The sequence below is a fragment of the Diplocloster modestus genome, from assembly GCF_019042245.1.
GTDB classification, from domain to species: Bacteria; Bacillota; Clostridia; order Lachnospirales; family Lachnospiraceae; genus Diplocloster; species Diplocloster modestus.
Genome location: NZ_JAHQCX010000014.1, coordinates 57,672 through 115,342, shown reverse-complemented (window position 1 = coordinate 115,342; position 57,671 = coordinate 57,672). Strand labels below are relative to the sequence as shown.

Here is a 57,671-nt window from a genome sequence, read left to right as displayed (position 1 = left end):
GACATCGGTTTTTCAAAGATAGTATACCAATGCAAGAAACGGCTTATTGCCGTTCAAAGAGCCAGGATTTACAATAAATATATCAAAAAATTCATGAATTTTTGAGGTAACTGAAGAAATGAAAGATATCTTTTGAAAAATTAAAAAATAGTATTGTTTAAGGAGAGGAGTAAAAGAAATGCCTGATTTTTACATAGAACCGGAAAAGAAGCTTCCCGTATTTGCCAACGTGGATGTACTGGTCTGCGGCGGCGGTCCGGCCGGAATCGCCTCGGCGGTTAGCGCGGCGAAGAACGGAGCGAAGGTGCTGTTGATCGAGCGGTTTAATTGTCTCGGCGGACAAGGTACCACGGGCCTTGTGACTTCATTTATGTCCATGTCGGCATTTACCGGAGGGCGGCAGGTGATCAGGGGAATCTGGGAAGAATTCACCAACCGCATGGTAGAGATGGGCGGATGCATTAAGCCGCCCCAGTTGAAAGAGAGAAAACCTTATTTTGCCAACAATCGTCATGAACCGGACACGGAGATCTGCCCGTTTGACCCTGAGGTATTCAAACTGGCGGCGGATGAAATCATGGAGAAATATCAGGTAGAGGTATTATTTCATACCTATGTCACCGCAGCGATCAAGAACGGCAATGAAGTACAAGGCGTTGTGATCGAGAATAAATCAGGCAGACAGGCTGTGTTTGCCAAGAGGATCGTAGACTGTACCGGAGATGCGGATATCATGGCTTATGCCGGAGCACCCTTTGAAACCGGTGTGGGTGAGCATAACGGGGAGCAGGTGAAAAGCCCGGTATCCACTATGTTCTGCGTGGAGGGCCTGGAGCCGGATACGCTGACCTGGCAGGTGGACAAAGAGCTGGCCTACGGGGCTGTGAACCTGTTCCCATTGATGAGAGACGACGAGTTTCGTGCGGAAATGACCCGGGTTACCGGCATCGATCCCTGCAATGCCGCGGAGATCACGAAGGGAGAGATCGCCTGCCGAAAGCAGATCCCGGAAGTCGTGGATTGGATGAGGAAGAATCTGAAAGGGGCGGAGCATGCGAAACTGACAAGGATCGCTGGAATGATGGGCATGATGGTCTCCCGCCGGATTCTGGCTGAATATAAAGTGTCGGCGGATGATATTTTGAATTACCGGCTGTTTGAGGATACGGTAGCGATGAATGCTTACGGTGTGGACATACATAATCCGGATGGCGCAGGATGTGAACTGTACTGGCTGATTCCCGGCCATGCTTATGCCATCCCCTATCGCAGCCTGGTACCCCTGGAGGTGGAGAACATCATAGCTGCCGGGCGGTGTATCGCCGCAGATGGAATCGCTGTGATGGCTACCTGCTTTGCCACGGGTGAGGCGGCGGGTGCGGCGGCAGCCTTGAGCGCTCGTCAGGAGGTTCCCCTTCGGAACTTATCTGTCAAATGTTTACAGCAGACTTTGAAAAAGCAGGGAGTATACTTGGGAGAGGAAGAACCCGAGGTTCCCGAACCACGTTATATACACATTTCCACAATTTAATAAAGCGGGACGTTTTATAAAGGAGAAATCACTATGATAAAAAAGACAATTTCAATTAGTGTGATGACTATTTTACTTGCCCTCGGAAGTATCGGGTGCGGCAGCCAAAGCGAAGCTGCTGATTCAAATACCCGGCAGAGTGAAACGACTGATTCCAATGCACAGCAGAACGATGCGTCTGGTTCTGATACAAAGCAGAGCGGGGCGGCAAGCGATCATACATATAATTTCACATTTGTTTCCCCGCTGGTGAACCATGAATACTGGATGGCCGTGGAAGAAGGCGTTCAACAGGGGGCCGAAGAGTGCGGGGTCAGTGTTAATGTGCTGGGAGATACGAAGGTGGACGTGGATGTGATGGTAAAATACATTGACACCGCCATCGCATCCAAAGTGGACGGGATCGTTACCATGGCTCTTTCGCCCGCAGCCATTGGCCCGGCCATTGACCGGGCTGCAGAAGCAGGGATTCCCGTTGTACTGGTCGATACGGACGCCCCTGACAGTAAGCGGGCCGCTTATGTGGGCACATCGAATTATGACGCGGGTTACGAAGCGGGAACTGCGATGATCGGCGCGACCGGCGGCAAAGCTAAGATCGGAATTATCCGCGGGTCAGAAAGTCAGGAGACCGATAACGACAGAATCAAAGGATTCCAGGATGCCATAAAAGATCAGCCGGATATGGAAATTCTGACTACGGAGGCTTGTAATTCCGATATGCTGACAGCGACCCAGAAGGCTCAGGATATGCTGAAGGCCTACCCTAAGATGAACGCTATCTTCGGAAGTGAGGGCACCGGGGCTGTAGCTGCCGGAAAAGTCATCACTGAGCAAAACCGGGTGGGAGAGATTCGTGTCATCGGATTTGACGATACGGCGGAATGCCTGGACTACATCAGAAACGGTGTGGTGGACGGCACGATTGTCCAGAAGCCGAATTACATGGGCTCCAAGGCGATCGAGATGCTTACCCAGCTGAATAAAGGAGAAGAACTGGAAGAGACTCTGATTAATTCCGGTGTTACATTGGTGACAAAGGATAATGTTGAATCTTATAAGGCGGAATAAAAGATATCGCACAGCTCCGGCACAAAAGCGGCAGTTTTCTCTTTGTGCCGGCAGATGCGGCGTTGGAGGTAAACATGCAAACTAAAAAAATTGAATTGTCCAACCTGGTAAAGATTCTGCCGTTTGCAGTGCTTTGCATTGTAACCGGCATAATCAATCCGGTATTTTTTTCTGTTTCAAATCTGATCGATCTGGCCCGTTCCATTTCTTTCCTGCTGATTGTCAGCGTCGGTGTAACCTTCGTGTTGTTCGGGGCCAGCCTGGATCTGTCCATCGGTTCCGTGATGGGGCTTGGCGGGGCGGTCTGCGGGCTATGCCTGGTCAATCAGGTGCCGATCCCGGCAGCAGTGGCGGCGGGTCTGCTGGTATCCGGTCTGATCGGTGTATTGAATGCGCTGCTGATCGTCAATTTACAGATTCCCGCCCTGATCGCTACGCTGGGTACGATGTATATCGCCCGGGGTGTGGTGAATGTGATGACCAGGGGAGAACCCTATTATCCGCTGCCGGAGGCATTTATGAAGCTTGGGCAGGGGACGCTGGCGGGGATTCCGTATTCCGTATTCATAGCGCTGGTGATCGTATTTGCTTCCCATTTCGTGATTAGAAAAACCAACTATGGGCGCAGCCTGATGGCGGTGGGAGGAAATAAAGAAGCTTCCAGGCTGTCCGGGATCAATGTGAAGCGCATCCTGTTTACCGCCCATGTCTATGTCGCGGTGCTGGCCGGGTTCGTGGGTGTGATCCTGGCATCCCGGTTAAGTTCGGCCCAGCCCAATTCCGGCGACGGCTGGGAGATGACGGCAGTGGCAGCGGTGATCATCGGAGGGACCAGTATGTACGGCGGCTATGGCTCTGTCATCGGGACGATCCTGGGCTGCGCCATGATGGAAGTGCTGTCCAATGCCATGGTATTGCTCCATGTCTCCGTATACTGGCAGAAGATCGCCATCGGAGTCATCATGATCGCGGCGGTGGGAATGGATACTTTCCGTTTGAGAAAGATATCCGGGAACGCTTAAGCGGCTGCATGCAGAACGGAATAAAAAGGAGGGGAAATATGCCAGAGGCAATCTTGAAAATGGAACATATCACGAAAGAATTTCCAGGTGTCAAGGCGCTTGCCGACGTCACGATCGAGGCGTACAAAGGAGAAATCTTATCCATTGTCGGTGAAAATGGGGCAGGAAAAAGTACGCTGATGAAAATATTAAGCGGCTCCTATCCGCATGATACATATGAGGGCCGGATACTGACCGGCGGAAAGGAAGTACGGTTTTTAAGCACAGGCCAGTCGGAGGAAGCGGGAATTGCCATGATTTATCAGGAACTGAATATGCACCTGGATCTGAACGTGGCTGAGAACCTGTTCCTGGGCAGGTGGAAACAGTTTGGGAAAATGATCGATTGGAAACAATTGTATCAAAAGGCAGAGGAATATTTGAAAATGGTAGACCTTAAGGTGGACCCCAGAGAGATCCTGCGCAATCTGAACACCAGCAGGCAGCAGCTTATTTCCATTGCCAGAGCCCTGTCCCATCGTCCGAAGATCCTGGTACTTGACGAGCCAACTGCTTCTCTGACCCTTGCAGAATCCGAAAAACTGTTTGCCATTATGCATCAGCTAAAAGAGCAGGGTTACACCTGTATCCTGATTTCCCATAAGCTGGACGAGGTGTTTGAGTATTCGGACCGAATCATCGTGATGCGGGACGGTATGGTGATCAATTCCCATGAAAAGGCCCAATTTGACCAGTCAGTAATCATCGCGGAAATGGTTGGAAGGAAAATGGGAAACCTGTATCCAAAGGAAACCGTACCGATCGGCGAAACCGTACTGCGTGTGGAAGGATTTTCTGTTCCTCACCCCCAGAACGCGAAGAAACGGATCGTGGAAGATATAAGTTTCGAGGTACACCAGGGAGAAATCCTGGGAATCGGCGGATTAGTAGGAGCCGGCCGGAGCGAGCTGGTGGATGCGGTTTTTGGAAAAACAGCGAAACAAAGCGGCAGACTGTATATGAATAACCGGGAAATAAGGATCAATACCCCGGCAGATGCCATTGCAAACGGTATCGCCCTGGTGACGGAGGACAGGAAGGCGGATGGTTTCGTGGGCGGTATGAGCATCCAGAATAATATCACGCTGGCTTCGTTGAAGGAGATCGGACGGTATGGTATGATAAATGCAAGTCTGGAAGAGAAGGCTGCGCGGAAATATTTCGAAGAACTCAAAGTCAAAGCCAATCATCTGAATGTCAGGGTAAACACACTGTCTGGTGGTAACCAGCAGAAGGTGGTGCTGAGTAAATGGCTGATGCGGCATCCCAAGGTTTTAATCCTGGACGAACCCACCCGCGGCATCGATGTGGGCACGAAATATGAGATTTACAAAATCATGGTAGGGCTGGCGAAGCAGGGAATCGGGATCGTCATGATATCCTCGGAACTGCCGGAGCTTATCTCCATGTCGGACCGGATCATCGTACTGGCGAATGGCAGGCTGACCGGTGAACTGAACGGGCGGAATGCCACGCAGGAAAAAATTATGGAGCTGGCAACAGTTGGGACTGTAATTTAATGGAGACAGAAACTTGAGAAAGAATAGAAACACGATGAAAGGCAGATTCAGCTTATGTTTTACCGTCATACTGGTTTGCTTCGTATTGACTGCCGCGATATTGTATAAGACCACGGACCGGGTCCAGGCCAGGATGAGCCGTCTCCTGAGCATTCATGATCAGGCCTCTGGAGTGCGCGCTTTGGTGGGGGATCTGGTATCCTCCTACCGTTATTATGCCATCTCCGGCAATCTGGATGAACAGGCAATTTTGCAGCAGACCATGGAACGGCTTGAGCGGGACTCCGGCGAACTTCTGGAAGATGTCTTTGCGATCGGGTACGTAAGGGATGTGGAAGATCTCGGAAATATGATCACGACGATTCTGGATCAGACCAGGGAGGCGCTGGTCCATCACAACAAGGAAAACGGGAAATCGGCGATCGAATATTATGAGCAGCTAAGCTATACGCAGGAACTGATTGATGGATTTTATGAATATGCGTATCTGGCGATCCGTCAGCTGTCCACCGATGAACAGGACAGGATTAATGAGGAAAAGCGTTCTATTTATGTGGTACTGTTCTTAAGTCTGGTTATCGTGGCGGGTACGATCGCGGCTATGCTGCGATGGTTGGACAAGATGGCGGGGCTGTCTGCCAACATGCAGCTGGAACTGGAACGCAACCAGCAGAAGCTGGAAAAGGCGGATATGGAAAAATTGCTGAGGGACAGCCAGATTATGGCGCTTCAGGCCAGAATCAATCCGCATTTTATGTTTAATACGCTGAATATTGTGGCCCAGATGGCTTATGTGGAGGGCGCGGAGCAGACGGAGCAGATGATTGAGGCGGTTTCAGATTATTACCGGTATAATCTGAAAGATATCCACTATATATCCTGCTTCCGGGATGAAGCTAAGAATATTGATGATTATATTTATATTCAGAAAATGCGATTTCGGGATAGGATACGGTTTGAGACGGATTATCAGGAAACCATTCTTACCGGTCGGATTCCGGCGCTGGTGCTTCAGCCTTTGGTGGAAAATGCGATCGTGCATGGGCTGGGAACCTGTATGGAACATGGGGTGATCCGGATCAGGTTGATCAGGGATCGTAATATGGATCGTGAACAGCAGTCTGACTTAAGCTATGTAAAAATAGAGATTCAGGATAACGGAGCAGGGATTCCGGATGACAAGCTGGAAGCTGTCCGGGCCATGTTTGAAGGCAGAGAGACCGGCCGTATTTTGCAGTCTGACAGTATCGGTCTGCAAAATGTGATCCGCCGCCTGAAAGCCTTCTATGGAACCGAAGCAGAGTTCTATGTAGACTCTGCTTCGGGGAAAGGCACATGTTTTGTATTTTACGTACCCTTTGTGGAAAATACGGAATAATTCACGTCAGCCGTTTAAAATCACTGACGGTATGGCCTGTATATTTTTTGAATTGTTTACAGAAGTAAGAGGGATACAAGTAGCCGACTCTTGCGGAGAGCTCTTTTACATTATCAGTACCCTGATGAATCAGGCGGATGGCATGAGTCATACGAATATCTGTCAGGTAACCAATAAAATTTTTATCCAGTTCATTTTTGAATAACCGACTCAGATAGCTGGGATTCATTTTAATATAATCAGCAACACTTTCTAATGAAATATTTTCACTGTAGTGCTCTTCAATAAAATCAAGGGCCTTTTTTAAATGGGTATTTATCCCCTGGCCGGGTTCCGGCAGAGGAGATGGAGGAGTCTGCTGCATCAACTCCTGAAGTGTGCATTGGTAGGAATGAGCAGCCTGTGTTATGTCATCCCTGAATAGAGGTCCAAAAGAGATTATAGGGAGTGCAGGACACAGAGGACGCAGCACTCCGGTGAATAGTTCTGTCAGATCCTGTTTCCATCTATCGCAGTCATGAGCGGATAGAAGCTTACCGGAATAAAACAGAATCGGCAGTACATTTTTTTCAAAGGGACCGATCATATAATCAAAGGAGAGTGACAACCGGGAATGCAATTCCTGAAGCAACTGATCCTCTTTCGTAAGGTTAATGGACGAGGAAAGACTGCTGCCTGAGGAATCAGGAGCGTCTGCGGAAATGCGATTTTCCGTGCAGAGAATTCCGTCTGAAAAACGCAGGGTAGCCACAAAACCGCTCTTAAAGTTAATAGTGAAACGGTCCGTATAGCGTGAAATCGTATCCGGGCTGGCCATATTGCGCAGTAATGCGGACATGAAGGACAGCTGTGCCAGGGGCCGAAGCTCTTCCAGAATGGCGTGGGAATTCTCATCTCTCGATATCTGAGCGCGTTCCAGATTAATTTTTTCAATGATTTGATTCAAATGGGTGGTCAGCTCCGCTTTTTTCACAGGTTTCAGAAGATAAGCGTCTACCTGCATATTCAGCGCGTCCTGCGCATAGGTAAAATTACCGTAGGCTGTTTTAACAATGACATGAAGAGACGGATGATCCCGGCGCAGAAGCCTGAGGGCCTCCAGACCGGTAAGTCCGGGCATCTCAATGTCCAGAATGAGCAGGTCCGGCTCATACCGGCTCACCTGTTCGATCACCTGAGGACCGTTTTCGGCATCGGGTAGCACCGTTATATCTTCATAGTTCCGATTTAGAAAAATACGAAGGGATTTCCTTTCCAGTTCTTCATCATCTGCGATCAATACGGATATCATATGTCCTCCTTAGTCGTTTTGCTGGATCCTATAGAATATCGCCAGTCTGTTCTGCTACCTTAAAATGATACCATAAACAGCTCGGATTTTAAATGTGAATTCCATGGGAAAATCGGTACTAACCATTCATCTCCCTGCATACAATGTAAAAACATCGAAATTGTAGGGGGATTTCCTTGAAAGGCTATATAGAAGAACGCGCGATTGACATCGCCAATTACATAATCGACTACAATGCCACAGTGCGTCAAACCGCGAAGAAGTTTGGCATCTCCAAGTCGACCGTGCACAAGGATGTAACGGATCGCCTGCTCCAAATCAATCCCACATTGGCCCGGCAGGCTCGTAAAGTATTGGATGTCAATAAGTCAGAACGCCATATAAGGGGCGGCTTAGCTACTCGGGAGAAATATCTTCATCAGCATGAGAGTGAAGGGGTTCAGGAGTAGTCCGACTCTTCGGCTGCAAATCAAACAGAAACGACAGACTCTGGGTTAAGGCCTGTTCCACAGGGACGCATTACGCGTTCCCGGTTCATAGGCCCCTGCGCGCCGGCGATGAATGCCGCCACGCATCCGGACTCTGTCGTTTTGTTTTTGGCGGTTTTGGGACATGTCCAATTCGAATGTATTGGTTGGTTTGGGACATGTCTGATTGGACAGTATTGGATCACTCATTTGGGAAAATTGTCATTTTTCATGAAGGATCATGTAAAATTTTGTGGGGAAAAGAGATTGACTTTCTTAACCAATCGTTTACAATGAAAATTGCATTAAGGGGGATCGAGATGAAAGAGCAGTTAGAACGAAAGACGGAACCGGTGTCGGAGCAGGAAATAGGACCGGCGATAGAGAAAAAGTCAGAAGCAGTGACAGAAGCAGTGACAGAAGCAGTGACAGAACCTAAGAAATTATTTTCAAACGTGGATCTCAGAAAGTTAATCATTCCATTAATTATAGAACAGCTTTTGGTGGTCATGGTTGGTATGGCGGATACGATCATGATATCCGGCGTAGGAGAAGCGGCGGTCTCCGGGGTTTCCCTGGTGGATACGGTTACCGTGCTGTTAATCAATGTATTTACGGCGATGGCGACCGGTGGAGCTGTGGTCTCAGGACATTATATCGGGCAGAAGAGAGAAGAGAGGGCATGTAAAGCGGCGGATCAGCTTGTTTTATTTACCTTAGTCTCTTCTTTTGTTATTATGATGGTTTTATTAGTGGCACATCAGTTTATTTTAAGCCATGTGTTCGGCCGGATCGATGCGAATGTTATGGAGAACGCGAAGATTTATCTGCTGATCACGGGCGTGTCGCTGCCATTTCTGTCTGTGTATAATGCATGTGCCGCGCTGTTCCGGGCCATGGGGAATTCGCGGATTTCCATGATGATCTCGCTGCTGATGAATGTGATTAATATTACCGGAAATGCGATTTTGATCTATGGCGCGGGTATCGGTGTGGCAGGCGCGGCGATCGCCACGCTGATCTCGAGAATCGTGGCTTCGGTGGTGATTCTGGTGCTGCTGCGTCAGGAGAAGCGTCAGATTCATTTGAGTAAAAAATTCGAATGGCGGTTTAACAGACATCTGGTGAAGAAGATACTGCATATCGGAATACCGAACGGGTTGGAGAACAGTATGTTCCAGCTGGGGAAAATTCTGGTGCTGAGTCTCGTTACTTCATTTGGGACTACGGCTATCGCCGCGAATGCGGTGTGCAATAGTGTGGGATTATTCCAGATATTGCCGGGATCGGCGCTGAGCCTGGCGGTGGTGACGGTGGTGTCTCAGTGTGTGGGAGCTGGGGATTATGGGCAGGTTACTTATTATACAAAGAAATTAATGTTTCTGACCCATGTGTTTATGGTCGTGACGAATCTGGTGGTGGTGCTGGGGTGCCCGCTGATCGTGATGGCGTATAATCTGACGCCGGAGACGGCGAAGCTGACGACGGAGATATTGATTTACCATGCGGTGTGCTGTATGGTGATCTGGCCGTCCTCGTTTACGCTGCCGAATGCGTTGAGGGCTTCGAATGATGTGAAGTTTACGATGATCGTGGCGATTGCATCTATGTGGGTATGCAGGATTGGGTTCAGTTATGTTCTGGCGAAGTTCCTGGGCTGGGGAGTGTTCGGAGTCTGGGTGGCGATGACGATCGACTGGCTGTGCCGGGCGGTTTGCTTTGTGGTACGGTTTGCGCGCGGGAAGTGGAAGCTGCAGAGGATATAGAAAGTGCAGAGATTATTTAGCAATCTTGGCATAGTTATTTTGCTAAATATGTATATAGAAGGAATGAGATTGGATTAAGGCGTGAAAAATCAATACTTGTCAATTAGAGGTATCATATTTTATAATGTAGAGAAACTATTTGCTAGGATATAATCATGTGGATGATCAGTGATTAGCTTAAATAGGGAATGGGGCACAGGTTGAATCGAACATACAGGAGGAAAAACGTGGATAGAGAATTAGTAATTGTGTTGGATTTTGGCGGACAGTATAACCAGTTGATAGCAAGACGGGTGAGAGAGTGTCATGTGTACTGTGAGGTTCATCCTTACCGTTTAAGCCTGGACAAGATTAAGGAAATGAATCCGAAGGGAATTATTTTTACCGGAGGTCCGAACAGTGTCTATGGGGAGAATTCTCCGCTGTGCGATCCGGGTATATTTAAACTGGGGATCCCGATATTGGGAATCTGCTATGGAGCGCAGATGATGATGCATCAGCTGGGAGGAAAAGTGGCCCAGGCTCCCGTGCGGGAATATGGAAAAATGGAAGTAAATGTGGATAACTCATCCAAATTATTTGGGAATGTGTTGAAAAGTTCGATTTGCTGGATGAGTCATACGGATTATATAGAAAAACCGGCGGATGGTTTCCGGATCTGTGCGGTTACAGAGTCCTGTCCGGTGGCGGCGGTGGAAAATGTGGCGCAACGGTTATATGCCGTGCAGTTCCATCCTGAAGTGGTGCATACACAGGAAGGTATGAAAATGCTGGCGAATTTCCTGTTCGAAGTCTGCGGCTGTGCCGGGGACTGGAAGATGGATTCGTTCGTGGAGACTACGATCCGGGCGTTACGCGAGAAGGTGGGGAATGGAAAAGTGCTGTTGGCCCTGTCCGGCGGCGTGGATTCTTCGGTGGCGGCGGTGCTGCTGTCCAAGGCGGTTGGAAAACAGCTGACCTGTGTTTTCGTGGATCACGGTCTGCTTCGTAAGGATGAAGGGGATGAAGTGGAAGAGGTGTTCGGACCGAACGGGCCTTACGATCTGAACTTTATCCGGGTGAACGCACAGCAGAGGTTTTATGTGAAGTTAGCCGGGGTAGCGGAGCCTGAGCGGAAACGGAAGATTATTGGGGAAGAGTTTATCCGGGTGTTTGAGGAAGAGGCGAAGAAGATCGGAGCAGTGGATTTTCTGGTGCAGGGGACGATTTACCCGGATGTGATAGAGAGCGGTCTGGGGGATTCGGCGGTGATTAAGTCTCACCATAATGTTGGAGGGCTGCCGGATTATGTGGATTTTAAGGAGATTATCGAACCGTTACGGGATCTATTTAAGGATGAAGTCAGGAGGGCCGGGTTAGAGCTGGGGATCCCGGAGAAGCTGGTGTTCCGTCAGCCGTTCCCGGGGCCGGGTCTGGCGATCCGGATTATCGGGGATGTGTCGGAGGAAAAGATACAGATTCTGCAGGAGGCGGATGCGATCTTCCGGGAGGAGATGGCCAACGCCGGGCTGGATAAGACGGTTGGACAGTATTTTGCGGCGCTTACGAATATGCGGTCGGTTGGAGTTATGGGGGATGAGAGGACTTATGACTATGCGATTGCATTGCGGGCGGTGAATACGACGGATTTTATGACGGCGGATGCGGCGGAGCTGCCTTGGGATGTGATTGGGAAGGTGTCTAGCAGGATTGTGAATGAGGTTATGCATGTGAACCGGGTGCTGTATGACTGTACGGGGAAGCCGCCGGCTACGATTGAGTTTGAGTAACACAAAAGTAATATATGTTATTTGTTATGACAGGCAGTCTTTTTGGATTGTCTGTCATCTTTATAATCTTTCAGAGTTGGTGGTCAGAAAGGTATCATGTCTCGATAGGTATGGACTAATAAGTGAAACGGTGTTTAGCTTTTCTGTATTTAGATAAAATAATTGTGTTTTGGTATGTAAATAATTCTAATATATTCGTATTTGACACTGTTGAGTTTTAAACATCTATGATACAATTTTATAAATATGAAGGAGGGAGGAGTTTATGAGTAAGCTAATAAAAATTGATGAAGATTACGCAAAATGGATACAAGGTTTAAGTGTTCGTTTTCGAAATATGTAAATAAAAGCGGCAACTAAGGTTAATCAGGAAATGCTTATGTTTTATTGGTCTTTAGGGAAAGATATTGTAGAAATGAAAACAGAAAATAAATGGGGAACTGGAATTTTGAAAAATCTAAGTCAAGATTTAAAAGATGCATTGCCAGATAAAAATAGTTTTTCTCTGACTAATCTTGGATACATGAGACGATTCTATTTATTGTATTCGTCAATTTACCCCCAAGTTGGGGCCGAAAGTGAATTAGAAAAAATTTCTCCCCAAGTTGAGGGCAAATTGTTTCGTATTCCATGGGGACATCATAAATATATCATAGATAAATGTGGAAGTGACCCAATCAAAGCTATTTTCTATGTTAACAAGGTACTTGAAAATAATTGGTCTCGTGCAGTTCTACTTAATTGGTTAAGTACAGATTTATATGAAAGACAAGGGAAAGCTATTACCAATTTTAACAGTCAGCTTCCATTAGCACAGGGAGACTTGGCACAGGAAATCACAAAAGATCCGTATAATTTTGATTTTTTAACTATGACAGAAGGATATAACGAAAAAGAGTTGAAAGATGCTTTGGAAGATAATATTGTTAAATTTCTTTTGGAGCTAGGTAGTGGTTTTGCCTTTGCTGGTAGAGAATACCGGCTGGTGATTGGTGATACAGAGAAGTTCATTGATTTACTTTTCTACAATATTAAGCTACACTGTTATGTTGTCGTTGAAGTAAAGATGGATAAATTTGATTCAAGTAATATTGGCCAGCTGGGAACCTATATAGTTGCAACCAACCATATTCTTAAATCTGAAGAGGATAATCCTACTATTGGGCTATTGATATGCAAAGAAAAGGATAATGTTTTGGCACAGTATGCGCTTGAATCATCCAATGAACCAATAGGAATTTCTGAATATGAGTTATCTCAATTATATCCGGCAGATTTTAAAGGATCATTGCCAAGCATTGCTGAAATTGAAGAGCAATTGAGTTAGCTTTTTTTGGAGTCTAAACTCATGGTGCTAGCACCATGCAGAAAGACACTCAAGATATTATATCTGTAATACCCGTATGATACCTTTTCTATTCAAAACGAAAAATAAGCGGTATAATTTGAATAATACAAGCATGAAAACAAATGAAAAACCACCAAATATTTAACATTAATGTTAATCCTATAGGGAGTTTGAATGAGGAAAGGGTATGATGATGTCAGAAATATAGGTCAGAAATATATGCTTTGGTGGTTGACAAATTATGGTATAGTGATAATATTAAATAAAATTTGTAATAATATTATTAAAATAACGAATGATAATATTTAATTTGGGGAGGACACAGTGGCAGCATCTATTAAACAAATGGTATATGATGGGGTACTATGCGATATTATCAATGGGGTCTATCCCCTTGATCATGTTTTTAATGAGAAGGAACTTGTGGAGAAATACAATGTCAGCAAATCGCCGGTGCGTGATGCTCTGATTGAACTTTGTAATGAACAGGTTTTGCGGAGCATACCGCGTTATGGCTATGAGATTGTACGCATTACAGAAAGAAGGGTGAGAGAAATTACGCAGTTTCGGAAACTTCTGGAAGTGGAGGCGTTTCGTGTAAATTGCAGGAATTGCTCTGATCTGATGTTAAAGAGGATTGTGGATTTTAATCGTGAAGCCAATGCCGGGTGGCCGAAAACACGTTATGAGGCCTGGCGTACCAATATTGACTTTCATTCAATGCTGTATTCCTTTTCAAATAACGAGTTTGTTCAGGAAGTTCTGGAAAAGTCTTTGAGTGTTCTTTATCGTGCCTATGCACAATTGTACTGGCCCTCCAAAGACATCAGCCTGAATTGGAAAGAGGATTATCATAATGCGATTGAGTATCATTTGCAGAAAGGCGATTATGATGCTGCGACCGAGATGTTATGCAAGGATATTGAAGATATCTCGGTTTATATTACAGATTAGAGTTCTGAGAATGCATGCAGAATAAGATAAAAAATTGATAAAAAAGAGAACCCGGAAAGTGGCAGTAATGTCGCTTTCCGGGTTTTTTGATATCGCAAAGGCAGATGTTCTTTTTTGAAAAGATTGTGCAGAACGTACAATATATAGAAAGTTATACATTTGTTCTGTAAGATTTAGACAAAAAGTGCAGTCCCTTTTTATCTAATAAGCTTATTGACAATATTACTAATAATATTTATAATCCTACTATAATGATTTGAGCATTACTCAGGGTTAGTACAACGTGCAAACATTTCATTTTCAACAAGCTTACAAAAACAAAGGAGGTAAACTAGTGGCAATTAAAAACGTAGCATCAAAAACAGACAATGAAAAAGCCAACATTAACAGAAGCCAGGCAGAGCATCGCGCAACCTGGATGGCTCTAACTTATGAAGAGGCTAAAAAAGCCGGTGCTGATGCTGAAACTATTACAAGAAAAGCGATTAAGCGTACAGGTAACATTCATGGCCTTGGATGGAAGGAGAAGACCGGGGATATTTCTGATTTAACTAATTTTGACAAAGTCTTTTTTAATGATACCGGAAAGGCAACGTTCGAAATCGAAACGTCCAGTACGGAAGACGACGTCTATGCAGAGTTTCATTATTGTCCTCTTCTCGCCGCATGGCAGAAGATGGGATATGATGATGAAACCTGCGCGCTTCTTTGCGATATGGCAATGGATGGCGACAGGGGTATTGCCGAATCTATGGGGTACAAGCTTGAACTTACCGATACAATTGCAAAAGGCTGCGCCACCTGTAAACTCCATTTTCATAAATAATGGAGAGGCATTCTGTTAAAATGAGTAATGGTCAAAAAATTAAATTCTATTTTTAATTTTATTAGGAGGATCTAAGAATATGGAATATGTAAAATTTGGTAAAAGCAGCTTTGAGGTTTCGCGTATGGTTCTGGGATGCTGGGGACTTGGCAGTGATTTCTATGGTAAGGTGGATATGGATACCGTTGTTGATACTGTACATGCAGCGGTTGACGGAGGCATCAATTTGCTTGACACAGCTCCGAACTATGGAAACTCTGAGGAGGTTCTTGGTAAAGCCCTTAAGGGAATCAGAGACAAGGTTATTCTCGCCACAAAGTGCGGCAATATCAAGTATGAAGGCGGTTCTTACAAGCTTTTGACACCTGTAAGCATGAGACTGCAGTTGGAAGAGAGCCTTCGCCGCCTTGATACAGATTACATAGACCTGTATCAGATTCATTGCCCGGATTATAACAGCTCTATGGAAGTTGCTTATGCTACCATGAATAAGTTCAAAGAAGAAGGATTGATTCGGGAGTGGGGTGTTTGCAACCACAATGCCCAGGAAGTGCTGAATGCTGCTGATGCGGGTGCTGTGTCTGTTCAGACAATTTACTCTCTCACAAGAAAAGATGCTGGAAGAGATATTATTCCTGTTGCAGCGAATGCCGGGCTGGGTGTTGAAGTATATGGCGCGCTTGCAGGTGGATTGCTTTCCGGTAAGTATGACAAGCCCAGAGTTGTCGAGAGTGCGGAAGAACGCCGGCCTATGTTCTATCATGAGTTCCGGGAAGAAAACTGGGCGAAGACCGAGAAATTACTTGCGGTTCTTAAAAAGGTTGCTGACGGACGTGGTCTGCCCATGTCTCAGGTTGCAATTAGCTGGACTCTCAGCAATCCGTTTGTTTCCTGCGCGCTGGTTGGCGCTAAGTCTCCTGAGCAGGTGGAAGCAAACATTGCAGCCGCTTCTGTTAAGCTTACAGAGGAAGAAATCGCTGAACTCAATGCAACAGTATATTGATTGCACGGTTAACGTGATAGGTTGACGAGGTATTAAGGAGACACGAATCAAATCGGTGTCTCCTTAAATAAAAAATAGTAGCGCTCGAAAAAACCTCGCTGACTATTTTTCATGCATCGCACGTAAATGCCCAGAAATACGGGCATTAAGTGCTCATAGCGATAAAAAAATATCTTAAATGGAGAAGGAGGGGCAAAATGAAAAAAAGAGTATTAAGTGTATTGCTTGTAGCTGTAATGGTGGTTGGTTTATTGACATCCTGTGGAACTTCTGAAAAGACACCTGTTGATGCCGGAACTACGGCGATGGATGGGAAAACTGGTTCACAAGGTATTACTTCCGGTATGGAGGCTGTGGATGGGCTGGAAGCGAATGCTCCTGAGGCTCCCACGACTACCGGAGCCGATGTTAAGATTGGGTTTGTTTCCACTGGTGTATTGGGAGATAAAGCGCTTACAGACACTACATGGGCAGGGTTAAATAAGCTGAAGGATGACTATCCGGATGTAGAGATTAAAATTTATGAATCACCCAATGGAACAACAGACTGGGAACCCAATATTATTGCAGCTTCCGAGTGGGCGGATTTGGTTATTGTGAATGCTTCCTCCTGCGGTGAAATTCTTTTAAGCGTTGCTGAGCGTTTTCCAGATGTCTATTATGTGGCAAATGAATTTCCTGTAGAAGATAATCCGCAATTTGCCTCTGATGTTTATACCTGTAATGAGGTCTCATTCCTTTTAGGCTGTCTGGCGGGTTTGTTTACACAGAATACAGATATCCCCGGCATCAACGAGGAGCATGTTGTAGGTTACATTTCCGGTATGGAGGCTCCCACAACCCTGGATTATTTCACTGGTTTTGAAGCTGGTGCAAAATTTACCTGTCCTGATGTTACCGTTCTCCAGTCCTGGACCGGTTCCTATACCGATCCACTGCTTGCTAAAGAGATGACAAAAGGTATGATTTCTCAGGGCGCTGACTGTATTCTGGGCTGTATCTCTTCTGCAGTCGTAGGTGTTTTTGAAGCTTGTGACGAAGCTGACATATATTCTTTTGGCCTTGATACGAACAAGGATGCTGATTATGAAGGAACCATTATCACTTCCGGTTTGAAGTGCGGTGATGTTACCTCTTATAAATTTGGTAAAGAGTTTATTGAAGGTACCTGGAAACCGGGCTTTATTCTTATGGACTGTGCCTCCGGCGCTCTTGATATCACAGATATGGCCACCATAAAAGAGTATTTACAGATGGATGTAATTGACGATTATTACAATCAGGTTATTGGGATTCGTGATGACCTTCGTGCTGGTGAGATAGAGGTTCCATATATTCCTGCCGCCAGAGGTGAGGAATAAGTCAATGAAGTCTGGTTAGTTGCTATCGCTTAGGGGGTTTGCATGAAACCTGCGGCCAGGCTTTATGAGCCTGACTGCAGGTATTTTATACTTGGCGGACGAATGGCGGCTTTGAGCCGTTCAATCTAAATACATAGCCTGCAGGGAGAAAGGGAAAAGGCATGCAACAGCAAAAAACTGTTGAAATGAAAAATATTCACAAACAGTTTCCTTTTGTGAAAGCTGTAGATGGAGCCAGGTTCGATTTATTCAAGGGGGAGATTCATTCTCTTATAGGGGAAAACGGTGCAGGAAAATCCACAATGATGAAAATTCTGTACGGGATGTATCCGATCGATCAGGGTGAAATCTTTTTAAACGGTGAGAAAGTTGATTTAAGTAAATATAATACACATAGTGCCATTCAACACGGCATTGGAATGGTCCATCAGGAATTTATGCTTGTGAAGGAAATGACAGTCCTTGAGAATATTATTCTTGGCGTGGAACCTACAAAAGGAAACTCTAAGATGGCGTTGGATTTTACCGCAGCCCGAAAAAAAATCAATCATTATATAGAAAACTACCAGATGAATGTTCATCTGGATAGAAAAGTATTAAATATATCGGTTGGTGAAATGCAGAGAGTTGAAATTATCAAGGCTCTTTACCGCGGGGCGGATGTACTGATTCTCGATGAGCCCACCGCTGTTCTTACTCCGCAGGAAACTGACAAATTGTTTGAAATTTTGGATATTATGAGAAAAGATGGGGTAACGATTGTATTCATTTCTCATAAGCTCAAAGAGGTTATGGCTATCAGTGACCGCATCAGTGTTATGCGCGGGGGCAGATATGTTGCTACAGTCGATAAGTCTGACACAACGATTCCAGAACTTGCAAAAATGATGGTTGGGCGCGAGGTGTTTCTTGATGGAAAACGTTCTATGGTTGAAATGGGCGAGCCGGTTTTACAGGTAAAGAATGTCTATGTTCCTTCCGAGCGGGAGTTATCCAAAAACAGAGATATTTCTTTTGTGGTTCGGGCGGGAGAAGTTCTCGGTGTTGCCGGTATTGATGGAAATGGGCAAAGTGAACTGGGAGAAGCGATTGCAGGCTTAAGGCCTGTTGAGAAGGGCGAAATTATACTGGGTGATAAAGTGATTTCCAATAAAGCTGCGCATTACGTCAGAGACTGCGGACTTGCCCATATTCCGGAAGACCGTAATGACCGCGGTTTGAATAAGGAGCATACGGTTACCTATAACCTGGTGGCAGCGGAGATTGGAAATGCGCCTTTTTCAAAGTACGGCATCATTTCTGAGAAAGAAATGAGGAAAGTTTCGGAAGAAAGAATAGAACGCTTTGATATCCGGCCACGGGATCCACGTAATTTGGCCATGGGTTTTTCTGGCGGAAATGCGCAGAAAATTGTAGTTGCCCGTGAACTGGGGGCTCCGGGGAAAAAGCTTCTGCTGGCGGCACAGCCGACGCGTGGTGTCGATATCGGCAGTATTGAGGGAATTCGTAAGCTTATTGATCAGGCAAAGCGTGAAGGCCTTGGAGTGCTGCTTATTTCAGCGGATATTGATGAGATTTTGGCTCTTTCCGACAGAATTATTGTTATGTATGAAGGGCGTATATCGGGAGAAGTGGTCAATGACGAAAATCTGACGGATGAGAAGCTTGGTATGCTGATGTTAGGAGGCGAATCGGATGCTAAAAGTGAAGTCTGAGAAATTTGAAACAACTATAAGAATCGTTTTGGCTTTTGTTTTTTCTTTTGTTCTCTTTGGGGTGGTCATTGCGATATGCGGACACAATCCGATAGACGCTTTTTATCAGTTGTTCCGAGGCGGATTTGGGTCCAAGTTTAATTTTGGATCTCTGATTGAAGATTTTATTATGATTTTGACGATTGCATCTGCATACAGTCTGACAAGAAGAATCGGTTACTTCAATTTAGGACTAGAGGGTTCCTTTTATCTTGGCGCAATGTTCTCGGCGGCGCCGGCGTTCCTGCTTCCGGATTTGCCCAAAATTGTAATCATTCCCCTTAGCCTGGCATGCGGTTTTATCGTAGCTGCGTTGTATGGCAGCATATGCGGTATTCTGAAAGCTTATTATAACGTAAATGAGGCATGTACTACCATTTTGATGAACTATGTGGCCATTTTTTTCTGCGACTTTATGATAAACAATGTTTGGGTGTCTCCCGGCTCGCCAATCCCGCAGACCCCCTATGTTCAGGAAAATGCGATGTTTGCTAAATTACCGCTTTCTCCCAGTCGTGCGAGTACTGCAATTTTTATAGCGATTCTGGTTTACATTTTTGTGTACTTTTTGTCCTTTAGAACAACGTTTGGTTTTAAAATCAGAAATGTTGCGACTAATGCGAGGTATTCAGATACCGTGGGCATAAAGTCAAAGCGGGTGGTACTTGCCACGGTAATGCTTAGCTGTGGTCTTGGCGGTATTGCCGGAGGTCTGGAAGTGCTGGGGATTTATGGAACCTTTATTCAGAATTTTTCACAGAATTCAGCGTTCCAGGGCATTATCGCATGTCTGCTTGTAAACAACAACCTGGCGTTGGTGCCGCTTTCTTCCTTCTTCATTTCCTTCACGAGAGCAGGAGGCAGCGGTATGGAATATTATACGGGAATCTCCAGCGCGCTGATTTATACGGTGACACCCCTTATGATTCTTTTTGTTTCCATGGAGAAAATGTTTGATTATAAGAGATTTTTCGGATTTGTCAGAAAAATTTTTGTCCGCAACAAAGAGAATAACTTGAAGGCATAGGGAAGGGGGGAAGAATATGCTTGCAAATTGGTCAGAAATCTTAGAAAAGATATTTTCCTATACATTGATCCACGATGGATTTGTAGCTGCTGTGCCGATTTTTTATGCCTGCATGTGTGCAGTTATAAGCCGACAGGCAAATATCGTTAATATTGCCGCAGAAGGGATTCTTATGTTTGGGGCCTTCTTCGGATTTGCTGCCAGCTATTTTACCGGGAGCTGGATCTGCGGAGTTCTGGCGGGCATGGTGATTGGGGTGTTGGTATCGTGGTTTATGGGAAAAGCCTATCTGAATTATAAGGTGAATATTTTTGTGGTAGGTCTTTCCGTCAATATGATCGCAGCGTCCGGGACACGGTTCCTGTTGAATACCATTTTTGGGGCTAACGGTAACTTTGTCAGTGATAAGGTGCAGGCCATAGCAAAGGTGAATTTGGGATTTCTGAATAAGAATCCGGTGCTTGCCAGTCTTTTCAGCGGCTACGCGGTGACGGATCTGCTTATTATACCACTTGTCATTGTGGTCTGGTACATGTTTTATAAGACGGTATGGGGCCTTCGGCTTCGTTCTGTGGGCTTAAATCCTATGGCATCCATGACAGCGGGGATTGATGTGAAGAAGAAACAGATGCAGGCCCTCCTTCTGTCAGGGGCATGTGCAGGTATTGGCGGCGCCCATCTGTCTTTGGGCTATTCCTGCTTCTTCATTGAGGGTATGAGCGGAGGGAAAGGATTTATGGGAATGGCGGCCATGCAGTTTGGAAATGCCAATCCGTTGGCTGCCGGCGTTGGCTGCGTCTTCTTTGGTATGTCCCAGTCAGTTGCCTCCCGTATTGCGCCCTGGGGTATTCCCAATCAGTTTGTTTCCATGTTCCCTTATGTGGCTACAACGCTGGTTCTTGCTATCACTGTGATTATTCAACGGATGAAACGCCGCAGGGAAGAGTCTGCGCTGGTTGGAAAGAAAGCATGATATTTTAATTCTATAAGAAACTTCGTTTCCTATAGAGCGGCTTTCTCTGGGATGGAAGTGAAGGGAGTATAGTTACGATGATTAGAGAAGAGATAAATGATATTATGGACAGCAGGCAGAGTGATTTTGAAAAAATATCCGATAAAGTATGGGAGTTTGCGGAGACAAGCTTTTTGGAAATACGGTCTGCAAAGATACAGGCAGACTATATGGAAAAAAGAGGTTTTGAAATCATAATGCCTGCAGCAGGGATGGAATCGGGGTTGGTGGCGCATTGGGGAACAGAGGGACCTGTTATTGCCTTTTTGGGTGAACTGGATGCGCTGCCAAACTTAAGCCAGGCGGCTGATGTTGCAGAACCTAAAGCTGTTCAACCAGGAACTCCCGGCCATGGGTGCGGCCATAATCTATTTGGAGCAGGAAGCATGGAGGCTGCATGCGCTGTGAAAGAATATCTGGGAAAACACCATATAAAAGCATCTGTGCGTTATTACGGATGCCCGGCAGAAGAAGGCGGGGGCGGAAAGGTCTACATGGTTCGCGAGGGGTTATTTGATGATGTGGATGCTGTCATTGCCTGGCATCCATACCATTACTGGGACATTACCACTTCAGGAAGGGCAATTACATCGGTTTCCTTCAAATGGGATGGCGTGTCGGCTCATGCTTTACATGCGGAACAGGGCAGGAGCGCTCTCGATGCGCTGGAGCTTATGAATATAGGCTATAATTTTCTCAGAAAATTGGTCCAGGAAGATACCAGAATGTCTTATTCCATCATCGATAGTGGAGGTAAAGCCGCAAATGTGGTTCCTGACCATGCAGAAGGCCTTTATCAGCTCAGGCATCCGGATCAGAACTATTTAAAAGAAGTATTTCAGCGGGTGACAGATATAGCAAAAGGCGCTGCACTTATGACAGGTACTAAAATGTCGGGACCTTTCGTTGCCAGCAGTTATGCAAACTATTTGGTAAACAATACGCTCAATGAAGCTTTAAGAGAAAACATGGAGGAGATTCTTCCGTTGGATTACACAGAAGAAGAATTGGAGTATGGCCGGAAATTTCTGGCGGCAGGCACTCATCCCCAGGCTTTAGAGCCTTACCGGTCTGACATTAATACCGGACAGGAGCTGATTCATTCCGATGTCTGTGATGTCAGCTGGAAAGCTCCGCTAACCCATTTTTTTGGTGTGACTTTAGCTGAGGGGACGAAGCCTCACAACTGGGGAACGGTTGCACAGGGAAAAAGTGACGCGGCAAAACGCGGGATGCATGCATCTGCTAAATTGATGGCAAATCTGGCTCTTGATTTGATCGAGAATCCTGAGTTGTTATTAAGAGCGAAGGCGGAGTTTGAAGAAAGGATTAAAAATAATCCTCCGTATTCTTCGCTGATGGAAGGGTGCTCCCCACAATGATACGGTATGGGGCATTTCAATTTCTTGTACATGAACAGTCAGAAAGGATTAGAATCATGAATAAAATGCTGTACGAAAATTATGTTGCCATACTTGCAAACGAGCTGTTTCCTGCACTCGGATGCACGGAGCCGATCGCTGTGGCATATGCTGCGGCGAAAGCTCGTCAGGTGTTGGGTGAATTGCCTGATAAAATAGACGTAACCTGCAGCGGCAATATTATTAAAAATGTAAAAGGCGTAACAGTTCCGTCATCAGGCGGTCAAAAAGGGGTTGATGTTGCAGCGGTATTGGGGATGGTAGGAGGACAGGCCCATAAGAAACTGGAGGTCTTAAGTGATATCAATGATGCACACCGCCAAAAAACCCGTGAACTTATTGAGCGGGGGATTTGTTCTGTACACCTTCGTGAGGGAGAAGAAAATTTATATATATATTGTGTAGTCAGAAAAGGCAGCAAATGTGCAGCAGTTGAAATCCGGTCTTATCATACGAATATTACGAAGATTGAGCATAATGGAGAGATTATTTTTTCAAAAAGTAATGATACACAGTCTGAGGTGAATGGCGATAAAACTCTGCTCAATATGTGCGATATCTATGATTTTGCAAATCAGGTTCGTATGGAAGATGTATGCGAAATTATAAATCGACAGATTGAGATGAATACGGCGATTGCTGAAGAAGGCATTAAAAGAAACTGGGGAGTGAATGTCGGTTCGGAAGTTATTAAAAATTATGGCAATGATGTGAAATTCCGTGCAGCTGCTTATGCCGCAGCCGGGTCAGATGCACGTATGGGAGGCTGCCCCTTGCCGGTTGTGATTAACTCGGGAAGCGGTAATCAAGGAGTTACTGTTTCCATGCCGGTTATTGTTTATGCCAGGGAGCTTGATGTTTCTCATGAAAAGCTGGTGCGGGCTCTTGTGCTGTCTAATCTGATAGCTTTGAATCAGAAACGTTATATTGGAAGCCTTTCTGCCTATTGCGGTGCTGTCAGTGCGGCTGCCGGAGCAGCCTGCGGCGTGGCGTATCTGTATGATGAGAGTTTCGAGGTGATTTGCAAAACGGTCATTAATTCGGTGGGTACCATCGGTGGTATGATCTGTGACGGAGCAAAACCCAGTTGTGCATCAAAGATCCGGAGTGCTGTTGATACGGCTCTTATGAGTTATATGCTTGCAAAAGACGGATTTGCATTTGCTCATGGGGAAGGATTTGTTGAGGAAGATATCGAGCAGACGATTGCAAATATTGGCCGTATTGGGAGAGTAGGTATGGCGGACACTGACATTGAAATTCTCAATATTATGATTGGAAAATAAGTAAGTTGAGTGGATGCTAACCTTTACAAATTTACAGGAAAGGGGAACGAGATTCCGGTGAGTATTCATTGTTAGCAGATTGATGATTTGCCAGGATTTGAAAATCCTGAGAGAGGTCTTTCCGGGGGTATTCAGGCCACAGGAAATGACCCTAGCAAGGCAAAAAATAAAGAGGAATTTATGGTCAACCTGACAAAGTGTAAATGGCAAGTAAAAGTGCAACATTTTTGGCCATCGAAAGTGCAATACTCAACCTTCATTTTTCCAGGAATGTTTTCATGTGTCCAGAAACTCCATGTGGGTCATGTCCCCGTATCTCTGCCGTGTGGAGCAGAGTTCGAGTGATGAAATGTACTTGAAAAAGCCTTGTGCAAACATATTTGTTTAAATATTGGCAACGATTTGGTAACAGAAAAACCTTACTGATTTTCAAGCATTTTGAAGCTGAAAGTCGGTAAGGTTTTTCGTTTTTGAGGAAGTAAAGCGGTTTTTAATCATCCAGTGTCCTTTTTCATGGCTTCTATGAGATAGTCGCTTAATTTCTTTGAGGGGACTACTTTATGCCTGTGATTCGAGGTATTAAATTCAAGTGTGGGTTATAACTTGTAAAGTATTCCTTGATAAAATGAGTTTAGTACTGAGCTCATCTATTTGAACTGTATTCATATTTAACATTAAATCTTGTTTGAGTAAGAACCCAAATGCAGTCTGATTGCTTTCCGAGAAATCAAGGAAGCCAATTCGCTTACAAGTCAGGATATTTATGCGGCCTTTCTCGGTTAAAACACCATCTGGCATAAAATTTTCATTACTTTACAATACAATGTGAGAAAAGTATAATTAATTATAGAAAATAATATCGGACCGGTAATTAAAACTGTTTTGCGGAGGGAGACTTAGCATGATAATTTTATCATTAATTTCTGGCGGGGAGTGATTACATTCAGGTAATTACAGATTCTACATTAGAGACTCAATCTCATACATATAACAGAATCAGTGTATCTGAATTACCACGAACATTTGAAAATTATATAAAATAATTTACCCATTTACCCATATATCCTAAACATCAGATAAATAAAAATTACAGTAAGATAACCGCACCTAACCCACCATCCATGGAGATGAAAAATATGTTCCAAATTACCGACAAACAATTCCGCGCCGATACCTACGGCCCCCAGCATCACTACCATAACTGGCCCATGCTATACATCTTAGAAAACGGCAAAAAAGCTTACATAGGGGAATCCAACGACGTCACCACCCGCATGTCCCAGCACAAAAGCACGCCGGATAAAAAGATATTCAAAGACGTACACTTTATCTATTCCAGCGAATTCAACAAGTCTGTGACCTTAGACTTCGAATCCCAGCTCATCCAGTTGATGGCCGCGGACGAAATGTTCATCCTGACCAATGACAACCGCGGAATTGCCAACAAAGATTACTACAACAAAGAATACTACGACAATTTTTTCCCAAACCTGTGGAACCAGCTCCGTGCCAAAAATCTGGTCCGAAAGAATATTGCCGAAATAAAAAACTCAGACCTTTTCAAATATTCTCCCTACAAAGAACTCACCTACGACCAGCGCACAGCTGTAGACGAGATATTTACCAGCCTCCAGAACAACTGCCACCACCCGATCATTGTGGAGGGCATGCCCGGCAGCGGCAAGACAATCGTCGCGGTATTCCTGTTCAAATACCTGAGAGACTATACCGACGAGCAGGGAAATACCCCTTATCGTCATAAAAAGATAGGCATTGTCATCCCCCAAACCTCCCTGCGTGCTACCATAAAAACCTTATTCAGCCATATCCAGGGTTTGAAAGCGTCCGAGGTCATCGGCCCGTCCGATGTAACAAAAGAAAGATACGACATCCTGCTGGTGGATGAGGCCCATCGTCTGCACCAGCGTAAAAACATCACCAACATGTATGCCCACGACGGCAACAACAAGAAATTAAATCTGCCGCAAGACGCCACTGAATTAGACTGGATATTCCACCAGACAGATTGTCCGATCCTATTCTACGACAGAGATCAGGTAGTAGGACCCTCCGGTATCAATATAGAACTCATGGGCCGCACGATAAAGCAGAAATTCCAAAACAGGATGGTCACATACCACACCCTGACCAGCCAGATGCGTGTCAAAGGCGGCAGTAATTACATCAAATATATCAAAGACCTTCTGCATAATGACCTGACAAAAAAACAGTCCTTCCCGGACTACGACTTGAAGATCGTAGACTCTTTTGCCGACTTCGAACAACAGCTGGCAGAAAAGGAAAAGGCAGTAAACCTGTGCAGAATGGTAGCCGGTTACGCATGGCCCTGGAAAAGTAAAAAAGATAAGACTATAAAAGATATCAGGATTGAAAATTCAGAGCGTATGTGGAACAACCGCACCAAAAACTGGGTTCACAGCGAAACAGCCCTGGACGAGGTCGGCTGCATCCATTCCATCCAAGGCTACGACCTGAACTACGCGTTTGTAATCCTGGGAAATGACATCAAATACGATCCCGGAAGTAAAAAGGTTGTAATCGACAAAGCAAACTACTTCGACAGAAATGGAAAAGCGACAGCCACAGAAGAAGATCTGGATACCTATATTAAGAATATCTATTACGTACTGATGACCCGTGGCATACTGGGAACCTATCTCTACATTTGCGATCCACATTTGAAGCAATATATGGAGCAGTACATAGATAAAGCGTTCTAAATATTAACCTGCAGAGCGATCGCATTTACATACACTTATATAAATGCAATAAGTGTATAAATAGCTATCTGATAAGCTAATATAATTTTTCTAATAATCTCATAATATTTTATAGCTATGAGCACTTAGCGGCCGTTTTTTGTCCGCTTACGTGCGAGGCATGAAGGATCACCTTTCCACAAATGATAAATTTATTTATAAAAATGGAAAACGTTTTCTTAAAAGACAGATACCACCACGAGAAAAATACAGAAATGAAAGCAAAGTGCACAAAAAATATCCAATAAATTCGTTAAAAGTGCAAGAAATAGCGATAAATACACATCCATATATTGACAATCGTTTTCAAGGATTATATAATAACAACATCAGCTAAGAAGCTATGTCATTCCGGAAACACACGGCAAATCCGCTGTATCAGGGAAAGCCAAAGGATTGTTTTCAATGGAAAAATGTTAAAAAGTATCATAAACTGCAAAAAATATTGTTTCACAGGTAGTAAGACCCAACCGAATGAAGTTTGTCCTCAATATTTTTTTGCCCATTATTGAAAACGTTTCCGAACAAACCTACTGCCGGACATCGCATAGCCGAAGCTTAGTGAAAAATAGCGGCGATCGAAAAATCCCCGCAGACTATTTTTCATTCATCGCACTTAAACGGCCCGAAACCAGCCGCCAAGTGCTCATAATTAAAAAATGAGAAACAACCACGAAAACCCATTCAGGAGAAGGAGAACAAACGATGAAAAAGAAAAGTATGTGCCTGTTACTTACCCTGGCCATGGCTGCCTCCATTTTAACAGGCTGCGGTGACAAAAAAGCAGAGAGCGCCCAGGCGGAAGCCGGCAGCAGCAGTAAAGACGCAGAGACCACCCAGGCCGCGGACAACAGCGGTGAAGACATCACCCTGGCTTTCGTAGGCCCCCAGACCGGAGACAACGCAGAGTACGGTAAGAGCATGAAGACCGCCGCGCAGATCGCGGTTGACGAGTGGAATGAAAAAGGCGGAGTCATCGGCAGAAAGATCAAACTGGTAGACTTTGATGATGCCAACTCCAGCGAGCAGGCTGCTTCCATAGCGGAAAAGATCGTAGGCGACAGCTCCATCAGCGCGGTACTCGGACATTTCGCCAGCGGTGTCGGCATGACGGCCGGAGAGGTTTACCAGGAAGCGGGAATCGCATTAATCAACGGTTCCGCAGCCCACATGGATTTCGCCAAAGTCGGCGACTGCATCTTCCGTAATAATGCCATCTACACCACAGACGCCAACACCATGCTTCAGATCATGGACTATCTGGGCGTTAAGAAGATCGGTACCATCAACCCGAACAACGACGCAGGGGTAGCCGTTACCACAGCCATCCAGGATATGTTGGAGCGCTACGGTGATCAGTACAGCGGGGAACTGGTATTGGCAGAGCTCTATGAAGACGGAACCGTAGACTTTACCGCTACCGTAGCCAAGTTCCAGCAGGCTGGCGTGGAAGCCATCTATTCCTCCGGACCCTACTCCGCGACTGCGCCGTTTATCCAGCAGTACAGAGAAAAAGATAAAGATGTAAAATTCGTAATGTCCGCGGCCTGTTTCTCCCAGGAATTCATCGAACTGGCCGGAAAAGATGCCAACGGCGTTGTATTGGGAACCAGCTTCTTCTATGAGAGCGATGACCCGGCTATCCAGTCCTTTGCCAAAAAATATAACGAAGCTTACGGCTCCAACCCCAGTACCTTTGCCGCACAGGTATATGATGCTGCCAACGCGATCCTGTACGCCATCGAAGCTGGAAACTCCGCGGAAAGAGCGGATATTGTAAAGAATCTTCCCAACACGGATTTCCAGGGCGTAACCGGTAAGATCACCTTCGATGAGGAAGGAAACTGCTTGAAAGAACAGGTCCTTCTGGAGATCGAAGACGGAAAATACGTGGAAATCCCTGGTGTCCTGAAGAGCCAGGCAGACTGGGAAGCAGAAAACATCAAATAGCCCGGTATGACAGCATCTGTCCGGCGGTGCGCCGCTGCCGCCGCCGGACAGGGATTAAGTAAGATATGGAGGTGGCAGCTTGCTACTCGAACAGATTTTAAACGGTGTGATGCTGGGGATGGTATATGCGCTGATCGCGGTTGGTTATTCCCTGGTATTCGGTATCCTCAGACTTTTGAATATGGCGCATGGATCGATTTTCGCGTTCGGAGCGCATATGGCCTTGTTCGCGGTGGCCATGCAGTGGGGTATGCCGGCGGCTTTTGTATTCTCGATTCTTATGACCGGCTTGCTGGGCATGGTGATGGACCGGGTGATCCTGGCGCCGCTGCGGGCGAAAAACGCGCCCAATATTACCTGTCTGATCTCGGTTATCGGCGTATCCTATATTATACAGAACATGTTAATGATTTGTTTTGACAGTACGAAAAAAACATTTCCTAAGCTTTTCGACTTTGGGAATGTGGAGATATTCGGTGTGACGCTGACCAGCGCGCAGATCATGATGTTTTTAATCGCGTTGGTGTTCCTGATCATCCTGACCGTCATTGTGAACAAGACCAAGATCGGACTGGCCATGAGAGCTTCCAGAGAAAATTCAAAAGCCGCCAACCTGATGGGAATCGATGTGAAGAAGGTCGTTACCTTCACCTTTTTCCTCAGTGGTATGTGTGCTGCGGTAGCCGGTGTACTGGTATCCGGTTATTACCAGATGGTCTACTGTACCATGGGTACGGACGCGGGGCTCAAAGGCTTCTCGGCTGCGGTTCTGGGAGGAATCGGCGTGCTCTATGGATCGGTCGTGGGCGGTATCGTCGTAGGTGTGGCGGAGGCCCTGGCCGTAGCGTTCCTGGGCGGAAGCTTTCGAAGCGCCATCGCGTATGTCGTATTGTTCCTGGTACTGCTGATCCGCCCGTCGGGGCTGTTTGGCAAAGATAATATTGATAAAGTCTAAGGGAGGAAAGCTATGAAAATACTAGGTGACATCTATGCGAAGTTTACGGATTTCCTGGATGCGAAGAAAAAAATAGTGATCCCGGCGCTTTATCTGGTCCTGATCCTGGTTCCGTTCTTATTCAAAAGCCAGTATTTCTTAAGAGTGCTGTGCCTGATCGGAATCTACGCGATCCTGACCATGAGCCTGAACCTGATCGCGGGCTATATGGGACAGACTTCCATGGGACATGCGGCGCTCTATTGTCTGGGCGGATATTTCTCGGGTCTTTTGGGATCAAAACTGGGATGGCCCTTCTGGATCACATTGATTTTTGGAATCATCGGAGGAGCGATCGGCGGACTGGTTCTGGGTATCGCTACGATGCGGCTCTCCGGTTCTTATCTGGCCGTGATCACACTGGCCTTCGGCGAAGTGGTGGAGATGATTATCCTCAACTTCAACAGTGTTACCAACGGACCGCTGGGTGTGCGGAATATTCCGCGGCCAAGCCTGTTCGGCTGGGAATTCACCACCTCCAACGGCGGCTTCTACTGGCTGATGCTGGTGCTGGTTACTGTAGCGGTGCTGGTTAGCCTGGCAGTGTTAAAGTCCAAGTTCGGCCGTGCGGTGATCGCCATCAAGGAAGATGAGCTGGCCGCGAAACTGATGGGAGTTAATACAGCGAAATACCGGGTACAGACGATTATATTGTCCGGTGCCATGGCAGGTATGGCCGGAGCGTTTTACGCGTCCATGAACCGCTATATCGACGCCAACTCCTTTAACTTTGATATTTCCATGACGATCCTGTGTATCGTGATATTCGGAGGCCTGGGTTCCATACCGGGTATGATCGTCGGCTCGCTCCTGCTGATCGCATTCCCCGAGGTGCTGCGTGCGCTGGCGGATTACCGGTTTGTGGTATACGGACTGCTGCTGATACTGATGATGCGCTTCCGGCCCCAGGGACTTCTGGGCGGCTTAAGCAAAAAGCCCTATAAGCTTCCGCGGGGAGTGACACTTCCGAAGCAGCTACAGGCTCAGAAGGAAGGCAGCAAAGGAAAGCAGGTGGGATGATGGCGTTGTTAAAGGTAAATGAGATTACAAAGGTTTTCGGCGGTCTGATTGCTGTGGAGGACGTCAGCTTCGAAGTAAATAAAGGGGAGATCGTCAGTATCATAGGTCCTAACGGCGCTGGGAAGACCACGATATTTAACATGCTGACCGGTGTCTATAAAGTAAATAAGGGCACCGTCGAATTTGAAGAGAAAGAGATTCAGAACAAGGCGCCGCGGGAGATTGTCAAAGCCGGAATGGCCCGTACCTTCCAGAATATCCGTCTGTTCCCCACGATGCGGGTGATTGAAAACGTCCTGGTAGGGGATCACATTAACATTAATTATAATTTCCTGGATCTGCTTTTCCGCACGAAAAGATTCCGGAAATCGGAACAAGAGGCGGCCCAGAAAGCCATTGATCTGTTAGAGTCCCTGGAGTTGGGAGACCAGATCAACAATTATGCGAAGAATCTTCCCTACGGAATGCAGAGGAAATTGGAGATTGCCCGGGCCATTGCCACGAACGCGAAGCTGATCATCCTGGATGAGCCGGCCGCGGGCATGAATCCTCAGGAATCCGAGGAGCTGATGAATTTTATTCTGAAACTCCGTCAGAACGGGCATACCATACTGCTGATCGAACATGATATGAGCGTGGTCATGAACATATCCGACCGGATCTACGTGATCGACCACGGCAGAAAGATCGCAGAAGGGCTTCCCGCAGAAATCGCAAGGGATGAGCAGGTTATCCGCGCTTATCTCGGGAGTGGAGGTGTAGAAAAAGATGCCGAACAAGATGCTTGAGATTCATGACATACATACTTACTACGGGAGTATCCACGCGCTCAAAGGGGTCAGCCTGGAAGTGCTGGAAGGTGAGATCGTAACGCTGATCGGCAGCAACGGCGCCGGTAAGAGTACCACAGTCAGCAGCATTACCGGCACGGCCCCCGCGTCCAGCGGCAGCATTATCTTCAGCGGGCAGGATATAACGAAGATGAAATCCTGCAGCATCACCCGGATGGGCATCGGGGTTTCCCCGGAAGGCCGTGAAGTATTCGGCGGGTTAAGCGTTCAGGACAACCTTCAGATCGGGGCTTTCACCCGTAAAAATAAAAAAGAGATCGCCGCTTCCTATGAAGAAGTATATGATCTGTTCCCCAGGCTTAAGGAGAGAAGAAAACAGTCCGCGGGCACGCTCTCAGGCGGAGAACAGCAGATGCTGGCCATCGGCAGGGCGCTGATGAGCAAGCCGAAACTGCTTCTGTTAGATGAGCCGTCCATGGGGCTGGCGCCGAATCTGGTGGAAATGATTTTTGAATTGATATTAAAGATAAATAAAACCGGCGTGACGATCCTGCTGATCGAACAGAACGCCAATATGGCCCTGCAGATCGCGGACAGAGGTTATGTCCTGGAGACTGGGAGGGTGACCTTAAGCGACTCCGCGAAAGCGCTGCAGACCAATGATGATGTACGGAAAGCTTATCTGGGTTCCGCATAACAGCGGCATCTCGGATTTGCATATAAATGATGGGAGCACCCTGCGGGTGTACCTGTATGCCTTGAGAAACAGGTAATAATAAAGATAAAAAGAGGAGAACAAATCATGTCAAACGAAGAAAGAGTACAGTACAACAAAAAGGATAACTATACATACGATGAAGTGCGTCAGATGATCGAATCCGCCCTGGAAGACCGGGCCAGATATCTGGGATTTTTCTACAAGGTAATGCCCAGGGAACTCTTTGATCTGTATGCCAAAAAAGCGTTGTACGCATACGGTGAGCACAAAGCGGCATCCGGCTGCGGAGCCGGCAGCGACGGGAATCCCAAAGGTATGGCTGAATTTCTGGTATCCTGCAACGGCGTGTCTAACACTCTGGCAGTTGGGAACTGTATCTGCGACGAGACCGATGAGTATGCGACCGTCCGTATGGCAGGCAAATGCGCCCTGGTTCAGGGATGGGAAAACATGGGACTTGAGCCCGAAGAAGTGGAATATCTGTGTGATATCGCGAGCTACGGCGATTACGGCCATGCCAATGCGTTAGATTTACAGGGAACCTGGCTGTGTACCAGCGCGAAAAAAGGCTGTGAATACTGCGATTTCCGGATTGAAAAGTTAAAAGAAAAAACGATTGTCTAATTAAACATCTTAAGCGGCTGCGAAAGGGGGGTAACTCCTTTCGCAGAGCGGATGGAAGAAATATGTGCACCGCTATTCCCAAACAGAAGAATATGCTATAATAGTATAATCAGGCCAAAATCTTGGGATAAGAATGGCTGTCTTAGAATTGATGAGGATAACGGATCTTAAGGAGAGATTGGGGAAAATGATGGAAATAGGGAGTACATACAAATGAGTGAAGTAGGAATCAAAGATGTGGCCAGACTGGCTAATGTCGGAATCGCGACAGTTTCAAGGGTACTAAATAATTCGGCCGGAGTCAGCGATGAACTGAAGGAACGGGTGCTGGACGCGGCGCATCAGATTGGGTATACGACGAACCCCATTGCCCGTACACTAAAGAATGCCAAGACAGATACGATCGCGCTGATCGTTACTTCATTAAAACGTAACTTCTATATTGATTTGATAAAAGGGGTCAGTGACGTCTGCAAGGAAAACAGCTACAGTGTCCACGTGCTGGAAAGCGAGGACAGTGTGGAGGAAGAGATGAAGATGGTAGAAACGCTGGTGCATCAATGGATCGACGGTATTATCCTGGTCCCTTCCGTATCCCGCGCGGATAAAAAAACCGAAGCTTATCTGAAGTCTCTGAGCAGGCTCAAGAAGAAGGAGATCAATATCCCGGTGGTTCAGCTGGAAGTCCCGTGCCTGAACCCGTATGTGGACAGCGTGGTGGTTGATCACGACGAGTTAGCTTACCAGGCGGTCATGCATTTAACGGAAATCGGCAGGAAGCATATTGCCTATATATCCGTGCCGGAGAATTCCCCCATGGCCCAGCAGCGGATGAACGGTTACAAACGGGCGCTGCAAAAAGAGGGGCTGGCCATCGATGAAGAACTGATCATCTGCGGGCGCTTTGAGGTGCTCGAAGGGTATCGCTGCATGAAGGAACTGCTGATGAAGCGCAAAGAGATCGACGCTGTCTTCGCGTCCAATGACCAGATGGCAGTGGGAGCGCTCTATGCCTGCAAGGAAGCGGGGATTCGGATTCCCGAGGATATCGCTTTGATCGGAAATGACTGTGTCGCATTGTCTGCGGTGTCATCTCCCGCGATTTCCACCATCAGTATGCCGAAATATGAATATGGCAGGTCTGCGGCTGAACTTTTGCTGGACCGCATCCGGAATCCAAAGGAAGAATCGGTGAAAGGAGAAGTCTTACCGATACAGACGGAAGTGGTGATCCGCGAATCCACCTTGAAATCAGCTAAAAAAAGTCTGGGCACTATGATCATCGAGTAGGAGGCTAAGATGAAACAGATATCGATAGGAAATGGTGCCATGAACGCGTCCGAGCTGGCGCTTGGATGTATGAGAGACTGCCGGATACCCTTTGAAGAGGCGGAAAGCCTGGTGTTGACGGCAGCAGAAGAAGGAATCAACTATTTTGACCATGCGGATGTATACGGTTTCGGGGACGCGGAACTGGTGTTTGGAAAGATCCTGGACAGAAACCCCGGCCTTAGAAACCGCATCCGTATACAATCGAAATGTACACTGATCCGGGACGCGGAAAAGACCCTGTACCTGGATACCACGAAGAAACATATTCTGGAGTCGGTAGACGCAAGCCTTAAGAGGCTTCACACGGATTATCTGGATACCTATATGCTGCATCACCCGGATACTCTGATCGAGCCGGAGGAAGTCGCGGAGGCTTTTGATATCCTGCAGGCCAGCGGTAAAGTCCGTTTCTTCGGTGTCAGTAACTTTAAAATGATGGATCTTGCTTATCTGCAGTCCTGTCTGAAACAGAAACTTATCATCAATCAGATGCAGCTCAGCGTTGCTCATACGGAATTGATCGATTCCACGAATTCCATCAAACTGAACGAAGAACATAATATCGACAGGAGCGGATCGGTGCTTACGTATATGCGGATGAATGGTATCACAGCACAGGCATGGTCCCCGTTTCAGGTAGGATTCTACGGCGGAGTCTTTATGGGCGATCCCAAATATCCAACTCTCAACCAGGTAGTAAACCGGTTGTGTGAAGAAAAGAACGCTTCCCCTTCCGCGGTGGCGATCGCCTGGATCCTAAGGCATCCGGCGAAAATACAGCCATTGATCGGAACCACGAATAAGGAGAGGCTGAAAGATATCTGTACGGCCAGCAATGTGAAGCTGAGCCGGGAAGAGTGGTATGAGCTCTATCGGGCGACATTGAACGATGAGGGAAGAGTACAGCTGGGTAATTCCAATCAGAAACCGGCGAAATAAGAATCGTGCCGCACTGCATGCGGATGTAACGGGAGGAACGCGCAGAGCGTATACCTGAATGGAGGCCGCAGTAAATGCGGCACTGGAGGAACGCGCAGAGCGCATACCTGAATGGAGGCCGCAGTAAATGCGGCACTGGAGGATAATATGAAACAGGGAATTTATCATGGGTGTATTGAAATATTGGAGGCGGAACTGATTCCTGCGCTTGGGTGTACGGAGCCTATAGCCATTGCCTATGCGTCAGCGAAAGCCAGGGAAGTGTTGGGTGATTTCCCAGAGAAGATCACCGTCTCCAGCAGCGGTAATATCGTGAAAAATGTGAAGGGTGTGGTGGTTCCGGCCACAGGCGGGTTAAAAGGGATCGAAGCGGCAGCCCTGATCGGAGCCGTGGGAGGGGACTCCTCCCTGGAACTGGAAGTGTTAAGTAATATAACGGAAGAACACAGAAGACGGACCAAGGAGCTGATGGAGGAAGGGGTCTGTACCGCGGCCCTGTTGAATTCCACGGCTAAGCTGCATATCGTAGTGGAAATGCAGAAAGGGGATCAGACCTCTAAAGTGGAAGTGATTCATACCCACACAGGTATCGTACGGATTGAAAAAAATGGAGAAATTCTGCTGGATATACCTCACGACGAGGAAGAGATGGAAGCGGAAGTGGCGATGGATTTCCTGAACATCCCCGCCATCTATGAGTTCGCGCAGAATGTCCGGATCGAAGATGTAAAACCGGTCCTGGAACGTCAGATAGAATATAACACCACGATTGCGGAATATGGTTTAAAACATACCTACGGAGCCAATGTGGGCGCCATGCTGATAAAGATGTACGGGGATAATGTCAGCGCCCTGGCCAAAGCGATGCCTGCCGCCGGGTCCGACGCCAGAATGGGCGGATGTGAACTGCCGGTGGTGATCAATTCGGGAAGCGGGAACCAGGGGATGACCGTCTCGCTGCCGGTTATTGTCTATGCCAGAGAATTGAAAGCTACAGAAGAACAGCTGTACCGCGCCCTGTGTATCAGTAATCTGACTGCCGTATATCAGAAAAAGGAGATCGGAAGGTTATCCGCCTACTGCGGAGCGGTAAGCGCGGGGGCGGGGGCCGGAGCCGGCATCGCCTATCTGCTGGGCGGCGGTGTGGAGGAGATCGGCGCGGTGGTTACAAATACCCTGGCCAATGTGGCAGGTATTGTGTGCGACGGAGCGAAAGCCTCCTGCGCCGCCAAGATTGCGTCCAGTGTGGAAGCTGCTCTGATGGCGATCAACCTTACGTTTGGAGGCCGGACGTTCAGCCCCGGTGAAGGGATCGTGAAGGAAGATGTGAACGATACGGTGGAAGGGGTCGCTATGATTGCCCGGGAGGGTATGAGAATTACGGATGAAGTAATTCTGGATGTGATGATTAATTCCTGAGGTTAATCTTAGCCTGGAGTGGCTGTCGCGCTAACGATTAAAAATCGTGAAGCGGCAGCTTCCTTTTTGCCTGTTTTTCTCTTTTTATTACCTTTAGTGCTTATTTTAAAGCTTTCTCATTTGGAATGGCGCACTTTAATAGACCTGAAAATCAGGTTTACTTTTTTAATTTGAAGTTTCTAAATTTAAGCACTTTTCAACGCAAACAGATGGGTTCCCGTTTTACCTTTCTGAATTTTGTGATGAAGCTTATTCAGGTTTTTTGCCATAGCCAGAAGAACACTCTCCGCAAGAACATTTACACCACCTCTACTTAGGTATCTGCGAAACCGCATATTCTGTTTTAAATCCCCAAAAGAACCTTCTGCCTGTATACTTCTGTTTATCCGTAAAAGAATCCCTTCCTCCGTAAGAATCCGTTCCAATTCTGCCTGTACTTTAGAAATGTCCTTGCTACAGTCTCCTCCCTCTGAACAGTAATAAAACAGAATAGGTCTGGCTTTCATTGCGAATCCAATTAATTTAATATATAATCAGATAAATACATGAGGATAAAGAGGTATAATCATGAACTCTGTTTCGTTAGAGCAAATCCGCCAATTCCGCCTTCATACGCACCATCTGGACACTTGGTATCCAAAAAAGGATATACTGAAAGCCGCAGGCGCCTGCGGCCTTCAGAACTCTCCGCCCGGCGCATGGGAAAACGCGTTATATAACCGGGTGGCAGGGTGTTCATTGGAAGATTTGAGACAGATGCTGGAAGTTGAAAAGACACTTTTGCAGGCATGGAGTTTTCGAGGCACACCCGTGGTATTCCCGGCTTCGGAAAGTGATACGTTTTTATCAGGGCTCGTTTCCGGGCAGGACGAGCCATGGATCTATACACAGGGGATTCAGCTGGCGCTGGATTTTTTACAAATGTCCTTTGAAGAGGCGCTGGCGCTGCTAAAGCAGGTCATACCGAAGCTGGACGGCGAAGTGCTGAAAAGTAAGACTGCGCTGGACCAGACGTTGGCGGAATGGGTGCGGCCGCTTCTGCCGGAGGATAAAAGAGAGCTGTGGGATAAGCCGTCCATGTACGGAAATCCGGATAAACAGACCGTCGGAGGGGCTGTGGTCTCGTTTTTGCTGCGGCCCTGCGCTTTTATGGGATTGGTGGTTTTTGGAAAAAGAGAGGGGATCAGCCCTTCTTTTACCTCATACAAGCACTGGACCGGGCATTCCATCGGGGGCAATGGGGATCCAGGATATAAGCTGGTGAGGAAATATCTTCACTGTTTCGGCCCCGCCAGCCCCGGCGGCTTCGCGGATTGGCTGGGGTGTTCCCCGGTACAGGCCGGCCGGATCTGGAAGACAGTTTTAGAGGAAATCGAGCCTGTCAGCCCGTCAGGGAGAGAACGGTTTATATTGTCAGAGGATCGGGAACTGCTCTTTTCGCCGCCGGAGCCGGAGAGAAAAATACATCTGCTGGGTGGACATGATCCTTATCTGGGACTGCAGGACCGCGAAGTGCTTCTGGAGGACAGGGCGCGGCAAAAACAGATATGGCAGACCGTCTCAAATCCAGGCGCGGTATTATGGCAGGGAAAAATAGCGGGTATGTGGAAATCCAGGAAGAAGGGGAAAGGACTGGATATAGAAGTCACCTTATGGGAAACGTCGGATGGATACGATAAGAATATAGAGAATAAAAAGGATATAGAGAATTTAATTGACCAGTATATTTTATTTCAACAACTTAAGCTGAATCGTATTACGTTTATAACATTAGGATGATCTGACTGAACGAATACGGCTATCGATACCTCCTTATTCTGCAGAGAAATAAAGGGGTGTTTTGGTAGCTTAGATCATTTTCCATATATGAGAATACACGGACGATTCTCTGTCAACTCTAAGAAGAAAAGCTTCTTGTATATTGCGTTATTAGACTTCGCTTATATCAATCATATAAATATGCACCATAATTCTAATTCAAATTGCCGGGACCAGCCGTGAGCCAAAAGAATTGGGGATGTTATGAAACATACTATAAAAACAGGACTGCGGGCAGGATTGAAAAATTGGAGTACCCTGCTGTGTTTTGAGATCTTATATAAAATCATAGGTGTCAGTCTCATGGGGAATATCACAGAGGGGCTTCTGAACGCCATTCTGAAGACAGGGAATGTGGCGTTTATCAGCCAGGAGAATATCGGTTCTGTGATCAGCAGACCATTGACTATCGTGATTCTTCTGGGCGGCCTCATAATATTCACCTATTATGTGTACTTCGAGATCGCGGCACTGCTCATCTGCTGCGAGGCGGGCTGGCGGGGGGAACATCTGACGGTCTGGGCCCTCTGGAAACAGGCGTTTCTTCGCTCACTGCGTGTGTTCCATTATAAAAATCTGCCAGTTGTCCTGGCGCTTCTGCCAGTGATCGGCCTATCCGTATTTCCGCTGACGAACAGCCTTTTGAAAGGATTCCGGATTCCGGAGTTCATTATGGATTTTATACAGAACAATTTTTTAATGCTGACAGTATTTGTTCTGGTTCTGACGCTGCTGAATGTATTGCTGTTCTTTACCCTGTTCAGCTTTCCGGCCGTGATACTGAAGGGGGATCATTTTATTGGGTCATGGCGGCAGAACGCCCGGCTCATGAAGAAGAAAAAATGGAAGACCGCGCTATGGCTGCTGGCTTGTATTCTGGCTTTTCTGCTGGTCGCTTTCATCGGTTTTGTGATGATGGTTCTGATTCTGTGGGGAGTGTGCAGGCTGGAAGCTTTCCCGGCCGGAGAAAAGAGCCTGTTTGAATTTTACTATCTGAAGTGGAGCGCCATGGGGGCTGTGGCCCTGAGCATGTTAGGATCGGTGGCTCTTTCTTCCACGGTAATCACGCTCTATCATGACGATCAGGGAGATATACAGCCGCAGCCGCAGAAGAAGAAACCTACGGTGAAAAGCGTTCTGCGCCGTACTGTAGCTATAGCAGCCACGCTGGCTATGCTGGCCGTTTACAGCGAGACAGAGCTGGGGGGAAATATCGTTTATCCCACGGACGGAAAGACAGAGATCGTGGCCCACAGGGCGGGTGCCGTCTTTGCGCCGGAGAATACCCTGGCGGCACTGCGGGAGGCTGTGGCCGCGGGAGCCGACATGGCGGAGATCGATGTCCAGCAGACCAGGGACGGGGCCCTGGTGATTCTGCATGACGCGAATCTAAAGCGGACGACCGGCCTGGATGCCAATATATGGGAGGTGGATGAAAAGACCGTGCGGGACCTGGACGCGGGTACCTCATTTTCCAGTGAATTCCGGGGCGAACCGGTACCGACTCTGATGGAAATGCTGGAAGCTTCCCAAAACCGTATCCAGCTTATGATCGAACTGAAATCCACCGGGCATGAACACGGACTGGTGGAGAAGACAGTGGAACAGATCCGGTCCGTCCATATGGAACAGTCGTGTATCATTGCTTCCATGGACCAGGAACTGCTGAAAGAAAGTAAGAAGCTGGCGCCTGAGATCAGAACGGTATACATTACGGCGCTTTTGTATTCCGATCTGTATGATTTGGACTATGCGGACGGGTACAGCGTGGAGACGACTTCCCTGACTTCCGTTATGCTGATACAGGCACATTTGGAGGGAAAAAAGGTCTACGCCTGGACGGCGAATAAGGAAAAAAATATCAAGAAAATCCTCCGCATCGGTGCCGATGGGCTGGTGACGGATAATCCGGAACTGGCCAGGTATTATCAGGACTCCGTTGGGGAAAATATGCTGCTGCAGCTCCTGACCGACATGTTATATGGAAGCTCGTAAACATAAACCGGGAAATTAGGGGGAAAATATGCTGAATACAATTAAGAATGCCTCGTTTTGGGTAAAACTGCGCCGATTCAGTATCAAAAAAAGGCTCAGCTACAGCTTTGCATTTCTGGTGATATGTCCGATCGTGATTATCATGCTGGTGACGCATATGATCTTTGGCAAGGCCATGAAGAATAATCTGCGCTCCTATTCCGAACAGCTGATGGCTCAGCTGGCGGCGAACATGGCAGGTGAGATTAATTGGCTTGTGGACTGCGCCATGGAGCTTGCCTACTCAGAGAGCTTTCAGAATATGGTTCAATATCAGGAGAAAGTGGACTGGGATTTCCTGAATAACTACCGGCTGGTCTGTAACATGAGCAGCGCGAAGTTCAATTATAAGAATTATATACAGCAGGTAAATTATATCGGCCAGACGGACAGGGTCTACACACTGTATGGGAACAATGCCGCCATTTTGCAGGAGAATATAAAAGCCATATTGGAAGAGACCAAAGACCGTATGTCCCCTTATTTCTGGTATTTTACTGGGAGTAATGAAGAAGACGAGCCTGCCTTATACCTGCTGTGTCGCGTCCGAAAACTGACGGTTGGTACAGTCAGCGGCACGATGGTGATCAGCCTGGGCAGTGAATTCCTGTCGGATTTTTACGAAAATATGAGCGAATCCTTAGGGGAAGGAACCCGCATCTTTACTGTAAATGACACCGGTGTCCTGGTATCCGGCAACCGGGATGCATACCGCTATCTGGAGCCGGAGAGCCTGTCGGAAGCGTTCCGGCAGGAGAACAGCAACAGTAGAAATTTCCGGGTTCAGGATGATAAATACATGGGTGTCTGGAGCGGCATCGGTAATACGGGATGGAAGGTGATCGCTTTAATCCCCTACGCTTACATCAATTCTGTGTCGAATTCCACCAGTATACTTATCTTGTGTATCGGTTTCGTCGTCCTGCTGCTGGCGCTGATTATTGCGGCGATCCTGAATACCAGTATTGTCATGCCCTTAAACAGGATATTGGATTACACCCTGCTTCTGCGGCAGGGAGAATTCAGAAGACAGATCGTGGATGATGGGGAAGATGAGATCCGGCAACTGGCAGACTCGTTTAACTGTGCCACGGATGAGATTAACCGCCTGATGTTAAGCGTGAAGGAACAAAGTGAGCAGAAGGCCAGGCTGGAATTCGATGCCCTGCAGGCGCAGATCAATCCTCATTTCCTGGCGAACACGTTAAATACGATATCATACCTGGCACAGCTTCGGGGAATGCAGAATATCGAAAATATTGCGAAGGCGCTGACCAATATCCTGATGGTCAGCATGGGAAAAGAAAGTAAAATTATACCGCTGGAAAAAGAAATATCCTATGTAAAGGATTATCTGCTGATTCAATCCTACCGCTATACGAATCTGTATCAGGTGGATTTTGATATTCAGGGGGAATTGCTCGGCTATAAGATACCCAAATTTATCCTGCAGCCCATTGTAGAAAATGCGATCGTCCACGGTGTCTCAAACCTTCGGGACGGATATGGGCATATCCGGGTCAGCGGGTATCTCTGCGGTGAGGAGATTCATCTTGCGGTGGTGGACAATGGTCCGGGGATTCCGGTTAAGGTTCAGAAGGAGCTGTTAAACGGGAACCGTGAGAAAGGGATGTGCGGACTGGGTGTGAGGAGTGTGGATCAAAGGCTGAAACTTCTGTTCGGTGATACATATGGCCTGTTTATCTCCAGCAGATCAGGGTTTACTAAGGTTGAGCTTATATTTCCGGTGGAAGGGGGCAGCGGGATTGAAGACAGTTCTGATTGCGGATGACGATTATATGGCGAGGCAGAAGCTCAGAGGGATCATGGTTTGGGAACAGTACGGCTACACCATATCCGGGGAAGCGGCCAATGGAAAAGAGGCGCTGGATCTGATCCGGGAACAAACACCGGATATCGCGTTGGTGGATATGGACATGCCTGTCTTGAACGGGGTGGAGTTGATTCGAAAAATGAAAGAGTTAAAGCTTCCGATATCCGTGATTGTGCTGAGCTCTTATAATGACTTCGATTATGTCCGGGACAGCATGAAACTGGGGGCTCTGGATTACATCTTGAAAAGTGAGCTGAATAAAAAGCAGCTCCTTGGGACACTGTCCTGCGCAAATACGGGTCAGGACCAGGAGACAAGACAGGGATTCTCCGATCAGGATGAAGTATATATACAGGAACTGTATGTGCGCAAAATTCTGCTGGGTCTTCTGAAGGAAGGGGAGCAGGGAGGAGAACTGATTGAGCGCTATCAGCTGCCCATAGACAAGAGTAGAAATATGCTGGCGGTATGTGAACTGGATGATTATTATCTGGCGGTGGAAAAGATGGATGAGAAAGGGATATTTACCTTTCATCAGTTTATTGAGCATCTGTGGAAAGAGGCAGCTTTGAAAGTACCTGAGATTTTCCCTGTGAAAATCGAAGACCGAAGATACTGCCTGGTGCTGTCCTGCCGGAGCATCCTCAGTATTGGTAATGCGCAGCGGCTGATGGAGTCTGTTTTGTCGGAGATCCGAAGCAATATGCTCCGGTTCCTGAACATGACGATCAGTATCAGCATCAGTTCGATCTGTCTGAGTCTGACAGAGCTTTCGGACTATTACCGGAAATCAGAGCAGAGACTGAAGAATAAATTTTATCTGGGGAAAAACGCGGTGATTCATGTGAGCGAGGAAGCGGTTCCAAATAGGGATGGCGGGGGGCAGGAAACACAAATCTGTTTTGGCGTGGAACAGGAAAAAGAAATGCTCTTTTTATTTTCGATCGGAGATGTCTCAGGACTGACGGAGAAGATACGGGATATTTTCTTACAGATGGAGCGCAGCCGGAAGGAGGAGTCCCAGGCCAGAACGTTAATCATAGAACTGCTGGGAGTAATCCGGACTGTGGCAAAGCGAAACGGAGCGGACTTCCAACTGCTCTGCGAGATCGAGGAACCCTTCCATAGGGTAAAACAGTATGAGACGCTGAAAGATCTGGAGAACTGGATTCTGGATATCTGCTATCGCCTTTGTGAGCAGACTGCTCAGCGGGAAAAACAGAAAAACTATAACCGCCTTACGGTAAATGCGGTTTTTTATATCGATCACAATTATGCCAGACCAATTTCTCTAAGTGACGCGGCGGAATATCTGCAGGTCAGCAGCAGTTACCTAAGCAGGATCTTTAAAAATGACACGGGCATGAATTTCGTCAATTATCTGAACCAGGTGCGTATTGATAAGGCCAGGTCCATGCTGGAGGGACAGCCGGTCCGTCAGATAAAGAGTATCGCGCGTGAAACCGGATTTAATAACTATAATCATTTTTTTACTGTTTTTAAGAGTATCGTGGGTATGAGCCCGGTCGAGTATCAGGAGAGGGAGAGGTAAAAGTATTTTGCAGCATAGCTGCTCCATAAGGTATCTTTTTTTCAGTAAAACGCCCGCATGGAGGTAATTATGTCAAAAAATATTATGATATGTCAAAATAATTTATATATTTTGCATAAGGCGGAATGATAGAATGTGATTAGTCAATTGACAGAGACGAGATAGGGAGGTTCACCCATATCTTATTTTGCAGCTTTAGCTGCAAACCCGCCCGCGGGACATGTATGAAGAGTATCTGTAGGAAATAACGATATGTGCAGTAAAACGTACGTATATGAGAAAACCAGGTAAAGGAGAAGGATGGGTTATGGCGAAAAAATGTCGAAGATGGGGTGCTTTGCTGCTTGTATTGGCTATGCTGGGCGGGATTTGTGCCTGCCAGTCTAAGCCGGAGGCTGCGGAGGACGTGAAGGCTACAGGAAGTTCAGAACCCGCGAAGAGCGGCGGGGAGGATGCGGATAAGGGGGAGAAGATTCCGCTGAGTGTGGAGTTCTTTGTCACGGAGGATAATATGCTGGATATCGCTCAGTATATTGAGGAGGTATTGCCGGAGCAGTATCCGGATTATGAGGTGAAGTTCGAGATTACCCAGGGAGATGCGCAGACGGTGGAGACGAAGATACGGACAGCGCTGGCTTCAGGGAGTAATTCGGTGGATGTGTGGTGGTGTCATGGAGGGACGTGGGCGACACCTTTGATTAATGGGAATTATGTGCTTAAGATGAATGATTATCTGGAGGCATCGGGTTTCTATGAAGATATGGTTTTGCAGGTGGCTTCGTTTGTGAAGGAACAGGAGAATGTCTATGCGATTCCTTTTGAACCTACGTCTTATTGGGTTAATATGTACAATAAGAAGGCCTTTGAGGAAGCAGGGATTAAGGAGGTGCCCAAAACTCTGGATGAGTTTATGACGGCTCTGGAAGCGCTTAAGAATGCGGGATATACACCGATCGTTACGGGGGCGAAGGATCAGTGGATGGCCCTGGATTTTATGGAGACACTGGCATATACGGTATCGCCGGAGGATTCTTTTAAGGCTGTGAATGGGGAGCTGAAGTTTGCGGACAGTGAAGCCTGGAGGAAGGCGGCTGAAGTTACCAGGGAAATGCTGGATAAGGGGTATTTTCCGGAAAATATAGGGCTGATGGACAGAACGGAGGCAGATGCGCTCTTTGCTACAGAGAAGGCGGCGATTATATCTGAGACCAGTTCTACCTTGACTTCGGTCTGTCAGCAGTTCGGGGAGAATGCGGGTCTTATGTATTATCCGATGGTGAATGCGGCAGATGTGGCAGATTATGGGATTAATATTTCGGGCGGCCAGAAGACGAATTGCGGATTTATGGTAAATGCGGCCACTAAGAATCCGGATGCCGCAGTAGATCTGGCAATCGGCCTGTCAAAGCTTCGGAATCAGTATGAGTATACGGTGCTCGGAAATGTGGCGGTTCCTTTTGACGCACAGAAACTGGGCTGGGAACTTCCCGAAGAACCTGCGCCGGCCATCGCTCAATTCGCGGAGGATATGAAGAAATTCAAATACTCCAAAAACTTTTTGCAGGATATCATGCCTACTTCTACCGGAACAACGCTGTCGATGGAAGCGGCCAGTAAGTTTTTTACTAATCCGGATTATTCGGTAGACGAGTTCCTGACAGACCTGGATAAAGCGGTGGCAGCGGAATAGAAAAGTGGCAAAAGCAGTGATCCGTGCGGGAACGGATGCTATATGAAGATCATGATGATGGGGCTGCCGCCTGCTGTTTCTGAGGTGGCAGCCCCATTTTACGAAAAAAGCAAGGGAGTGGTGCAAATGAAAAGAGTATTGGGGAGGAAACGGAATATTATTCTGTTCTGTGCACCGGCGGGAATTCTGTTCTTAAGCCTGGTGATCTATCCCATATTCAATATCTTTTATCTGGCGTTACAGAAGACGGACGGGATTTCTTTCCGTGAGTTCGCGGGACTAAATAATTTCAGACAGCTGTTTGAAGAGAATTATTTTATAAATGCGAATTGGAAGTCACTGGGGCTTGCTTTATTTGCTACGGTGGGAATCGCACTGTTGGGAACGGTTATCGCGTTTCTGACCTGTGGACTTAAGACAAGGGTGCAGAGATTTTATAAGACGTCTTATCTGATACCCTTTGTCCTGTCGATTAGTGTGATCTCACAGCTGTGGCTTTCGATTTACCATTCGGAATGGGGTGTGCTGAATAAATTACTGGACTTTCTGCATCTGTCTTCCTGGAAAACCTCATGGCTGTCCAATCAGCATACGGCTATGATCTGTGTGGCGATCGTGGGTATGTGGTGGGTGCTGGGGATGACGATCCTGCTCGTATATACGGGGATTATGGCGGTACCGGTCTCCTATTATGAGGCGGCGAAGATCGACGGGGCAAATTACTGGCAGGTGTCCCGGTTTATTACATATCCGTTGTGCAGGAATATTATTAAGACATGCATTATTATCAATACCATCGGGGGATTCTATACCTTTCCTCAGGTGTATGTAATGACCAAGGGAGGTCCCGGAGATCTTACGATGACAGTCATGATGCTGATCTATCGGGAGGCGTTTTCTAATTCCAGACTGGGACTGTCCTGTGCGATCGCTGCAGTGACCATCGTGGAGAGTATCGGGATTCTGGCGGTGATTCATTTGCTCTTCCGCGATCAGGATGTGGAATACTAGAGGAGGGGAAAAGATGAAGAATCCGAATGAAATACAAAGCAAATGTGCGCGCAGGCTGGTGACGGCTGTGCTGGGCTGCGTGGTGGTCACGACACTTTATCCCATCTACTGGCTGATCGTCAATTCTTTCCGTCACACGGAACAGATCGTCACGGGAGATACCTTCGGGCTTCCCACAGAGCTATATCTGGGCAATTATTATGACGCTGTCGTGAACCGGCATGTGTTCCGGTATTTTACAAACAGCGTTATCTATACCTTGCTCACGATCGCGCTGACGGTAGTGATTTCGACCATGCTTGCGTATGCTTTGACGAGAATGCAGTGGAAATATAAAAAACAAGGGATGTCCATCGCCATGCTGGGAATCTTGCTCCCGTCCCAGATCGTGGTGATCCCGATCTTCATTTTGATGCGGAAACTGCATCTGGTGGACAATCCGCTTTCTATCATTATCGTGATATCAGCCTTTAATATCGGAATCTCTACCATGATAGCATCCGGATTCCTCAAGGGGATTCCATATGAGATGGAGGAAGCGGCTATTATGGACGGATGCGGAATCTTCCGGCTGTTTTTTGGTATTATCTTTCCGCTGTTGAAATCGCCGATCGCGGCCATGAGTATCTATATCTTTCTAAATAGCTGGAATGAGTTCATCTATTCCCTGGTATTGCTGAATAGTGACGGGAAAAAGACGCTGCCGCTGATGCTGCTTGGATATTCCACCCGATCCGGCAGTAATTTCGGAGGACTGTTTGCCGCTATGGTGATCACCAGTTTTATACCGATCATGATTTATCTGTTCTTCAGTAAACAGGTGGAGAAAGCGATCAGTGCCAGTTCGATCTTAAAATAAGAATGGAGGATTACATATGGGAAAGAAAGTTTTTGACCGTGATAACTGGGTCGTGCTGCTGGACGGGCGTATGATGATAGACCAGCTGATGGACCGGGAGGGGGTGCATCCGGAGTTTGAGTCATTATGGGGCCGCATCCCTCCGCGGACAGAATCCGACGACGAGTATCATCAGAAGGAAGAAGTCAACATCGTCTATTCCGGCAGCTTTATTATCGAAGTAGGGGATCAATCCTATTCGGTGAAGCCCGGAGACGTCATTACGATCCCCTCCAACATCCGCCACAAAGTGGTGAATGCTTCCGACGAGGAGGGAGTCTGGATCTGTCTTCTCTGGGATGCGAAGGAGGAAGGTGCGCTATGAGATACGTACAAATCCCGCATACCGAACTGCGCCCGGCGGTATTATCCATGGGTTCAATCTGCTCCGTCGAGGGTCCTGTGACAGACGCTTACCGGATTCTGGATATGTACAGGGATGCAGGCGGTAATCTGTTGGATTCTGCCAATGTATATGGGAAATTTTTTCCTGCGGGAACCAATATCTGCGATATCCATATCGGTAACTGGCTGAAATCCAGAGGCTGTCGTAACAGGTTTATCGTGGAGACAAAGGGAGGGCATCCGGACGTAAAGGATTTTACCCGGTCCAGGCTGGACATAGAGTCGGTCCGTTCAGATATCGAGGAAAGTCTCGCGGCGCTGCAGACGGACTCAATTGATCTGTTTTACCTGCATAGGGATGATAGGAGCTTACCGGTTGGAGAGATCATAGAGTACTTGAATGATTTCAGAAAAGTGGGACTCATCCGGCACTTCGGCTGCTCCAACTGGGAGCCGGACAGGATCTGTCAGGCACAGGCCTATGCAGCTGCACACGGCCTGGAAGGTTTTGCGGCGAACCAGCTGCTCTGGAGCATGGCGGATGCGGATATGAGGCATTATCCATGGGGAGGCTGCACGAATATGACAGCGGAAGCGTTCGATTATCACAGGACTGCAGATATGGCGGTATTTGCATATGAATCGCAGGCCAGGGGCTTTTTTCAGAAATACCGCGATGGCGGCGGTAAAGCAGTGCCGGAGAACCTGCTGGCTCTCTATGGAAGTCCCCGGAATATCGCAAGATATAAAAGGGCGGTCAGGTTAGCGGAAGATAAGGATCTGCCCCTGTCTGCGGTAATATTGGCTTATCTGACCAGTGCGCCGTTCCCTTCGGGGGCTTTGATCGGCCCCCGGACGCCGGAACAGTTTGAGGACAGTATGACGGCTGCGGATATAGAATTGACGCCGGAAGAATTTATATATCTGAAAGGGGACTCGGATTATCTGCAATAATTACTGCCCGCCGTATCATCGCCTTTTGCAAAGCAGCGTTAGCGGGCAACTCATCCGGTTATGTGTCTTGGGGTTCATCGAAACGCAACCAAAGATAACAGAACCTGGTACTTTTTGTTGGTGGTATTTCCGGAGAAAGGTGCTACACTTAATGCAGGAGGTGTGAAAAATATGATTTCAGAAAATCTCACTTTCCTGCGGAAAGCGCACGGCTATTCACAGGAACAGGTGGCGGAAAAAGTGGGGGTATCCCGGCAGGCGGTGGCTAAGTGGGAGAGCGGTGAGACGGTACCGGATCTGTCCAACAGTATGCTGCTGGCGAAGCTGTATCAGGTAACCCTGGATAATTTGGTGAATCACGATTCTAAAAAGGAATCGGTCCCGATTCCGCCCAAAGGAAAACACATCTTCGGAGCAGTCACAGTTGGTGAGCGCGGTCAGATCGTCATCCCCAAAAAAGCCCGTGAAATTTTTGATATCCACCCAGGCGAAAGCCTTATGGTGGTGGGTGACGAGGAACAGGGAATCGCGATTGTAAAGGCTGAGGTCTTTTTGAACCTGGCCCATGAGATCCTGGAGAAAGGCGGAGACGGCATATGAGAGAAAAGATACTGATTATCGGCGCCGGGATCAGCGGCCTGACAGCCGGAATCTATGCGGCGAAAGCCGGATATGAGGTTACCCTGTATGAAAAGCATACGATCGCGGGAGGAGAATGCACCGGATGGGACCGGCAGGGATACCATATCGACAACTGCATTCATTGGCTTATGGGAACCACGCCCGGGACCGAGCTGTATGAAACGTGGAAAACCGTGGGAGTAGTGGGAGAACATATCAAAATTCACAGAAATGACCGGATGTATACGTCCTGGCTGAATGGGCAGTCGCTGACCCTCTGGCAGGATATCGACCGCACGGAACAGGAGATGAAAGCCCTGTCCCCCGAAGATGCCCCCGCGATCAGCAAACTGATGGATTCCTGCCGGATAGCGAAAAAAGTACAGATACCCGCAAAAAAGCCTCCGGAGATGTTCCGGGCGCTGGATGGGATCAAAATGATGAAATCCATGTCCCCGGCCCTGAAGCTGTTCAGCCGCTATAAGGGTATGGATACCAGGGATCTGGCTGCGCAGTTTAAGCATCCGTTGATCCGCAGTGTGCTGTCAGACTTTTGTACGGAAGAATCCCTGGCACATTCCTTTCCCATGGCCTATGGCAATTTTGTAAGCGGGGACGGCGGCATTCCGGAGGGTGGTTCCAGCGCCACGGCCATGCGCATGAAGACACGGTTTCAGGAGCTGGGGGGCGTTCTGCGGGAAGGGACCGAAGTAGTACAGATCCTGCTGGACATGGGAAAAGATAACGGATTTTCCGGAAGACCGGAGGCAGGAAAAGCAGGTACTGTGAAGCCGGCCAGAGCAATCGGCGTACGGTTGGCGGATGGCACTGCCGAATACGGTAATTATATTATACCGGCCTGTGATACCAGTATTACTTTCGGAAAACTGATGCCGGAGGATTATATGGGAGAATTACTTCGAAGTATGTATGAGGACAGAGAAGCTTACCCCGTATACAGCACGTTTCAGACCGCCTTTGCTCTGGACTGCGGGCAGGATCCCATAGAAGCCGATGAGATTCTGGACTGCGCGAACCTGTGTTTCGCGCCGGGAGTGAAACCCCGGCTGACAGTAAAGACATACGCCTATGAACCATCGTTCGCTCCGCCCGGAAAACAGATCATACAGACACTGTTGGGCGGTTCGGAAGAACTGTATGATTACTGGAAAGAGCTGGGTTATGACCGTGAAGCATATAAGGCTAAGAAGGCAGAACTGGCAGAAAAGATCCGGTTAGAGCTGGAATTCCGATATCCAGCCTGTAAAGGAAAGTTACGGCTGCTGGACACCTGGACGCCTCTAACCTATCAGCGCTACTGTGGGGCTTACAAAGGGTTCTATCAGTCCTTTACCATAACAAAGAAGAGTGCGAAACAGCCCTACCCTCCCGCCGGGATCGTAGGCTTGCCAAATGTGATCTTAGCGGGTCAATGGATCAATCCTCCGGGCGGACTGCCGGGCGCCGCCATCTCAGGAAAGTTCGCGATACAGAGAATCGCGGGCAGATGAGCCGGCAGCGGAGTTTTTTGTAATGCAGTCCTGGCCTTGGCGCAGCATCCCCAGTAATTTCTGAGCGGCGATACTCAAAGTGCGCTCTGTGTCCACCACAAGGCAGATCTGTCTTTCCGGAAGCTCTTCATAGACCGGAATCTGACAGATCTCTCTTTTTTGCAGCGCGTCTTCTGCGAGCCCTTCCGGCAGAAAACCGATTCCCAGATTGTTTTTGATCATCAGAAGGACCTGGTCGGCGGTAGCCGCTTCCAACTCCGGCTGCAAGGCCAGATGCAGATCCTGGTAATAGCGGTGGAAAAATTCATAGGATTTCGTGTGTGGACCAAGTCCGACGAACGAATATCCCGTCAGTTCACTTAGATGCTGTGTTTGTTCAGCCAGAAAGGCGAACCCGGGCCCGCCGGTCAGGATCTCCCGATAGGAAATCAGAGGGATTTCCACGAGAGGTCTGGTGACATCCGTGGGTGTAGTGACTACGGCAAAATCCACAAGAGCGTCCTTGAGGGCATCGACCGCCTGGGGGGTGGAGTGGTTGGAGATCCGGAACCGGACTCCGGGGAAAACGGTATGGAATTCCCTGAGCTTTTGAAGCAGAAGCCCGTAAAGGGCCGTTTCCGTGGCGCCGAGCGATACCAGACCGCTTTCCAGCGCGCACTCCCGCCGAAGCGTTTCTTCTGCCGTTTCCAGACGGGCCACAGCGGATGCCACATGCTCATAAAGCTTCTGCCCTTCCGGAGTCAGCCGGACTCCACGGTTTGAGCGTGTGAATAACCGGCAGCCCAGTTCATGTTCCAGCAGGTTCATCGAACGGGTGATGTTCGGCTGACCGTTCATCAGCGCATTCGCAGCCCTGGTAAAACTTCCATATTTTGCCACATAATAAAAGATCCGGTAATGCTCATAAGATATATTCATAAAAGCTACTCCATATCAAAAAGATATTATCATTATCTTAAATATATATTTTACATATATCCATGTATAAGTTTAATATAAAATAGTAAAAAAATCAGCCTTCCAGATGTATATGATGAAATTATTTCAGAGGATATTAGAATGACAGCGAAAAAAGCCTGCAAACAAATGTCGGAGTCCATGACTCTGGCAGTATTTCTGACACTGGCCGGAGGTTTTCAGGATGCCTATTCCTACAACTGCCGGGGGAAAGTATTCGCCAACGCACAGACCGGGAATATCGTGCTGCTTGGCCAGAACCTGGCCCAGGGAAACTGGGATCTGGTCCTTCGCTATCTGCTTCCTCTGGCCGCGTTCCTGGCCGGAGTCTATATTACTGAATGGGTACATCACCGGTATAAAGACTACAGCCGGATACACTGGCGGCAGATCGTACTGGCGATCGAGATACTTCTTCTTCTGATCGTCGGTTTTCTTCCCCAGTCTTTGAACGGCCTGGCAAATATGATGATGTCATTTGCCTGCGCCATGCAGGTGAACAGCTTTCGGAAATTCAGAGGGATCCCCTGCGCCACCACCATGTGTATTGGAAATATGCGAAGCGCAACGGAAATGCTCTGTAAGTACCACATCACCCGGGATAAAAATCTGAGGAAAAAGAGCCTGCATTACTATTTTGTAATCCTGATTTTTGCCGTAGGGGCGGCCGCAGGCGCACTTATGAGTATACGGCTGGGAGAGCGCTCGATCTGGCTGGCGGCTATGCTGTTGATGGCCGGATTTATCCTGATGTTCATAAAAGAAGACATCCCAAAAAGCAAGAGGGCTATCCGGGAATGATCTACTTCTGAAACAACCCGCACAGTACCAGGGCCATTTCCTCAGGCTCTTCCATTGTGTTATGTTCAATCCATGCCCGGTATATATTGTACAGGGCGCCGGAGAAGGAATGAAGAGAATAGTAGAATTTCTGCCCCAGATCCTCCCGGTAATAAGTCTCGTTGATGTAATCCGTCAGCGCCTTCAAAACCATATCCCCCATATTGCTGTCAATGAGGCCGCGGATAAAATCTTTATATTTCTTAAAATACCGGAAACAGTGCAGCAAGTTCCGGTAATCGTTATAATTCCCTTTGGACGGCCAGGAAGCCACATCACGCCGGTAAGAATCCACGATGTCATCCAGATAATCCTGGAAAATCTCCTCTTTTGACTGATAATTCCGATAATAGGTCATGCGGGACACGCCGGCCTTCTCCGTCAGCTCGGTTACGGAAATGGCAGACAGCGGTTTGGTTTCTAACAATTGCATGAGTGCGGATACCATACATTCCTTTGCCAGGACATTTGCCTGGTTCCTTTTCGCTTTCATAAACAGAATCCCCTTATATGTAACAGTTCAAGTAAAACGCCTTGATTTTGATTATACATAATGTTACAATTTGTAACAGTATATGATGAAAATATTATATACCTAATACCGGTTTCGGGCAACAGTAATTAATTCTTATATAAAAGGCAGGTACATAGCGTGAGAAGAATAGCAGTTACTGCAGACAGTAACAGTGGAATTACAAGAGAAATGGCTGAGCAGGAGGGGGTATTTATCGTCCCTATGCTTTTTACCATTGACGGAAAGGAATATCTGGAAGGAGTTTCCCTTAAAAGCCGTGATTTTTTCATGTACCAGGAGGAGGGCAGGGATATCAAATCTGCACAGCCTACGGTGGGAAGTGTCCTGGAACTGTGGGACTCCCTGCTGAAAGAATACGACGAAGTAGTTCATATCCCCATGACAAAAGCACTGAGTGGTTCCTATGATACGTCGCTGGCTCTAAGCCGTGAATACGGGGACAGAGTCTATGTGGTGGATAACCAGCGGATTTCGGTCACTCAGAAACAGTCCGTTTGGGATGCCAAGCGGCTGGCCAAAGAGGGAAAGAGCGGCAGAGAGATTCAGGAGGTTCTGGAGGCCTCCGCTTCGGAATCCAGTATTTATCTCACCGTAGATACCTTAAGTTACCTGAAAAAAGGCGGGAGAATCACGCCGGCTGCCGCTGCCATCGGTGATATCCTGAATATCCGGCCGGTCCTCCAGATCCAGGGGGGCAAGATAGACGCCTACGCCAAGGTAAGAGGCAGAAAAAAATCCAAGCAGGTCCTGGTGGAAGCGATCCAAAAAGATATTCAGGAGCGCTTCGCAAAAGCGCAGAAGGGCAGGGGAATCAAGCTGCACGCGGCCTATGCCGGAATCCCGGAGGAAGCCATGGAGTGGAAACAGCAGCTGGAAGAAATCTTCCCGGGTTATACCGTAGATATGGATGAGCTATCGTTGAATATATGTACCCATGTGGGGAAAGGGGCACTGGGAATCGCGGTGACCTGTAACCTTTGTGGGGGGATTTGATTTACTAAGGGCCGGGTAGAACCCTGGGAGACGGGAGGGGCCCTTCTGTTGTGGGGCGCAGGGCGGATCCATGTCCTTTCGCGGGCTGCGGGCTGTACGCTGGCAGCAGCTAAGTGACATCCCGCCGGCAGGCTCAGGAACCGGGCCAATTCACCAGGAGCGCTTGATGCGTTCCCGGTTCAGTGGCCCTTGCACGTCGGACGTGAAGTCCGCCGCGCATCCTGAGCCTGCCGGCGGGATGTCACTAAGCTGCTGCTCAGCCGCCCTATGCCCGCGAAAGGACATGGATCCGCCCTGCGCCCCACAACAGAAGGGCCCCTCCCGTCTCCCAGGGTTTTACCCTGCTTTGGTGAATGGGGAGCAGTTAAGTCCGTTTTGACTGTGGGGGGGATCTGTTTTGTAAGTTTTAGGTAAGATCTCTGGACTTTGGATATCCTGGGAGTAGGTGCTTTAATATAAATGTTGTTAACGATACTGTTAACAGGTCAGAACTTGCAAAAAGGCTGTTGTTAAAGTAGGGATTAGGATAAACCGGACGGCTTCCAAGCCCCCGCTGCTTCTCTCTAATCCGGCCCTAAGTCAATTGCTTTCAGGTTTCTTAGATAGATAACAGTTAATTACAACTTATGATAAAACAATAGCTTTTATTTTTTGTTATACTGTCAAGGAAAGGAGAAGGACAGACATGTATGAATGGAACGAAGCGGTACAGCAGATGATCGACTGGCTGGACGCGCACATCACGGAGACACCGACACTTCTGGAAATGTCAAGGCAGATCGGGTACTCACCGTATTACTGCTCCAGCCAGTTCCACGCTATCACAGGTGTTACGCTGAAGAATTATATGGCGGCCCGCCGTTTAAGCTTGGCGGCCAGAGCTTTGCGAGACACCGATACGCGTATCCTGGATATCGCTTTGAATTACGGATTCTCATCCCAACAAGCTCTGACGAGAGCTTTTGTATATGCGTTCGGATGTACACCGGCCGCATACCGGAGAAACCCTGGTCCCATTCCTGTGTCCATGAAAAAAGAAGTCCTTTTCCCGGAATATTATGAACAAGGAGACAGAGATATGGAAAAAACAATTTTTACAGAGGCTAAAGTTAGAATCGAGTATATTCCCGCCCACAAATATATCGCCATCCGGGATGCGCAGGTCCAGGCCTATTTCCCTTTTTTCGAGCGCCACAACTGCGATGAGATCTGCGGTACGATCGAGAGTATGACTCATGTCATGCATCCGGTGGTCACCTGCCATACCGGAGGCTGGTTCTTAGAGAACGGCAGCAGGGGATACAGCTACGGTCTGGGGGTGCCTGACGATTATAACGGTCCTGTCCCGGAAGGATTCGAGATACGGGAATATCCCGGAAGCTATTATCTGGTATTTTATCATCCTGCTTTTGATTTTCTTCAGGATTGCGAAAAAGTACTGAACCGCGTGGAAAACCTGGCCTGGAATTTTGACCCGTCCACGATGGGCTTTGCCTGGAACGAGACAGAGTGCCAGGATTACCAGAGGATGATTCCCGAGACGATCGGATATGAAGTTTTAAGGCCTGTAAGAAAAAGTTAAGAACAGTAAGGCGAAAGAGCAGTATTGGGAGCGTATCGGCGTATGACATTAGAAATTTATTTTAATTATAATGGTCCTAAGTTATAATTGTCTTAAGAGTGGGGATGTTATCCATCACCGGGACGAAAGGAGATATATGTTATGCTGGAGATAGGAATTCAGGCACCGGAGTTTACGCTGCAGGACAGATGCTGGAGACGCTTTTCTGAGCGGTTGTGACACACATCGGATCAGTGTATATCTGATCCTGGTATTACGAAAGAAAAAGGAGTTTTCATGACACCCGATGAAAAGTTTAAGCATTACGCTATGATTTATTATCAGGAACATGGGGACCTGTATGTGAAGATGGATACGGTCATCGACGGCTATCGGCTGGGCAGGAAGATCAGCGGCTACCGGGTAGCCAAAAAAGGCCGGGAGGGCCGCGCGCTGTCGGATGAAATGGAGCAGTGGCTGAATGCACACGGGATGGTGTGGGATGCGGCCGGACGCACCGGACATGTACGGGCCGTTGTGTGCATGGAAGAACCTGGACGGATCTTCGCGTCTATAATGGAGGCATCCAGGTGGGCCGGAGTTAAGTCCGGGAATATCTGCTGCTGTATCCATGGGCTGCAGCACAGCGCCGGAGTCCATCCGGTGACCGGGGAAGTGCTGCACTGGATAGCAGCGGATCAGTGGGAAGCGATGTCGAAAAAGGAACAGGAAGAGCGGTTGAACCAACTGGAGGATGGCGTGAGTTATCCGAATAAGTTCGGAGCCGCTTTTTTTGCCCAGCTGGCGGTCCAGGGCCAGATCGCTGACTTCAGAAGGGAAGTGGCAGCGGCGGATCTGTTTCCGGTAAAGATCAACAGAAGTTATGATTTTGGGCTGTCCCTTTCGGATCCGGACAGAGTCGACCTGCTGGTGGAATTCCACGGCGGGCAGCATCTGAAGGAGGATAAACGGGATTTTTCCAAAAAGTTCGGGAGATCGAAACAGGAAGAGATCGATAACGACCGGCTGAAACGGAAGCTGGCTTACCGGTACGGCTTTTCGACCCAGACGTATCTGACGGTCAACTGCAGGGAATCCAGAATGGGGCACATGGTGGAGATGATAAGCAAAAGCCCGCTGGGCGCCCGGTTCGATCTGAAAAGGATCGACTGGGAAAAATGCGAACGTCAGGCGTTGGATTCTTATGTGAAACAGGTATGTGCGCTATATGCCCAGGGTTACCCACTGACCCGGATCGCCGAACAGATGAAGCTTGGTAAATGTACGGTGCCCCGCTATCTGAAGCGGGGAGCCGCGGCTGGGATCAGCGATTATCAGCCTGTCAGGCATGAGCAGGTGCGGATCATCTGCGTGGAGACGGGGCAGGTTTTCCCGTCTATGGCAGAAGCCGCCAGATTCTGTAACATAAGCTCAGGGAACCTGGGCCAGATCCTGAATACCCCGAAGGCGGCAGGAAAAGACCCGCATACCGGCCGGCTGCTGCACTGGCAGGACTATGAAATCTGGCTGAAAATGTCTGCCCGGGAAAAAGAAGAGATCCGTCAGAAGATCACCGCATTCTGCATGCAAAGACCTATTATCTGTCTGGAGGAACCGGGAAGGATCTTTGAGAGCACGGTGAAGGCGGCCGCGTGGTGCGGAGGGGATCCGTCTTGTATCAGTAAGTGTCTGCGAAAGATCTATGAGCATACGGGAAAACATCCGGTAACAAAAGAACCTCTCCACTGGAGTTATTACGGGTTCGGAAAAACCTAATTTTATTTATGTAATGGGAAAGTGCTGCTGCAGCATCAGAATCCCTTCTGGGGACCGCACAGCCCGGAAACGGAAGCGCATTGGTTACAATTTTAATAACTTGCGGGAACCTTTCAAATGGCAGGGGTGTCTATATAGTATAAGCATTGTACAAGGCTTAGAACAAGGAGGAAAGGATAGGGCCAATGGATATAGGAAAAGAAGCATTCTGCAATTATATTGAACAATACCAGCGGCGCATGTTCCGGGTAGCCAGAGGAATCTTATACCATGATGAAGATGCCGAGGATGCGGTAGGGGAAAGTATACTGAAGGCTTATGAAAAGAG

Annotated in this window: 47 protein-coding genes and 2 pseudogenes (1 of these 49 only partly in view); 45 read left to right on the top strand and 4 right to left on the bottom strand. The window is 47.6% G+C overall.

Annotation, left to right across the window (positions count from 1 at the left end; translation table 11 throughout):
• Positions 1-178: 178 nt before the first annotated feature.
• From KTH90_RS17980 to KTH90_RS17960, 5 genes are all read left to right on the top strand, one after another.
• Positions 179-1,531 carry an FAD-dependent oxidoreductase gene (locus KTH90_RS17980; RefSeq protein WP_238727208.1) on the top strand — a complete coding sequence of 451 codons (1,353 nt, stop codon included), beginning with the start codon at positions 179-181 and terminating at the stop codon, positions 1,529-1,531.
• A gap of 33 nt (positions 1,532-1,564) precedes the next feature.
• On the top strand, positions 1,565-2,602 hold the full coding sequence (locus KTH90_RS17975) for a sugar-binding protein (protein ID WP_238727207.1): 1,038 nt from the start codon (positions 1,565-1,567) through the stop codon (positions 2,600-2,602).
• A 74-nt stretch (positions 2,603-2,676) separates the two neighbouring features.
• Positions 2,677-3,624 carry an ABC transporter permease gene (locus KTH90_RS17970; RefSeq protein WP_158353449.1) on the top strand — a complete coding sequence of 316 codons (948 nt, stop codon included), beginning with the start codon at positions 2,677-2,679 and terminating at the stop codon, positions 3,622-3,624.
• 38 nt (positions 3,625-3,662) lie between these two features.
• The gene (locus KTH90_RS17965) at positions 3,663-5,183 is read left to right on the top strand and encodes a sugar ABC transporter ATP-binding protein (protein ID WP_238727206.1); all 1,521 of its coding nucleotides are present in this window, start codon (positions 3,663-3,665) and stop codon (positions 5,181-5,183) included.
• Between the two features lie 13 nt (positions 5,184-5,196).
• Positions 5,197-6,561 (top strand): sensor histidine kinase, encoded by a 1,365-nt coding sequence (locus tag KTH90_RS17960; protein ID WP_238727205.1) that lies wholly within the window; start codon positions 5,197-5,199, stop codon positions 6,559-6,561.
• 1 nt (position 6,562) lies between these two features.
• Here KTH90_RS17960 and KTH90_RS17955 read toward each other — a convergent pair whose 3' ends face one another.
• On the bottom strand, positions 6,563-7,852 hold the full coding sequence (locus tag KTH90_RS17955) for a response regulator transcription factor (RefSeq protein WP_158353444.1): 1,290 nt from the start codon (positions 7,850-7,852) through the stop codon (positions 6,563-6,565).
• 176 nt (positions 7,853-8,028) lie between these two features.
• Between KTH90_RS17955 and spoIIID the strand changes: the two genes are divergently transcribed.
• The 24 genes and pseudogenes from spoIIID to KTH90_RS17835 all read left to right on the top strand — a co-directional run bounded on the left by spoIIID (position 8,029) and on the right by KTH90_RS17835 (position 36,413).
• Entirely contained in the window at positions 8,029-8,301 is a 273-nt protein-coding gene (gene spoIIID, locus KTH90_RS17950; RefSeq protein WP_158353442.1) for a sporulation transcriptional regulator SpoIIID, read from the top strand.
• A 338-nt stretch (positions 8,302-8,639) separates the two neighbouring features.
• Positions 8,640-10,085 (top strand): MATE family efflux transporter, encoded by a 1,446-nt coding sequence (locus KTH90_RS17945; protein WP_238727204.1) that lies wholly within the window; start codon positions 8,640-8,642, stop codon positions 10,083-10,085.
• Positions 10,086-10,312: 227 nt separating this feature from the next.
• Positions 10,313-11,854, top strand: coding sequence for a glutamine-hydrolyzing GMP synthase (gene guaA / locus KTH90_RS17940; RefSeq protein WP_238727203.1), 1,542 nt, complete (start codon positions 10,313-10,315; stop codon positions 11,852-11,854).
• Between the two features lie 265 nt (positions 11,855-12,119).
• Positions 12,120-13,181 (top strand): annotated as a pseudogene (locus KTH90_RS17935) (PDDEXK nuclease domain-containing protein).
• A gap of 345 nt (positions 13,182-13,526) precedes the next feature.
• A complete protein-coding gene (locus tag KTH90_RS17930; RefSeq protein ID WP_238727202.1) occupies positions 13,527-14,156 on the top strand; it encodes a GntR family transcriptional regulator in 630 nt (209 codons plus the stop codon).
• Between the two features lie 334 nt (positions 14,157-14,490).
• Positions 14,491-14,982 (top strand): L-2-amino-thiazoline-4-carboxylic acid hydrolase, encoded by a 492-nt coding sequence (locus KTH90_RS17925; protein ID WP_238727201.1) that lies wholly within the window; start codon positions 14,491-14,493, stop codon positions 14,980-14,982.
• Positions 14,983-15,061: 79 nt separating this feature from the next.
• Positions 15,062-15,985, top strand: coding sequence for an aldo/keto reductase (locus KTH90_RS17920; RefSeq protein ID WP_238727200.1), 924 nt, complete (start codon positions 15,062-15,064; stop codon positions 15,983-15,985).
• A 197-nt stretch (positions 15,986-16,182) separates the two neighbouring features.
• Entirely contained in the window at positions 16,183-17,346 is a 1,164-nt protein-coding gene (locus tag KTH90_RS17915; protein WP_238727199.1) for a BMP family ABC transporter substrate-binding protein, read from the top strand.
• A 161-nt stretch (positions 17,347-17,507) separates the two neighbouring features.
• Positions 17,508-19,061 (top strand): ABC transporter ATP-binding protein, encoded by a 1,554-nt coding sequence (locus KTH90_RS17910; protein WP_238727198.1) that lies wholly within the window; start codon positions 17,508-17,510, stop codon positions 19,059-19,061.
• Positions 19,042-20,127 carry an ABC transporter permease gene (locus KTH90_RS17905; protein WP_238727197.1) on the top strand — a complete coding sequence of 362 codons (1,086 nt, stop codon included), beginning with the start codon at positions 19,042-19,044 and terminating at the stop codon, positions 20,125-20,127. The genes KTH90_RS17910 and KTH90_RS17905 overlap by 20 nt, the downstream gene beginning before the upstream one ends.
• A gap of 16 nt (positions 20,128-20,143) precedes the next feature.
• Positions 20,144-21,100 (top strand): ABC transporter permease, encoded by a 957-nt coding sequence (locus KTH90_RS17900; protein WP_238727196.1) that lies wholly within the window; start codon positions 20,144-20,146, stop codon positions 21,098-21,100.
• Between the two features lie 77 nt (positions 21,101-21,177).
• The gene (locus tag KTH90_RS17895; protein WP_238727195.1) at positions 21,178-22,521 is read left to right on the top strand and encodes an amidohydrolase; all 1,344 of its coding nucleotides are present in this window, start codon (positions 21,178-21,180) and stop codon (positions 22,519-22,521) included.
• Between the two features lie 56 nt (positions 22,522-22,577).
• Positions 22,578-23,846, top strand: coding sequence for an L-cysteine desulfidase family protein (locus tag KTH90_RS17890; protein WP_238727194.1), 1,269 nt, complete (start codon positions 22,578-22,580; stop codon positions 23,844-23,846).
• Positions 23,847-23,933: 87 nt separating this feature from the next.
• Positions 23,934-24,191, top strand: a complete 258-nt coding sequence (locus KTH90_RS25345; RefSeq protein WP_238727193.1) for an L-rhamnose isomerase — start codon at positions 23,934-23,936, stop codon at positions 24,189-24,191.
• A gap of 791 nt (positions 24,192-24,982) precedes the next feature.
• Positions 24,983-26,587 carry a DNA/RNA helicase domain-containing protein gene (locus tag KTH90_RS17880; protein ID WP_238727192.1) on the top strand — a complete coding sequence of 535 codons (1,605 nt, stop codon included), beginning with the start codon at positions 24,983-24,985 and terminating at the stop codon, positions 26,585-26,587.
• Between the two features lie 744 nt (positions 26,588-27,331).
• Positions 27,332-28,576, top strand: coding sequence for an ABC transporter substrate-binding protein (locus tag KTH90_RS17875; protein WP_238727191.1), 1,245 nt, complete (start codon positions 27,332-27,334; stop codon positions 28,574-28,576).
• Between the two features lie 79 nt (positions 28,577-28,655).
• Positions 28,656-29,531: a branched-chain amino acid ABC transporter permease gene (locus KTH90_RS17870; protein WP_238727190.1), complete on the top strand. Its 876-nt coding sequence runs from the start codon at positions 28,656-28,658 to the stop codon at positions 29,529-29,531.
• Positions 29,532-29,543: 12 nt separating this feature from the next.
• On the top strand, positions 29,544-30,590 hold the full coding sequence (locus KTH90_RS17865; protein ID WP_238727189.1) for a branched-chain amino acid ABC transporter permease: 1,047 nt from the start codon (positions 29,544-29,546) through the stop codon (positions 30,588-30,590).
• Positions 30,590-31,378, top strand: coding sequence for an ABC transporter ATP-binding protein (locus tag KTH90_RS17860; protein WP_238727227.1), 789 nt, complete (start codon positions 30,590-30,592; stop codon positions 31,376-31,378). Before KTH90_RS17865 ends, KTH90_RS17860 begins: the two co-directional genes overlap by 1 nt.
• Positions 31,371-32,078: an ABC transporter ATP-binding protein gene (locus KTH90_RS17855; protein ID WP_238727226.1), complete on the top strand. Its 708-nt coding sequence runs from the start codon at positions 31,371-31,373 to the stop codon at positions 32,076-32,078. The genes KTH90_RS17860 and KTH90_RS17855 overlap by 8 nt, the downstream gene beginning before the upstream one ends.
• A gap of 105 nt (positions 32,079-32,183) precedes the next feature.
• On the top strand, positions 32,184-32,723 hold the full coding sequence (locus KTH90_RS17850; protein WP_238727188.1) for a hypothetical protein: 540 nt from the start codon (positions 32,184-32,186) through the stop codon (positions 32,721-32,723).
• Between the two features lie 213 nt (positions 32,724-32,936).
• Positions 32,937-34,013 carry a LacI family DNA-binding transcriptional regulator gene (locus KTH90_RS17845; RefSeq protein WP_238727187.1) on the top strand — a complete coding sequence of 359 codons (1,077 nt, stop codon included), beginning with the start codon at positions 32,937-32,939 and terminating at the stop codon, positions 34,011-34,013.
• Positions 34,014-34,022: 9 nt separating this feature from the next.
• Positions 34,023-34,994, top strand: a complete 972-nt coding sequence (locus KTH90_RS17840; protein ID WP_238727186.1) for an aldo/keto reductase — start codon at positions 34,023-34,025, stop codon at positions 34,992-34,994.
• 147 nt (positions 34,995-35,141) lie between these two features.
• Complete coding sequence (locus KTH90_RS17835; protein WP_238727185.1) at positions 35,142-36,413, top strand: L-cysteine desulfidase family protein; 1,272 nt, start codon at positions 35,142-35,144, stop codon at positions 36,411-36,413.
• Positions 36,414-36,598: 185 nt separating this feature from the next.
• Here the strand turns inward: KTH90_RS17835 and KTH90_RS25340 are convergent.
• A pseudogene (locus tag KTH90_RS25340) lies at positions 36,599-36,873 on the bottom strand (transposase); the annotation flags it as partial.
• A 107-nt stretch (positions 36,874-36,980) separates the two neighbouring features.
• Here KTH90_RS25340 and KTH90_RS17825 point away from each other — a divergent pair.
• From KTH90_RS17825 to KTH90_RS17775, 11 genes are all read left to right on the top strand, one after another.
• Complete coding sequence (locus tag KTH90_RS17825; RefSeq protein ID WP_238727184.1) at positions 36,981-38,192, top strand: winged helix DNA-binding domain-containing protein; 1,212 nt, start codon at positions 36,981-36,983, stop codon at positions 38,190-38,192.
• 243 nt (positions 38,193-38,435) lie between these two features.
• A complete protein-coding gene (locus KTH90_RS17820) occupies positions 38,436-40,226 on the top strand; it encodes a glycerophosphodiester phosphodiesterase family protein (protein ID WP_238727183.1) in 1,791 nt (596 codons plus the stop codon).
• A gap of 28 nt (positions 40,227-40,254) precedes the next feature.
• Positions 40,255-42,057 carry a sensor histidine kinase gene (locus KTH90_RS17815; protein ID WP_238727182.1) on the top strand — a complete coding sequence of 601 codons (1,803 nt, stop codon included), beginning with the start codon at positions 40,255-40,257 and terminating at the stop codon, positions 42,055-42,057.
• Positions 42,032-43,651: a response regulator transcription factor gene (locus KTH90_RS17810; protein ID WP_238727181.1), complete on the top strand. Its 1,620-nt coding sequence runs from the start codon at positions 42,032-42,034 to the stop codon at positions 43,649-43,651. Before KTH90_RS17815 ends, KTH90_RS17810 begins: the two co-directional genes overlap by 26 nt.
• A gap of 307 nt (positions 43,652-43,958) precedes the next feature.
• Positions 43,959-45,341 (top strand): ABC transporter substrate-binding protein, encoded by a 1,383-nt coding sequence (locus KTH90_RS17805; protein WP_238727180.1) that lies wholly within the window; start codon positions 43,959-43,961, stop codon positions 45,339-45,341.
• Between the two features lie 126 nt (positions 45,342-45,467).
• On the top strand, positions 45,468-46,352 hold the full coding sequence (locus tag KTH90_RS17800) for a carbohydrate ABC transporter permease (protein WP_238727179.1): 885 nt from the start codon (positions 45,468-45,470) through the stop codon (positions 46,350-46,352).
• Between the two features lie 13 nt (positions 46,353-46,365).
• Entirely contained in the window at positions 46,366-47,211 is an 846-nt protein-coding gene (locus tag KTH90_RS17795; RefSeq protein WP_238727178.1) for a carbohydrate ABC transporter permease, read from the top strand.
• Between the two features lie 16 nt (positions 47,212-47,227).
• Positions 47,228-47,575, top strand: coding sequence for a cupin domain-containing protein (locus KTH90_RS17790; RefSeq protein WP_238727177.1), 348 nt, complete (start codon positions 47,228-47,230; stop codon positions 47,573-47,575).
• The gene (locus KTH90_RS17785) at positions 47,572-48,549 is read left to right on the top strand and encodes an aldo/keto reductase (RefSeq protein WP_238727176.1); all 978 of its coding nucleotides are present in this window, start codon (positions 47,572-47,574) and stop codon (positions 48,547-48,549) included. Before KTH90_RS17790 ends, KTH90_RS17785 begins: the two co-directional genes overlap by 4 nt.
• A gap of 171 nt (positions 48,550-48,720) precedes the next feature.
• The gene (locus KTH90_RS17780) at positions 48,721-49,149 is read left to right on the top strand and encodes a helix-turn-helix domain-containing protein (RefSeq protein ID WP_238727175.1); all 429 of its coding nucleotides are present in this window, start codon (positions 48,721-48,723) and stop codon (positions 49,147-49,149) included.
• Positions 49,146-50,681: a phytoene desaturase family protein gene (locus tag KTH90_RS17775; protein WP_238727174.1), complete on the top strand. Its 1,536-nt coding sequence runs from the start codon at positions 49,146-49,148 to the stop codon at positions 50,679-50,681. Before KTH90_RS17780 ends, KTH90_RS17775 begins: the two co-directional genes overlap by 4 nt.
• On the opposite strand, the gene KTH90_RS17770 is transcribed toward KTH90_RS17775, so the two are convergent.
• Positions 50,643-51,599, bottom strand: coding sequence for a LysR family transcriptional regulator (locus tag KTH90_RS17770; RefSeq protein WP_238727173.1), 957 nt, complete (start codon positions 51,597-51,599; stop codon positions 50,643-50,645). The genes KTH90_RS17775 and KTH90_RS17770 overlap by 39 nt on opposite strands.
• A 141-nt stretch (positions 51,600-51,740) precedes the next feature.
• Between KTH90_RS17770 and KTH90_RS17765 the strand changes: the two genes are divergently transcribed.
• On the top strand, positions 51,741-52,439 hold the full coding sequence (locus KTH90_RS17765) for a YoaK family protein (RefSeq protein ID WP_238727172.1): 699 nt from the start codon (positions 51,741-51,743) through the stop codon (positions 52,437-52,439).
• 1 nt (position 52,440) lies between these two features.
• Here KTH90_RS17765 and KTH90_RS17760 read toward each other — a convergent pair whose 3' ends face one another.
• On the bottom strand, positions 52,441-52,971 hold the full coding sequence (locus KTH90_RS17760) for a TetR/AcrR family transcriptional regulator (RefSeq protein ID WP_238727171.1): 531 nt from the start codon (positions 52,969-52,971) through the stop codon (positions 52,441-52,443).
• 159 nt (positions 52,972-53,130) lie between these two features.
• On the opposite strand from KTH90_RS17760, the gene KTH90_RS17755 reads away from it, so the two are divergent.
• The 4 genes from KTH90_RS17755 to KTH90_RS17740 all read left to right on the top strand — a co-directional run.
• A complete protein-coding gene (locus KTH90_RS17755; RefSeq protein WP_238727170.1) occupies positions 53,131-54,006 on the top strand; it encodes a DegV family protein in 876 nt (291 codons plus the stop codon).
• A 685-nt stretch (positions 54,007-54,691) separates the two neighbouring features.
• Positions 54,692-55,588 carry a helix-turn-helix transcriptional regulator gene (locus KTH90_RS17750; protein WP_238727169.1) on the top strand — a complete coding sequence of 299 codons (897 nt, stop codon included), beginning with the start codon at positions 54,692-54,694 and terminating at the stop codon, positions 55,586-55,588.
• A gap of 276 nt (positions 55,589-55,864) precedes the next feature.
• Positions 55,865-57,343 (top strand): hypothetical protein, encoded by a 1,479-nt coding sequence (locus tag KTH90_RS17745; RefSeq protein ID WP_238727168.1) that lies wholly within the window; start codon positions 55,865-55,867, stop codon positions 57,341-57,343.
• Between the two features lie 185 nt (positions 57,344-57,528).
• On the top strand, positions 57,529-57,671 hold the beginning of the coding sequence (locus tag KTH90_RS17740) for an RNA polymerase sigma factor (RefSeq protein WP_238727167.1). Its footprint extends 319 nt past the window's final position; only the first 143 of its 462 coding nucleotides appear in the window; its start codon is at positions 57,529-57,531; its stop codon lies beyond the right edge, outside the window.

Excerpts from the sequence above, each read along its gene's own strand:
- KTH90_RS17980 (WP_238727208.1), top strand. The coding sequence starts at position 179 with ATGCCTGATTTTTACATAGAACCGGAAAAGAAGCTTCCCGTATTTGCC.
- KTH90_RS17975 (WP_238727207.1), top strand. The coding sequence starts at position 1,565 with ATGATAAAAAAGACAATTTCAATTAGTGTGATGACTATTTTACTTGCC.
- KTH90_RS17970 (WP_158353449.1), top strand. The coding sequence starts at position 2,677 with ATGCAAACTAAAAAAATTGAATTGTCCAACCTGGTAAAGATTCTGCCG.
- KTH90_RS17965 (WP_238727206.1), top strand. The coding sequence starts at position 3,663 with ATGCCAGAGGCAATCTTGAAAATGGAACATATCACGAAAGAATTTCCA.
- KTH90_RS17955 (WP_158353444.1), bottom strand. The coding sequence starts at position 7,852 with ATGATATCCGTATTGATCGCAGATGATGAAGAACTGGAAAGGAAATCC.
- KTH90_RS17945 (WP_238727204.1), top strand. The coding sequence starts at position 8,640 with ATGAAAGAGCAGTTAGAACGAAAGACGGAACCGGTGTCGGAGCAGGAA.
- KTH90_RS17920 (WP_238727200.1), top strand. The coding sequence starts at position 15,062 with ATGGAATATGTAAAATTTGGTAAAAGCAGCTTTGAGGTTTCGCGTATG.
- KTH90_RS17915 (WP_238727199.1), top strand. The coding sequence starts at position 16,183 with ATGAAAAAAAGAGTATTAAGTGTATTGCTTGTAGCTGTAATGGTGGTT.
- KTH90_RS17910 (WP_238727198.1), top strand. The coding sequence starts at position 17,508 with ATGCAACAGCAAAAAACTGTTGAAATGAAAAATATTCACAAACAGTTT.
- KTH90_RS17905 (WP_238727197.1), top strand. The coding sequence starts at position 19,042 with ATGCTAAAAGTGAAGTCTGAGAAATTTGAAACAACTATAAGAATCGTT.
- KTH90_RS17900 (WP_238727196.1), top strand. The coding sequence starts at position 20,144 with ATGCTTGCAAATTGGTCAGAAATCTTAGAAAAGATATTTTCCTATACA.
- KTH90_RS17895 (WP_238727195.1), top strand. The coding sequence starts at position 21,178 with ATGATTAGAGAAGAGATAAATGATATTATGGACAGCAGGCAGAGTGAT.
- KTH90_RS17890 (WP_238727194.1), top strand. The coding sequence starts at position 22,578 with ATGAATAAAATGCTGTACGAAAATTATGTTGCCATACTTGCAAACGAG.
- KTH90_RS17880 (WP_238727192.1), top strand. The coding sequence starts at position 24,983 with ATGTTCCAAATTACCGACAAACAATTCCGCGCCGATACCTACGGCCCC.
- KTH90_RS17875 (WP_238727191.1), top strand. The coding sequence starts at position 27,332 with ATGAAAAAGAAAAGTATGTGCCTGTTACTTACCCTGGCCATGGCTGCC.
- KTH90_RS17865 (WP_238727189.1), top strand. The coding sequence starts at position 29,544 with ATGAAAATACTAGGTGACATCTATGCGAAGTTTACGGATTTCCTGGAT.
- KTH90_RS17860 (WP_238727227.1), top strand. The coding sequence starts at position 30,590 with ATGGCGTTGTTAAAGGTAAATGAGATTACAAAGGTTTTCGGCGGTCTG.
- KTH90_RS17855 (WP_238727226.1), top strand. The coding sequence starts at position 31,371 with ATGCTTGAGATTCATGACATACATACTTACTACGGGAGTATCCACGCG.
- KTH90_RS17850 (WP_238727188.1), top strand. The coding sequence starts at position 32,184 with ATGTCAAACGAAGAAAGAGTACAGTACAACAAAAAGGATAACTATACA.
- KTH90_RS17845 (WP_238727187.1), top strand. The coding sequence starts at position 32,937 with ATGAGTGAAGTAGGAATCAAAGATGTGGCCAGACTGGCTAATGTCGGA.
- KTH90_RS17840 (WP_238727186.1), top strand. The coding sequence starts at position 34,023 with ATGAAACAGATATCGATAGGAAATGGTGCCATGAACGCGTCCGAGCTG.
- KTH90_RS17835 (WP_238727185.1), top strand. The coding sequence starts at position 35,142 with ATGAAACAGGGAATTTATCATGGGTGTATTGAAATATTGGAGGCGGAA.
- KTH90_RS17825 (WP_238727184.1), top strand. The coding sequence starts at position 36,981 with ATGAACTCTGTTTCGTTAGAGCAAATCCGCCAATTCCGCCTTCATACG.
- KTH90_RS17820 (WP_238727183.1), top strand. The coding sequence starts at position 38,436 with ATGAAACATACTATAAAAACAGGACTGCGGGCAGGATTGAAAAATTGG.
- KTH90_RS17815 (WP_238727182.1), top strand. The coding sequence starts at position 40,255 with ATGCTGAATACAATTAAGAATGCCTCGTTTTGGGTAAAACTGCGCCGA.
- KTH90_RS17805 (WP_238727180.1), top strand. The coding sequence starts at position 43,959 with ATGGCGAAAAAATGTCGAAGATGGGGTGCTTTGCTGCTTGTATTGGCT.
- KTH90_RS17800 (WP_238727179.1), top strand. The coding sequence starts at position 45,468 with ATGAAAAGAGTATTGGGGAGGAAACGGAATATTATTCTGTTCTGTGCA.
- KTH90_RS17795 (WP_238727178.1), top strand. The coding sequence starts at position 46,366 with ATGAAGAATCCGAATGAAATACAAAGCAAATGTGCGCGCAGGCTGGTG.
- KTH90_RS17790 (WP_238727177.1), top strand. The coding sequence starts at position 47,228 with ATGGGAAAGAAAGTTTTTGACCGTGATAACTGGGTCGTGCTGCTGGAC.
- KTH90_RS17785 (WP_238727176.1), top strand. The coding sequence starts at position 47,572 with ATGAGATACGTACAAATCCCGCATACCGAACTGCGCCCGGCGGTATTA.
- KTH90_RS17780 (WP_238727175.1), top strand. The coding sequence starts at position 48,721 with ATGATTTCAGAAAATCTCACTTTCCTGCGGAAAGCGCACGGCTATTCA.
- KTH90_RS17775 (WP_238727174.1), top strand. The coding sequence starts at position 49,146 with ATGAGAGAAAAGATACTGATTATCGGCGCCGGGATCAGCGGCCTGACA.
- KTH90_RS17770 (WP_238727173.1), bottom strand. The coding sequence starts at position 51,599 with ATGAATATATCTTATGAGCATTACCGGATCTTTTATTATGTGGCAAAA.
- KTH90_RS17765 (WP_238727172.1), top strand. The coding sequence starts at position 51,741 with ATGACAGCGAAAAAAGCCTGCAAACAAATGTCGGAGTCCATGACTCTG.
- KTH90_RS17760 (WP_238727171.1), bottom strand. The coding sequence starts at position 52,971 with ATGAAAGCGAAAAGGAACCAGGCAAATGTCCTGGCAAAGGAATGTATG.
- KTH90_RS17750 (WP_238727169.1), top strand. The coding sequence starts at position 54,692 with ATGTATGAATGGAACGAAGCGGTACAGCAGATGATCGACTGGCTGGAC.
- KTH90_RS17745 (WP_238727168.1), top strand. The coding sequence starts at position 55,865 with ATGACACCCGATGAAAAGTTTAAGCATTACGCTATGATTTATTATCAG.